Source organism: Streptomyces sp. NPDC033131 (genome assembly GCF_055578365.1).
In genome coordinates this window covers 1-50,493 of sequence record NZ_JBVIPA010000017.1, presented here as the reverse complement: position 1 = coordinate 50,493, position 50,493 = coordinate 1, and the positions used below count along the sequence as shown (strand labels likewise).

Sequence of the window (50,493 nt, the reverse complement as noted above, 5' to 3'; positions counted from 1 at the left end):
ATCTGCCGGGTGAGCGGCGTCGGCCTGCCAGGGGGTCACCGCATCTGCTGGGGTGAGCCATCCCCGGTCTGCGGAGGAGTCGGCCCACCTGCCGGGTGAGTTATGTGGGCCGGGGGAGTCACCGCATCTGCCGGGTGAGCGGCGTCGGCCTGCCAGGGGGTCACCGCATCTGCTGGGGTGAGCCATCCCCGGTCTGCGGAGGAGTCGGCCCACCTGCCGGGGTGAGCCATGCCATGCCCGTGGAAGAGTCGCCCGCCGCCGCGAGCCACCCCGGCCCGCGGAAGAGCCACCCCATTCGCCGGGGTGAGCCCCCGGCCCGCCCCCCACTGGCCGTCGGCGAGGTCCGACAGGACACTGGGCGGGTGCGCACTGTCACAGCGACGGCCGTCGCCGTCACCGCAGCCCTGGCCGCCGGCGCCGCCGGGATCGCCGTCGGCCGGATCGCCGGCGACGCCGCGCTCAAGGCGCCGCCGGGCCGCCCCCTGCCCATGGAACCCCAACTCACCGTGCACGCGACGGCGGCCGGCCGTGTCGCCCTCACCCGCGACCTGGCCGCGCTGCGCCCCGGCGTCCACGGCCTCGCCGGCGACGGCTCGCACGCGGTCGTCGGCCCCGTTCTCGGTACGGAATCCCACACGGCCGACACCGTCGTACGCCGTCTGGAACGCGTCACGCACGGCACCCTGAAACCCGGCGACAAGGTCCGGCTCACCCCGAACGTGTACGTCGGCGACCCCCGTACCGCCCTCGGCCTGGACCACGCCGACATCGACGTCCCCGGTGAACTCGGCGCCCTGCCCGCCTGGTTCGTGCCCGGCATGCGCGGCACCTGGGTGATCGCGGTGCACGGACTCGGCGCCACCCGCGAACAGTCCATGAACCTCATGGAGTTCCTGCACCGCCACCGCTTCCCGGTGCTCGCCCTCGCTTACCGCGGCGACCTCGGCGCCCCCCGCCCACCGGACGGCCTGAACCACTTCGGCGAGACCGAGTGGCGCGACCTGGACGCGGCGATGCGTTACGCCCTCGGCAACGGCGCCCGGCAGCTCGTCCTGCACGGCTGGTCCACCGGCGCCACGATGGCGCTGCGCGCCGCCACGCGCTCGGGGCTGCGGGAGCGGATCTCGGGCCTCGTCCTGGACTCCCCGGTCCTCAGCTGGGAGGCGACCCTGCGCGCCCTCGCCTCGGCCCGCCGTACCCCGAGCGCCCTGCTGCCGCTCGCGGTACGCGCCGCGCAGGGCCGCACCGGCCTGTACGGCGACCGCCTCGACGCCGCCGCGACCCCCGGACGGCTCGACATGCCGCCGACTCTCCTCTTCCACGGCCCGGACGACACGGTGGCCCCCTGGGAACACTCCCGCCGCCTCGCCGCGACCCACTCCGGCCGGGTCGCCCTCCACACGGTCCGCCGGGCGTCCCACGCGGCCATGTGGAACGCCGACCCGAAGGCCTACGAAGAAGCACTGCGCCGCTTCCTGACACCACTGATGTGACCCGACGCCTCATCACGCCCCCTCCCCTCCGCCGCCCTCCGCCGCTGGTCCCGCCGGTTCCGTTTAACGCCGTACCACTGGCCTGATCTCGGCCTCCGGCCGCCCGCGAGGGCCCGGCGTCGGCCCTCCCCGAAGGCCTCCGTGCCATTCCGTTTGGGTTTTCGGACCGTCAACCGGAAGACTGCACCCGTGACGTCCCGTATCCCGCGCGACTCCAGGCTCCGACTCGTCCGCCCGCGACCCCTGGCCGCCGCCCCCACAGCTGTGAACCAGCGGCGCCCGCGCCGCCCCGCGCCCCGCCCGCCGGAAGGCACCCCGGCCCCAGCGGAACTGGCCAGAATGGCGCGCTCCGGCCTGGCCCCCGCCGCCCGCGTCGCCCACTGGGCGGACGCCGCGCTGCGCCCCGGCCGGGACGGCGCGAACCCCGACGGCAAGGGCACTCTCTCCGGCGAGACCGCCGAACGGGCCGCCGCGGACCTGGGCCTGACCGCGGCTCAGGTCCGCGCCGACTGGGACACCGCCCGTCTCGCCGGCCTGGTCGAGGTGCACGGCGGCACCGCCCGCCCCGGCTGGCGGCTGCGTGCCTGGGACCGTGACGACAGCGCCGTGCTGCGCGGCTGGGTCGCCCTCTTCGACGCCTGGTCGCTCGCCTGCCCGGAACCGGCCGGCCACGAGGCGGCCGCCGTCGCCGAGGTCGTCTCGGCGATGCCCCAGGTGCTCTCCTTCCTCCAGCTGTCCGCCGGGCCCGTCCCCGTCGAGCAGCTCCTCGACCTCCTGGAGCAGCGGGTCACCGAACTGCGCACCGAGCGCTGCGAGATCCCGTACGGCCCGCAGCCGGTACCCGTGGCGGTACCGTCGCCCCCGTCGCCCCCGGCCCCGCCGGAGCCCACCGACGCCCCGCTCTCCCCTCTCCTCGACTGGGCCCTGCGCGCCCTCGCCTCCGTCGGTGCGCTCACCTACGGAGACGGGCAGGCCACGCTCACCCCGCTCGGCAACTGGGCGGTCTGGGTCAAGCTGGAGCAGATCTGCGTCGCCGCCCAGAGCCCCGCCGGGAACATCGAGCAGGCGGCCGAGGACATGCTCCGGGGCTGTGCCCAGCTGCGCCCGAACGCGGCCCGCGCCGAGTACCGCGCCTGGCTCGCCGCCCGCCCCGTCGGCAGCGCCGTCACCGAGCTGCTCGGCGCCGCCCGCGGCGAGGACGCCCTGTTGCGCGGCCTGGCCTTCGAGGCGCTGCGCGTCGTCGGCGCCCCCGCCGAGCCGGACGTCCGCTCCGTGGCCGACGAGCCCACCCTGCGGCCCTACGCCCTGCTCTGGCTGGCCGAGCACGACGGCATCGACCCGGAGGACGCGCACGAGGTCCTCACCCGGGAAGAGGCCACCTGGCTGTGGGTCGACACCGCCGCCGCCGTCGCCGACCACGGCGAGGCCCCGATGCTGGTGCGGCACCTGGAGTCCGCGGTGCAGCCGACCGTCCCCATGCTGCTCGACGAGGTGCGTGCCGTCGGTCACCCCCGCACCGTGCAGGTCCTGGTCGCGCTCGCCGCCGCGCACCCCGACCCGGCCCTGGCCAAGGCGGTACGCCGGGCGGCCTTCCAGGTGCACACCGGAGGAAGCTGAGCCCGGGTCTGCCGGCGCCCGTCCGCCGTCAGGCGTCCATCTCGGGGGCGTAGGTGCCGAAACTCCAGATGTTGCCCTCGGCGTCCCGGGCCATGTAGTCCCGTGAGCCGTAGTCCTGGTCGGTCGGGGGCATCAGGATCTCCGCGCCGTGATCCACGGCACGCCGGTGGTGTGCGTCGACGTCGTCCACGACGATGTACACCCCGCTCGGGCCCGCGCCCTTCATCGCCGTGTCGAAGACGCCGCCGCGGCCCTTCGAGCCGATCATCACCCCGCCGTTGCCCTGCACCAGCTCGGCGTGCAGCACCGAACCGTCCTCCCCCTCGTACACCGACAGCTCCGTGAAGCCGAGCGCCTCCGTGAGCTGCCGGATCGCCGCTTTCGCGTCCGCGTACAGCAGGGTCGGGAAGATGCTGGGCCGCCCGCCGTTCGTTCCTGCCATGTCGATCACTCCTCTGTGATCCCCGCCGGAAACCTCACCTGCCGCCCAGTCTGGCAGCGACCACTGACAACGCCCCCGCGAGCGGCGTCCGCCGCCGACGCCACAGCCTGGCCGGCGACCCGGCAGGCGGCTCGAACGGCCATACGCAGAAAAAGTGGTTGCACGGCACCGTTAGACTGGCCCCATGGCCATTCTCCTCGCGCATTAGACGGCGGGAACGTCCTCAGCCGCCCTGCCCGTCACCCCATCCGCCCTGGAGTCTGTCCGTGATCTCCGCCTCCGGTATCGAGCTGCGCGCCGGTTCCCGCATCCTCATCGAGTCCGCCACCTTCCGCATCGCCAAGGGCGACCGCATCGGTCTGGTCGGTCGCAACGGCGCCGGCAAGACCACCCTCACCAAGTGCCTCGCAGGTCAGGGCGTCCCCGCCGCCGGCACCATCACCCGCTCCGGCGAGGTCGGCTACCTCCCGCAGGACCCGCGCACCGGCGACCTCGACCAGCTCGCCGGCGACCGCATCCTGTCCGCCCGCGGCCTGGACACCCTGATCCGCAAGATGCGCGAGAACGAGCAGCGCATCGCCAACGGCAGCGGTGCGACGCGCGAGAAGGCGATGCGGCAGTACGAGCGCCAGGAGACCGAGTTCCTCACCAAGGGCGGGTACTCCGCCGAGGCGGAGGCCGCGACCATCGCCGCCGCGCTCAACCTGCCCGACCGCGTGCTCGGCCAGCCCCTCCATACGCTCTCCGGCGGTCAGCGCCGCCGTATCGAGCTGGCCCGCATCCTGTTCTCGGACGCGGACACCCTGCTCCTGGACGAGCCCACGAACCACCTCGACGCCGACTCGATCGTCTGGCTCCGCGACTACCTGAAGACCTACCGCGGCGGCTTCGTCGTGATCTCCCACGACGTGGAGCTGGTCGAGACGGTCGTCAACAAGGTGTTCTACCTGGACGCCAACCGCGCCCAGATCGACATCTACAACATGGGCTGGAAGCTCTACCAGCAGCAGCGCGAGGCCGACGAGAAGCGCCGCAAGCGCGAGCGGCAGAACGCCGAGAAGAAGGCCGCCACGCTGCATTCCCAGGCCGACAAGATGCGCGCCAAGGCCACCAAGACCGTCGCCGCGCAGAACATGGCCCGGCGCGCCGACAAGCTGCTGGCCGGCCTGGAAGCCGAGCGGAAGTCCGACAAGGTCGCCAAGCTGCGCTTCCCCGAGCCCTCTCCGTGCGGCAAGACCCCGCTCATGGCGGAGGGCCTGTCGAAGTCGTACGGCTCCCTGGAGATCTTCACCGACGTCGACCTGGCGATCGACAAGGGCTCGCGCGTCGTCATCCTCGGCCTCAACGGCGCCGGGAAGACGACCCTCCTGAAGCTGCTCGGCGGTGTCGAGAAGCCGGACACCGGCGAGGTCATCGAGGGTCACGGCCTCAAGCTCGGCTACTACGCGCAGGAGCACGAGACCCTCGACCCGGAGCGCACGGTCCTGGAGAACATGCGCTCCGCCGCCCCCGACCTGGACCTGGTGCAGGTCCGCAAGACGCTCGGCTCGTTCCTGTTCTCCGGCGACGACGTCGACAAGCCGGCCGGTGTCCTCTCCGGCGGTGAGAAGACCCGCCTGGCGCTCGCGACCCTGGTCGTCTCGTCCGCGAACGTCCTCCTCCTCGACGAGCCGACGAACAACCTCGACCCGGCCAGCCGCGAGGAGATCCTCGGCGCCCTGCAGACCTACAAGGGCGCCGTCGTCCTCGTCACCCACGACGAGGGCGCCGTCGAGGCGCTCCAGCCGGAGCGGATCATCCTGCTGCCCGACGGTGTCGAGGACCTCTGGGGCGCGGACTACGCGGACCTCGTCGCCCTCGCCTGAGTCCTCCCCGCACCTCCCCGAACCCCCGCCCGAGGACCGGGACGGGTCGGGAACGCTTGATCGAAGACGTGATCCACTGCGTCTGGATCATTCGGCCCATCGGTGATCCATCATTGGTGTGAGATCTCCTCGTACCGAGGTGTGTCCTACACCGATTTCACGGCCGAGTCCTTTATCGACAAGGGCTCGGCCGTCGTGCGTCCCTGACCTGGTACTTCGCGAAAGAACCCGTTCGGCGGTACGAACATCGCCGCGTGGAATCACAGATTCCGCTTGTGGCGACGTGCTCCTGTCGTCAAAACCGTGTCTCACGGACCTTGCCGAATGGGTGGCCATGTCGGCCCGGAGGGGTGATCATGAGGAGACCAGAGCGCACTTCCCATGAGGAGGCACGGGTGGCCGAGACTCTGAAGAAGGGCAGCCGGGTAACCGGCGCCGCGCGCGACAAGCTCGCGGCAGACCTGAAGAAGAAGTACGACTCCGGTGCGAGCATTCGAGCGCTGGCCGAGGAAACCGGCCGCTCGTATGGCTTCGTCCACCGGATGCTCAGCGAGTCGGGCGTCACGCTTCGTGGGCGTGGCGGGGCGACGCGGGGCAAGAAGGCCGCCTCGTCCTGAACCCGGGTGGATCATCGGCTTCGATGGTGACCACCCGGTCGGTCGGCTGATCGGCCGGGTGGTTACTGTGCAGTCACTTAGCATCGCTCTGTTGACCGCACTCATCGGAGGCGCCCCATGGCTTCGCCCGACCAGGAACTCGTTCCCCTGCTCGACAAGGACGGCGTACGGCTCACCGTGGACGACGCGCTCGCCACGGTGACACTGACCAACCCGGCCAAGCGCAACGCCCAACATCCCGCTCTGTGGCGGGCGTTGGCGGAGGCCGGGAGGTCGCTGCCGGGCTCCGTCCGAGTGGTCGTGCTGCGCGGTGAGGGCAAGTCCTTCTCCGCCGGGCTCGACCGGCAGATGTTCACGCCCGAGGGGATCGAGGGCGAGCCGTCCTTCATGGATCTCGCGCGCAGTGGCGACGCCGAACTCGACGGCGCCATCGCCGGGTTCCAGGAGGGCTTCACCTGGTGGCGGCGTAATGACGTCGTGTCCATCGCCGCCGTCCAGGGCCACGCCATCGGCGCGGGCTTCCAGCTCGCGCTCGCCTGTGACCTGCGCGTCGTCGCCGACGACGTGCAGTTCGCCATGCGCGAGACCAGCCTGGGGCTGGTGCCGGACCTGACCGGCACGCACCCGCTCGTCGGCCTGGTGGGCTATGCCCGGGCCCTGGAGATCTGCGCGACCGGCCGGTTCGTGCACGCCGAGGAGGCCGTGAACACCGGACTGGCCAACGCCGCCGTGCCCGTGGACCAGCTCGACGGCGCGGTACGCGACCTGGCCGCGGCTCTGCTGGCCGCGCCCCGGGACGCGGTCATCGAGACCAAGGCGCTGCTGTGCGGCGCCCAGGACCGGGACTACGAAGCCCAGCGCGCCGCCGAACGGGCCGCGCAGGCACGCCGGCTGCGCGACCTGGCCGGCGCCGGCGAATAGGCCCTCAGCCGACCGCGGTCACCAGCACCGCCACCGTCGGACGATCCGCCAGCGCCTGCTCCACCTTCGCGCGGACCTCCCGGGCCACGTCCAGGGCCGGGTGGTCCGCGCGCACCGCCACTTCGACCCGCACATGGCGGCGCGGCAGAGTGTTCTCGCCCTGCCCCTCCTCGACGTGCACCGGCCGGCCCAGCAGGCCCGTCAGATGGAGCACGCCCGGGACGGCCAGTGCGGCGGCGCCCGCGCGGCCCTCGTCACCGGCGCCGGCCTCGACAGCGCGCGCCGGTTCGGACCGTCGTACCGGGGAGGCCTCGGCCTCCTCGCCCAGCACGCCCGTCACCCTCAGGTCCACCTCCGCCACCGCCAGGCCGAGCTCCGCCGCCGCGCCCGCCAGCAGCGCGCGTACCCGGGCCGCCGTCGCCGGCAGCGGCTCGGACACCGTGGCCGCGAAGTCCGCCGTCACGCGCAGCGGACCGGGCGGCAGCGCGCTCGGTGGCGGCTGCACGGCGGGCTCGTGCGTGTCCTCCGGGTCGGCGAGCCCGATCCGCAGCGGGCCCGGACGTACGCCGGGCAGGTCCCGTGCCGCGCGCATGAGCACCGCCTCCGCCGCCTCCTCGGAGATCCACGCGCCGTCGCGCGGGCCGCCCAGGGGAAGGAGCCTGCCGAGCCGCAGCCGCTGTCGTACCGCCTGTGTCAACCGGTCCGCCGTCATTACTCCAGCCTGCCGCATCCCCGGCGCGCGATCGCGCAACCCGGCTTACCGTGGTCGAAGAGCGACGGAACCGGAAGGGACGTACGGCCATGAGCGACATGACGGAGCGGAACCGGACGCAGAGCTCCGAGGGCGAGACCGAGTCGCCGGTGCAGGCCCGCAAGGCCGTCAAACGCGGCGGCGGGGACCCGGCCGGCCGGGGACGGACGACGATCGCCGACGGAGTCGTGGAGAAGATCGCCGGGATGGCGGCCCGCGACGTGGTCGGTGTGCACGCGATGGGCAGCGGGCTCAGCCGCACTTTCGGAGCGGTGCGGGACCGGGTCCCCGGCGGGGCGAAGTCGGTGACCCGTGGGGTCAAGGTCGAGGTCGGCGAGGTGCAGACCGCGCTCGACCTGGAGATCGTCGTCGAGTACGGCGTGGCGATCGCCGATGTGGCCCAGGCGGTGCGGGAGAACGTCATCGCGGCGGTGGAGCGGATGACCGGCCTCGAAGTCGTCGAGGTCAACATCGCGGTGAGCGACGTGAAACTGCCGGACGAAGAGGAAGAAGAGCCCGAGTCCCGGCTTCAGTGACGTGCCGACGACCGGGAACCGAACGGAGACACCATGAGCATGGCCGTGGTCGGGATGATCGCCGGCATGGCACTGGGCTTCGCCGGATACTTCGGCGGGTTCGGCGCCTTCCTGCTGGTGGCGGCCCTGGGCGCCATCGGTTTCGTCGTCGGCCGGTTCCTCGAGGGGGACCTGGACTTCGGCGACTTCTTCCGTAGCCGCGACAACCGGCGTGACGGGCGGCGGTGACGTCCGTGAGCAGCGGGGCCGGTGAGCTCCGCAGACCCCTGGCCGTCGTCCCGCCGGGCGAGCGCGGGGCGACCCGGATCGCCGACCGGGTCGTCTCGAAGATCGCCGCGCAGGCGGCGCGGGAGGCGCTGGGCGAACTGCCCGAGGACGCCTCGCCGCCGTCCGCCACCGTCGTCGTCGGCCACGAGACCGCCCGGATCCGCCTGCACCTCGAACTCGGCTATCCCTGCGACATCGGATCGCAGTGCCGCCGGGTGCGTCGTCATGTCGTGGAGCGGGTAGGCGCGTTGGTGGGCATGAAGGTGCCGGAGGTCGTCGTCCAGGTGGAACGGCTGCATCCGGTGACGGCACACGGCGCGGCAAAGGGGAGGACGCGATGAGCGAGCCCCACGGCTCCGAGGGCACCACACAACGACTGCCGGTCCTGGAGAAGGCGGCCGGCACAGGCGGGGAGTACGAGGCTCCACCTGCGCCGGCCGACGACTCGGGCGGGGCCGGGAGCAGTGGGCGGTTCTGGTCGGCACGCCGGGTGCCGGCCGGAATCGTGGCGCTGCTGCTCCTGGTCGTCGCGGGCGCCTTCCTGTACGACATCGCCGCGGTGCGAGCCGGCCGGGACGCCCTGGCCTGGCGCCGGGATCTGGCCAGGCAGCTCGCCGAGCGGCCCCTCGACGACATCTGGGTGCTCGTCGGCGCGGGCGTCGCCGCGGCCCTCGGCCTGTGGCTGATCGTGCTGGCGGTGACGCCCGGCCTGCGGGCGGTGCTGCCGATGCGGCGGCCCCACGCCGACGTACGCGCCGGGCTGCACCGGGAGGCGGCGGCCATGGTCCTGCGCGACCGGGCCATGGAGGTCGCCGGAGTGCAGTCGGTCCGGGTGCGGATGCGCCGAACCCGCGCCGACGTCCGCGCGGTCTCCCACTTCCGCGAACAGGACGACGTCCGCGCGGACCTGGAAGCAACCCTCGCCGAGGCCGTCAGGGGGCTGGGCCTGTCCCGGCCGCCCACCCTGTCGGTGCACGTGGTGCGGCCCGGACGGAAGGGGTGAGTACGGTGCTCAGGACCCTCAACCGGGTACTGCTCGGCGTGGTCGGCCTCGTGCTGGTCGTCGTCGGGGGTTCCGTCCTCGCCGTGGGACTGGGCGCCCCGGCGCCCTCGTGGTGGATCCACCAAGACCGGCACGACGTCCTGCTGAGCGAAGCCGAGCGCACCCGGTGGCGGGACGCCGACTGGTGGTGGCCGGTCGTGCTCGCCGTCCTCGCCGTCCTGGTGCTGCTCGCCCTGTGGCGGCTGACCGCCGTCCTGCGCAGGCACCGGCTCTCCGAGGTGCTCGTCGACACCGGCGACGGCGCGGGCGCGCTGCTGCGCGGGCGTGCCCTGGAGGGCGTACTGGCGGGCCAGGCGGGCGAACTGGACGGCGTCGCCCACGCCCAGGCCCGGCTGACGGGCCGGTCGAGCGCCCCGGAGGCCCGCGCACGACTCCGGCTGGAACCGCAGGTGGACCCCGCGACGGCCCTGCACGACTTCACCGACCAGGCGCTCGCCCACGCCCGGCACTCGGCGGGCCTGGCGTCCCTTCCGGCGGAGGTGCGGCTGAAGGGCGTCAAGCACCATGCGGAAAGGGTGAGTTGACAGAAGGGGTGAGGTGAGAGGCCGGAAGGGCCCGCGTGGGCGCGACCAGCGCCCACCGGACCCCTGGACGGCTCAGAACCCGTGCCGCATGCCCCCGTCGACCGGCAGCATGACCCCGGTCAGATAGGACGCGGCGGGTGACAGCAAGAACGCCGCCGTGCGCCCGAACTCCTCCGGCCTCCCGTACCGCCGCAACGGAATCCGCGACTCGTTCGCCGCCCGGGTCGCCTCGGGGTCGGCCGACAGACCGTCCAGTTCGCGCACACGGTCCGTGTCGATGCGGGCCGGAAGCAGTCCGACCACCCGGATGCCGCGCGGTCCCAGCTCGTCGGCGAGGGATTTGGCGAAGCCGGCCAGCCCCGGCCGCAGCCCGTTCGAGATCGTCAGGCCCGGGATCGGTTCGTGCACCGACCCGGACAGCACGAACCCGATGACACCTCCGGCGTCCAGCTCACCCGCCGCCTCCCGCGCGAGCCGTACCGCGCCGAGGAACACCGACTCGAACGCCGTCTGCCACTGCTCGTCCGTGGTGTCGGCGACGAAGCCGGGCGCCGGCCCGCCGACGCTGACGAGGATGCCGTCGAAGCCGCCGAAGTGCTCGCGCGCGGCGGCGATCAGCCGGGCGGCCACCTGAGGGTCGGCGTTGTCCGCGGCCACACCGACCGCGTTCGGGCCCAGCGCGGCCGCCGCGTCGGCGGCGCTCTTCTCACTCCGGCCCGTGACGACCACCTTCGCGCCGTCGGCGACCAGCTCGCGCGCGGCGGCGTTGCCGAGGCCGCGGGTGGCCCCGGTGACGACGTACACCCGGTTCTTCAGTCCAAGATCCATGGCCCCTATCCTGCCCGCTCGTCCCCGAACAGGGCGAGGGCGGTGTTCACCAGTCCGATGTGGCTGAACGCCTGCGGGAAGTTGCCGAGCTGCATGCCGGCCACCGGGTCGTACTCCTCGGACAGCAGCCCCACGTCGTTGGCGAGACCCACCAGCCGTTCGAACAGCTCCCGGGCCTCCTTCGTACGGCCCGTCATGTGCAGTGCGTCCGCGAGCCAGAAGGAACATGCGAGGAAGGTGCCCTCGCCGCCGGGCAGCCCGTCGACGGCCGACTCCTCGGCGCTGTAGCGGTGGACGAGCCCGCCGTGCCCCAGTTCGTCGCGGACCGCGTCGATGGTGCCGATGACGCGCGGGTCGTCGGGCGGCAGGAAGCCGACGCGCGGGATGAGCAGCAGCGCGGCGTCGAGTTCGCGCGAGCCGAAGTACTGCGTGAAGGTGTTCCGTTCCGGGTCGTATCCCTTCTCGCACACCTCGCTGTGCACCTCGTCACGCAGTGCGCGCCAGCCGTCCAGGTCGCCGCGGAGCTGCGGGAAGTCCTCCATGGCGCGCACGGCACGGTCGGCGGCCACCCACACCATCACCTTCGAGTGCACGAAGTCGCGGCGGCCGCCGCGCACCTCCCACAACCCCTCGTCCGGCTGCCGCCACGACTTGCGGAGGAACTCCAGCAGGACGCTCTGCATGGACCACATGTGCGGCTTGACGTGCAGACCCGCCCGCCGGGCCAGCGACAGCGTGTCCATGACCTCGCCGTACACGTCCAGCTGAAGCTGTTTCACGGCCTCGTTGCCGATCCGTACGGGACGGGAGCCGGCGAACCCGGACAGCCACGGCAGCTCGAACTCGGGCAGCCGCCGCTCGCCCGCGAGGCCGTACATGATCTGGAGGTCCGCCGGGTCGCCGGCGACCGCCCGCAGCAGCCAGTCCCGCCAGGCCTCGGCCTCCTCCTGGTAGCCGCACGACAGCAGGGCGCTCAGGGTGAGGGTGGAGTCGCGCAGCCAGCAGAAGCGGTAGTCCCAGTTGCGCACCCCGCCCAGCTCCTCGGGCAGTGAGGTCGTGGCCGCGGCCACGATGCCGCCGGTCGGCGCGTAGGTGAGTGCCTTCAGCGTGATCAGGGAGCGCACCACGGCGTCCCGGTGCGGCCCCTCGTAGCGGCAGCGCGCCGCCCACGCCCGCCAGTCGGCGACGCTGTGCTCCAGCGACTCGTACGGGTCGACGAGCGGCGGACGCGGCTCGTGCGAGGGGTGCCAGGTGAGCACGAACGCGACCTTCTCGCCCTCCTCGACGGTGAACTCCGAGTGCGTACCGAGGTCCTCCCCCCAGGTGTGGACGGGTGGCTCGCTGCGCAGCCACGCCGAGTCCGGTCCGGCGACGGCCACTCGATGCCCGTCGGACCGGCGCATCCACGGCACGACCGAGCCGTAGTCGAAGCGCAGCCGCAGGGTGCTGCGCAGGGTGACCCGGCCGCCGAGCCCCTCCACGACGCGTACGACGTCGGGGGCGCGGTGGCGCTGCGGCATCAGGTCGGTGACGCGCACGCGGCCCTCGTGGGTCTCCCAGTCGGTGTCCAGGACGAGGGTGTCGGGGCGGTATGCGCGCCTCGTGCACCGGTCGGCGCCCTTGGGGGCGATCCGCCAGTGGCCGTTGTCCTCGTTTCCGAGGAGCTTGGCGAAGCAGGCCGCGGAGTCGAAGCGGGGCAGGCAGAGCCAGTCGACGGAGCCGTCCAGGCCGACCAGGGCGGCGGTCTGTTCGTCGCCGATGAGGGCGTAGTCCTCGATACGGGGGTGCACGCAGTGCGGGTTCCCGGGCACCAGGGGTGGCAATCCGGGGCGGGGCCGGGTGGGTGAAGCCGGGCGGCCGCACCGGGAAGGGGCCGTACGGGCCACACGGGTGAGGCGGCCGCGCGGGCGGCTGCCTCACCCGTGTGCGGCCGCCGCACCGGTGAGGCGGTTACACCGTCGCCGGCTCCGACTCCGTCGTGGTCCGCTCGGCCTGCGCCGCCTGCCGGTCGCGCCGTTCCCGCCGGACCAGGACGACCCAGCCGACCGGCACGCCGGCCGCGAACAGCCACCACTGGATGGCGTACGCGTAGTTCAGCGCCGCGTCCTCGCTCCCCGGGCTGCCGATCAGCTCCGGGGTGTCGCCCTTCGGCTCGGGCGCCGTCTGCACGACATAGCCGCCGAGCACCTGGGCGCCGAGGCGGCGCGCTTCCTGCGCACTGTTGATCAGCATGATCTGCCGGTCCGGCAGGCCCTTGAGGTCCTTGATGCCACTCGCCGCGGTCGTCTCGTCGGGCATGAGCCGCCCGGTGACGGTGATCCGGCCGCCCGGCGGTGCGGGGATCTTCGGGAACGCGGTCTGGCTCGGGCCGTTCGCGGGGATCCAGCCGCGGTTGACCAGCAGCACCCTGCCGTCCGTGAGGACGAACGGGGTCAGGACGTGGTAGCCGACCTCGTCGTCGGAGTTGGTGCGGCGGCGGACGACGACCTCGTCGTCGGTGTCGAAGCGGCCCTTCGCCGTCACGTTGTGGTACCGCTCGCCGGTGGTGACGGTGTGACCGGGGGAGGTCAGCCGCTCCACGGGCACAGGGTCGGCGGAGAGCGCGGCGGAGACCAGCTGGTTCCGGGCGGTGCGCTCCTCGTAGCGGTGCATCTGCCAGATACCCAGCCTGATCATCGTGGGGATCAATAGGAGGGCGACCAGCGTGAGGATCACCCACTGCCGGGACAACAGGAAGCGGTACACCCCACGACCGTACAACCGGGTCGTGGGGCGCACGGAGGCGGGTACCGGAAGCAGGGCTTCCGGGGGCCGGCTCAGACCTTGTCGACGATGCCCACCTTGCCCTCCGCGCGGGCGCAGTGGGCGCCGCAGAACCAGTGACCCTCGACCTCGACGCCCTGCCCGATGATCTGCACCCGGCAGTGCTCGCAGATCGGGGCCATGCGGTGGATCGCACAGGCGAAGCAGTCGAAGACGTGCACCGAGCCCTGGGCGTGCACCTCGAAGGTCATTCCGTAGTTATTGCCGCAAACTTCGCAAGTCGCCATGGGCCACAGGGTGAGCGCTCGGCGCGGCGCGGGCGAGCGGTTGCCGGGCGAGTCGCGCGGCAATCACCCGTCCGTACGGTCGCTGCCGGGCCGCCGCCCGGTCGCCGAGCGCCGTTTCGTACGGTCATCCCTCCGACGCCGCTTCGACGTCACCGAGGAGCTGCCCGAACGCCGCCTCGTCCACCACCGGCGTCCCGAACTGACGGGCCTTCACCACCTTCGACGTGCCCGAGTCCGGGTCGTTGGTGACGAGGAGGCTGGTCAGCCGGGACAGACTCGTCGCGACATGCAGCCCGGCCTCGGTCGCGCGGTCCTCCAGCAGGTCGCGCTCGGTCGACGTGTCCCCGGAGAAGGCGACCCGCATGCCCTGTTTGAGCCTCTTGCCCGCTTCGTATCGCCCTGGGTTGGGATAGGGGCACGCCGGCCTTCTGCGGGCGGGGCGCCAACTGGTTGGCCGATAGCTTCCGTAGCCCGCCGGCTGCTGCCGGGGCACGGCCCGGTCCGTCCACTCGGTCAGCGGCCGGCACTCGTGCAGCGGCAGCCGTACGCCACCCGCCGCCGCGGCCCTCAGGCTCGGCCGGAACGCCTCCGCGAGGACGCGCGCGTCATCGAGGGCATGATGCGCCCGCTGCTGTACGACGCCGAAGTGTGCCGCCAGGGCCTCCAGCTTGTAGTTGGGCAGCGGCAGGGCCAGCTCCTTGGAGAGCGCGATGGTGCACAGCCGCTGCCGCACCGGCGCCTCGCGCTCCGCGCGCGCGTACTCGCGCGCGATCATCTGCCAGTCGAAGACCGCGTTGTGCGCGACGAGCACCCGGCCGTCCAGGCGGGCCGAGAACTCCTCGGCGATCTCCTGGAAGAGGGGAGCGCCCTCCAGCACGTCACTCGTCAGGCCGTGGATCCACACGGGGCCCGGGTCCCGCTGCGGGTTGACGAGCGTGTACCAGTGGTCCTCGACCTCGCCGCGCTCGTCCAGACGGTAGACGCCCGCGGAGATTATCCGGTCGTCCCGGGCCAGGCCGGTGGTCTCCACGTCAACGACCGCGTATCCCTTCGGATACGCGGCCGGCCAGGCGGTGGGGGAGGACGCTGCCCTCGTGCGGTCTTCGAGCATGGTCCCTGAGGATACGGGTCGCGACTGACAGCCCCCGTCCACAGGTGCGTTGTCGGGTTCGGCTGTTCGAGCAAGGCCGAATTCCCTTCCCCGATGGACGGTTTGGTCCCCTCCCCGGTCCTCGGCGTCGGTCCGCGTCGGCACGGGGCGCGTGCGGCCCGGGGTGCGATCCTCCGACTGTGACCGAACCCACGCATGACGACGGCGTCGTCTCCACCGCGGGCCCCTTGGTGGAGATCGCCATAAAGCAAGCGCGTACCGTCGGTAATACTTGTGGGTAACAACGTCTAGCCGCGGCCGACCAGCGGTTCTACGGTGCCCTCATGCCGAACCTGCCCGATGTCGTGCTGTGGTCGATCCCCGCCTTCGTGCTGCTCACTTTGATCGAGATGATCAGCGTCCGCCTCCATCCCGACGAGGACGCGGCAGGCTACGAGGCCAAGGACGCCGCCACGAGCGTCGGCATGGGACTCGGGAGCCTGGCCTTCGACTTCCTGTGGAAGATCCCGATCGTCGCCGTCTACACGGCGGTGTACGAACTCACCCCAGTGCGGGTGCCCGTACTGGGGTGGACCGTCCCTTTGATGCTGCTCGCCCAGGACTTCTTCTACTACTGGTCACACCGCGGACACCACGTCATCCGCATCCTGTGGGCCTGCCACGTCGTCCACCACTCCAGCCGCAGGTTCAACCTCACCACCGCCCTGCGCCAGCCCTGGACCTCGCTGACCGTCTGGCCGTTCTACGTCCCCCTCATAGCCCTCGGCGTGCACCCGGCCGCCCTCGCGTTCTGCTCCTCCGCGAACCTCGTCTACCAGTTCTGGATCCACACCGAGCGGATCGACAGGATGCCCCGCTGGTTCGAGTACGTCTTCAACACGCCGTCGCACCACCGGGTGCACCATGCTTCCCAGGGCGGCTATCTGGACCGCAACTTCGGCGGCATCCTCATCGTCTGGGACCGGCTCTTCGGATCATTCGTCGCCGAGACCGTGCGGCCCGTCTACGGGTTGACCAAGAACATCGACACGTTCAACCCGCTCAAGGTGGCCACTCATGAGTACGTCGCCATCGTCAAGGACGTGAAGGCGGCGGCCGGTTGGCGCGAGCGCGCCGGGCGGGTGTTCCGGGGACCCGGGTGGCAGCCGGCGCCCGCGCCCGTGCCGGAAGCGGCCGGGGAAACCGTGGTCGCGTGACCGTTCGCCGAGTCCTGTTCGCCGCCTTCGCGCTCGTCGTCGCCGCGGATCTCGTCTGCCTCGGCCTGGGGTTCGGCCCCGGGCACACCGTCGCCAAGCCGCTGCTGATGCCCCTCCTGGCCGCGTACGCGGCATCACACGGCGCCCCCCGCCTCCTGCTCGCCGCTCTCGTCTTCGGCTGGGGCGGCGACGTCCTGCTGCTGTTCGACGCCGAGCCGGCCTTCCTCGCCGGCATGGCCTCCTTCGCGGCCGGCCACCTCTGCTATCTCGCCCTCTTCCAGGCATACGGCGACGCACGCGCGCGTGGCGGCCTGCTCGTCCCCGTCTACGCCACCGCCCTGCTCGCCACCGTGGCCTCGCTCTGGCCGGACCTGCCCGCAGACCTCCGCGTTCCCGTCGCCGGCTACAGCCTCCTGCTCACGGCCATGGCGTACGCGGCAGCGACCCGCCTCGGCCTCCTCGCCGGCCTCGGCGGTGCGCTCTTCCTGCTGTCCGACACCCTGATCGCCACCGGCGTCGCCGACTGGCCCCAGCCGCCGCGACCCGACCTGTGGATCATGCTCACCTACATCGCCGCGCAACTCCTCCTCACCTCCGGCACACTCGGTGCCCACGACACGCGTCCGGCACCGGTGACGGCGTACGGCGACGTGCGCTCGCCCGCCCCTTGAGCGCACCCGCGGTCGATCACCGGCTGAGGCTCCCGGACCGCGAGAGCCTCACCAGCGGATCGGCACCGGCAACGCCGTCAGCAGCCCCGACACCGCGACCACCACGCCCAGCGCGACGACCTCCGCGCGCGCGGGCGAGCAGGCGGTCAGCGGGTCGGCGGCCCGGCCGAGCCGGATCCGCGCCCACAGGGCGAGCGCGGCGACGGCGGCCACGAGGAGCACCTTGGCCAGCAGGACGCGTCCGTACGCCGTCGTCGTCAGCTGCTCCAGGATCGTCTCCGCAGGCATGCGGCGCAGCGAACTGGCCACCCCGGTCGCCGTGATGGCGGCGAGCAGAACGGCCGCCACGCGCGCGTAGAGGCCCAACAACGCCACGCCCGCTTCCGAGGGCCCCCAGCACCGCAGCATCCGCAGCGCGTAGAGCAGACCACCCGCCCACAGCGCCGCGCACGTCAGATGCACCAGCGTCAGCCCGGAGCCGACCAGCGGGCTCTGTTCGGTGGTGGGATGCGCGCGCAGGGCCTCGGCGACGACCACCGCGGCCAGCGGCCACACCTGCGTCGCCGGCCGCGCCGAGAGCGCGCACAGCCCGGCGGCGAGGAACCCGTTGACCTCCACCAGGGCGAGCTTCCCGTCCCGCGACTCGTAGAGGCCGCCGACGTCGATCTCGGCGATGCTGCCCGGCACCGCGTTCCCCGTCGCCACGATCGACGCGAGTCCCAGTGCGGCGACGAAACCGGCGGCTGCCGCGTACGGGGCCCAGCCGCGGGGTGCGGCTTCCGGAGCGCCGGGCACGCCACGGAGCAGCCGGCGTACGAACAACTCGCCCACCGGCACGCACAGGGCCCCGAACAGCACGGTGCGCAGCAGCGCGACAGCGCCGACGCCGGGTGCGGCGGCCTCTCCGGTGTCGTGCAGCGCGGTGGACGGCCCGAGCAGCGGCACCAGCGCGGCCAGCAGCACCAGGACCAGGACGGCGACGGCCCGGCCGGTCCCGGGGCGCCGCGCGGGCTCGGTCGCGCCGGACACGCCGGGCGTGGGTCTTGGCAAGGTCACCTCGAGATCTTCACCAGCCGTCATGGAGCAGGGCAAGTCCAGGCATACAACGGGGACGTACGGCATTCCGCTCATCGATACGTTTGCGGCCCGACCGTGACTCAGCTCCGGCGCGGCGCGTCCGCTCCCCAGGGCCCCGGCGCCGTGTCCAGTCGGCCGGGCCGCCCTCGAAGGAGACCGGCGGCAGGGCGTACCGCAGCCGCCCGGGCGCACGGTCGGTCTGGGCCGGCCACTCGTCCGGCCCGGCGTACATCTCGTCCAGGCAGGCCACGGCCGACCTCATTCATCAGCCACTTGGCCGGCGCCGACCGTACGTGCCCCCGACTCGGCGGCGGCCGGCGCTCACGCGCCCACGAGGACGTCGCGGACGTGAGGTTCAAGGCAGGCGGGAAGCTGGGCACCGCCACCCACCCGGCGTGCGACGACACCGGCGGCCAGGACGAGACCCTGTCGGCGGGCACGATGACGGCCTACGAGCTGGACGGCGTCCCGGCCGAGGTGGCCATCGCGGTCGGGGACCCGCCTGCGGACGCGCGACTCGTCGCCGTCCACGCGAACAAGGAACTGCCGCCCGAGGTGCGGAAACTGATCGACGGATCCTGACACCGGTGCGGGGCGTCACCGCCCCGCACCGGCCAGGCCTGCTCCTGAAGCCGGTACGGCACGGCAAGGTCCGCCGGGCACCCGTCGGCCTGGAGGAGACGATGCGCAGAACACACTCGGCCTGACAACACCGGGCGGCGCGGCCCGTCGAGGCCGCGCCGCCCGGTTCGGGAGTTCGGGCTATTCCACCGCGCGCAGGGCGTTGACGATGCCGTGCCCGTAGAAGCCGTTGACGTGCTTGCCGCCCTTGCACACCGCGTCCTGCGTGCCGTTCCCGTCCTGGTCGTACGACTCCGGGCAGGCGGTGGCGTCCGCCTGCGCCTTGAGCAGCGCCTGGAGCTGGGCCGGTGTCGCCTTCGGGTGCGTCGACTTCAGCAGCGCGGCGACACCCGCGGCGTGCGGAGAAGCCATCGACGTGCCCTGGAGGAAGGCGTACTGGCCGTTCGGCATGGTGGACAGGATGCGGCCGTTCTTCGACGGCGTGTCCGGGATCTGGTAGAGCCGGTCGCCGCCCGGCGCGGCGACGTCGATGACGCCCTTGCCGTACGTGGAGTAGTACGACTTGAGGTTCTGGACGCCCGTCGCGCTGACCGTGACGACACCCGGCAGCTGCGTCGGCACGTCGAAGCACTCGTGCGGGTCGATGGTCCGCTCGACCGGCGTGGAGTCGTCGGGGCTGGAGTCGTCCACGATCGCGTCGGAGTCCAGGTCGTGGTTGGAGTTGCCCGCCGACGCGACGTTGAGCAGACCCTTGTGCTGGGCGTACAGCTGTGCCCTGTTGACCGCATCGACGATGGCCCGCTGGTCGGGGTCGTCCATGCAGTTGTACAGCCACGGATCAACGTAGTAGCTGTTGTTGGTGATCTCGACACCGTGGTCGGCGGCGAACACGAAGGCGCACACGACGCTCTCCGGGTAGAAGAGGCCGTTGTCCGGGTCGCTCACCTTGATGCCGGAAACCTTGACGCCCGGAGCGACACCGGCGACACCGATGCCGTTGCGGGCCGCGGCTATCTCACCGGCCACGTGCGTGCCGTGGTAGTCGTCCGCGGTGTACGGGCGCCAGGCGCCCTCGCTGGTGTCCGCCACGCCGCCGACACAGTTGGCCGACTGGGACGCGGAGAAGTTCGGGGCGAGGTCCGGGTGGGTGTCGTCGACGCCGGTGTCGATCACGGCGACGGTCACCTTGCGGCTGCCCGGGTTGATCTTCGCGGCCTTGTCGGCGCCGATCGCCCGGAGGTCCCACTGGTCGGCCTCGAGGGGCTCGCTGTCGGGCGCCGCCGCGGACGCGCTCTCGACCTTCGCGGCCTGCTCCTTCGACAGGAACTGCGCCGAACCCTCGTCGGTCGAGCCGGCGGCGGTCAGCGGCGTGGTGCGGGTGGCACCCGCCGACTGCACCCCGCGCACCCGGCGTATCTCCTTGCCGAAGTCCGGGTTCGACGAGTGGACGACGATCACGCCGATCTTCTCGTACGTGGTCACGACGGTGCCGCCGGCCACGGGCACCGCCTTCTTCACCGCTTCGATCGTGCGGCGGTCCAGCTTGGTGTTGACGACGTACGCCAGGTTGGGCGCGTCCACCGCCTGAGCGGAGGTCTCCGCCTGCGGGGCGGCCGACGCGGCCACGGGCAGGAAGCCCAGCGAGGCCGTCAGAGACAGCGCGACGGGCACGGCAAGGGCAAGGCGGCGTCTGGAACGCAGATGAGGCATGGGGTCTCCACATCATCCGGAAAACGAAACCGGCCCGAGGCACAGGTGGCGCTCGGGCAGGTACATGACGAGTGTTGCAGGCCCGAAGCTATCTCCCGAAGTCACTGGCCAGCAATGACTTACCAGAGGTGACTTCCGAAAGAAGCCCGCGTTGTTGAACCGGGGCTTGCGCGCCGCCGTGACCTTGGGCAGGGAACGCGAGGACACTCGCCCCCGATCCCCGTAACAACCGCATCCGCAACGCGAGGAGACTCCGTGGCCACCGACGCACCGCCCCCCTCGAAGGAGCAACACAAACTCCCCTCACCCGAGGAGTTCACCGAGGTGGCGGAGAGCGCGGAGTTCGGTGAACTGCGCCGCTCCTACCGCTCCTTCGCCTTTCCGCTGACCGTCGGCTTCATCGCCTGGTACCTGCTGTACGTCCTGCTGTCCAACTACGCGGGCGACTTCATGGGCACCAAGGTCTTCGGCAACATCAACATCGCCTTCATCTTCGGCATCGCCCAGTTCCTCACCACCTTCCTCATCGCCTGGTGGTACTCGCGGCACGCCGCCGCGAAGCTCGACCCCAAGGCCGAGGCCATCAAGTCCCGAATGGAGGGCGGCGCATGAGCCCCGTACAGCAGACCTTCCTCGCGGCGGGGGAGGCCAGCGAGCACCGGCCGCTGATCATCTCCCTGTTCGCGGCCTTCGTCGTCGCGACCCTCGTCATCACCGTCTGGGCGGGCCGCCAGACCAAGGACGCCGCCGACTTCTACGCCGGCGGACGCCAGTTCAGCGCCTTCCAGAACGGCCTCGCCGTCTCCGGCGACTACATGTCGGCCGCGTCCTTCCTCGGCATCGCCGGCGCCATCGCCCTGTTCGGTTACGACGGCTTCCTGTACTCCATCGGCTTCCTGGTCGCCTGGCTGGTGGCGCTGCTCCTCGTCGCGGAGCCGCTGCGCAACTCCGGCCGCTACACCATGGGTGACGTCCTGGCGTACCGCATGCGCCAGCGCCCGGTCCGCACCGCGGCCGGCACCTCCACGATCGTCGTCTCGATCTTCTACCTGCTGGCCCAGATGGCGGGCGCGGGCGTCCTCGTCTCGCTGCTGCTCGGCATCACCTCCGACGCCGGCAAGATCCTCATCGTCGCCCTCGTCGGCGTCCTGATGATCGTGTACGTCTCCATCGGCGGCATGAAGGGCACCACCTGGGTCCAGATGGTCAAGGCCGTGCTGCTCATCAGCGGCACCATCCTGATCACCTTCCTGGTGCTGCTGAAGTTCAACTTCAACATCTCCGACCTGCTGGGCACGGCCGCCGAGAACAGCGGCAAGGGCACCGCGTTCCTGGAGCCCGGTCTCCAGTACGGCGCGACCGGCACCACCAAGCTGGACTTCATCTCCCTCGGCATCGCCCTGGTGCTCGGCACCGCCGGCCTGCCGCACATCCTGATCCGCTTCTACACGGTCCCCAACGCCAAGGCCGCCCGGAAGTCCGTGAACTGGGCCATCGGCATCATCGGCGGCTTCTACCTGATGACCATCGCCCTCGGCTTCGGCGCCGCGGCGCTCATCTCGCAGGAAGAGATCATCGCGTCCAACCCGTCCGGCAACACGGCGGCCCCGCTGCTCGCCCTGCACCTCGGCGGCGTCGACTCCGCCTGGGGCGCCATCCTGCTCGCCGTGATCTCGGCGGTCGCCTTCGCGACGATCCTCGCCGTGGTCGCCGGCCTCACCCTCGCGTCGTCGTCGTCCTTCGCGCACGACATCTACGCGAACGTCATCAAGAAGGGCAAGGCAACCGAGAAGCAGGAGATGAGGGCGGCCCGGCTGGCGACCATCGGCATCGGCGCCGCCTCCATCCTCCTGGGCGCCCTCGCCCGCGACCTGAACGTCGCCGGTCTCGTCGCCCTCGCCTTCGCGGTCGCGGCCTCCGCCAACCTGCCGACGATCCTCTACAGCCTGTTCTGGAAGCGGTTCACCACCCAGGGCGCCCTGTGGTCGATCTACGGCGGTCTGATCGTCGCCGTCGGCCTGGTGCTGTTCTCGCCCGTCGTCTCCGGCGATCCCAAGGCCATGTTCCCGGACGTCGACTTCGCCTGGTTCCCGCTGAAGAACCCCGGCATCATCTCGATCCCGTTCGGCTTCGTGATGGGCTGGCTCGGCACGGTCCTCTCCAAGGAGGAGCCGGACACCGCCAAGTACGCGGAGCTGGAGGTACGGTCCCTGACCGGCACCGGCGCCCACTGAGGAATCCCGCGGGAATCCACTGAGATCCCCCCTGAGCGGCCGCGTCGTAGGTCCCTACGACGCGGCCGCGCCCCGTCTCGTGGGATCGGGCTCTGGTGTTGTCAGTGCCGTCACGTAGGCTCGCAGGAGACGGGAACAGTTGATCCGCGACGAGGGGAGGGGCCCACGTGCTCATCGACACCTACGGCCGGGTGGCCACCGACCTGCGAGTCTCGCTGACCGACCGCTGCAATCTGCGCTGTACCTACTGCATGCCCGAGGAGGGCCTGCAGTGGCTCGCCAGGCCCGACCTGCTCACCGACGACGAGATCGTGCGGCTCATCGACATAGCCGTCACCTCCCTCGGCATCGAGGAGGTCCGCTTCACCGGCGGCGAGCCCCTTCTGCGCCCCGGCCTGGTCGGCATCGTCGAGCGCGTCGGCGCCCTCGAGCCGCGCCCTCAGATGTCCCTCACCACCAACGGCATCGGCCTCAAGCGCACCGCCGCCGCCCTGAAGGCGGCCGGCCTGGACCGGGTCAACGTCTCCCTGGACACCCTGCGCCCGGACGTCTTCAAAACCCTCACCCGCCGCGACCGCCACCAGGACGTCATCGCCGGACTGGAGGCCGCCCGAGACGCCGGCCTGACCCCGGTCAAGGTCAACACGGTCCTGATGCCGGGACTGAACGAGGACGAGGCCCCGGACCTGCTGGCCTGGGCGGTGGAGCACGACTACGAACTGCGCTTCATCGAGCAGATGCCCCTCGACGCCCAGCACGGCTGGAAGCGCGACGGCATGATCACGGCGGGAGACATCCTGACCTCCCTGCGCACCCGCTTCGACCTCACCGAAGAGGGCTCCGGCGAGCGCGGCTCGGCCCCCGCCGAACGCTGGCTCGTCAACGGCGGACCGCACCGCGTCGGCGTCATCGCCTCCGTCACCCGCCCGTTCTGCGCGGCCTGCGACCGGACCCGCCTGACGGCCGACGGCCAGGTACGCACGTGCCTGTTCGCCACGGAGGAGACCGACCTGCGCGCCGCCCTGCGCTCCGACGCTTCCGACGAGGAGATCGCCCGCATCTGGCGTCTGGCCATGTGGGGCAAGAAGGCGGGCTCGGGCCTGGACGACCCGGCGTTCCTGCAGCCGGACCGGCCGATGTCGGCGATCGGCGGCTAGCGGATCCTCCGGCCGGCCGGAGGATCCAGGGGCCGGCTAGGAGGCCTCGGAGGACTCCCACTCCGACAGGAGGACCACGTCCTTCAGGAACCCGCGCACCCCGAGGAACTGTGACAGGTGCTCCCGGTGCTCCTCGCACGCGAGCCACGTCTTGCGCCGCTCCGGCGTATGGAGCTTCGGGTTGTTCCACGCCAGCACCCACACGGCGTCGGCTCGACAGCCCTTGGCGGAACAGATCGGGGTTTCTTCACTCACCGGTTCGTCTCACAGATGCGCTGAAAAAGGCGACGCCGAGCAGCCACGGGGGGAGCTGCCCGGCGTCGGTCCGTCGCTCCGACGGGGGATGCGGAGCGCCTACGAAGTATGTCACGGGTAACCCGTCGCCCGGCACCGGAACAACATGATTGATCTGAGCTTTTCTTGAGCTTGGCGACGCCCTGACTTCCGGTTTGTGACCCGCCCTCGGGCGCCGCGCATGATCATGCCCGCTCGCGCGGTTCCTTCGGTGCGCCCGACGCCGGATCGGCCACGACGTCTTCCGGGACGTCTTCCGGGACGTCTTCCGGGACGTCTTCCGGGACGTCTTCCGGGACGGGTTCCGTAAAGGTGTCCTGAGCACCGGGCGGAGTGATCATCGGCCGCGTCGGCGCGGCCACGAACGTCGACGGGAGCGACGGTGCGTTCTCCCGCCCCGCGTTGGCGACCACCACGGCGATATAGGGCAATACCACCCCGAGCACCAGCGCGACGATCGCGACGTGCCGTTCCACGTTCCACAGCGTCGCCGCGAGGATCACCGAGAGCGTACGGACCGACATCGAGATGACGTACCGGCGCTGCCGTCCGCGCACGTCTTCCTGGAGGCTCGTCCGGGCCCCGGTGATCCGGAACACCTCGACGTTGCCGCCGCCATGCTGCTTCCGCATCACATTCCACCATCCGCCCGCATCCGACTCCGCCCGCCCCGTATCCGGTCCGTTCCCCGGCCGGGGAACGCGATCCGGACAGCATCCACGGTACGCCGGGCCTGCGCCGCCTACGAGAGCGGGGCATGTCCAACCTGGACGAACGTCCTCGGCCGCGGCACGTACGGCCGCACCCGGCATGCGACGTACGGCGAGCCGTCCGACACTGGGCGTAATGCTCACTTAGAGCCGTACGAGGAGGCAGCCATGGGCTGGTTGTGGGCCATCATCGTGGGATTCGTCCTGGGTCTGATCGCGAAGGCGATCATCCCGGGCAAGCAGCACAGCCCTCTCTGGCTGACCACCATCTTCGGCATCCTGGGCGCGATCGTCGGCAACGCCATCGCCCGTGCGGCCGGCGTCGAGGCCACTTCCGGCATCGACTGGCTGCGGCATCTGTTCCAGCTCGTGGCCGCGGTCGTCATCGTCTTCCTGGGCGACATGGCGTACATGGCGACGCTGGGCCGCAACAAGCAGAGAACCTGAGGGCGGCACGGCGAAGGGGCCGCCTCCTGTGCGGGAGGCGGCCCCCTTCGCCGTTTCCGGCCCGGGTGCGTCTAGGAACCCGTGACCTCGACGGCCGCCAGGTTCTTCTTGCCCCGGCGCAGCACCAGCCAGCGCCCGTGCAGCAGGTCCTCCTTGGCGGGTACGGCGTCCTCCGCGGCGACCTTCGCGTTGTTCACGTAGGCGCCGCCCTCCTTGACCGTGCGGCGCGCGGCCGACTTGCTGGCGACCAGCCCGACCTCGGCGAACAGGTCGACCACCTGACCGAGCTCGGTGACCTGGATGTGCGGCACCTCGGACAGGGCCGCGGCCAGCGTCTTCTCGTCCAGGTCGGTCAGCTCGCCCTGGCCGAAGAGGGCCTTGGACGCGGTGATCACGGCGGCCGTCTGGTCGGCGCCGTGCACCAGCGTCGTCAGCTCCTCCGCCAGCGCCCGCTGGGCGGCCCGCGCCTGCGGACGCTCCTCGGTCTGCCGCTCCAGTTCCTCGATCTCCTCATGGGACCTGAAGCTGAAGATGCGCAGGAACTTGGAGACGTCCCGGTCGTCCGCGTTCAGCCAGAACTGGTAGAAGGCGTACGGCGTGGTCATCTCGGGGTCGAGCCAGATCGTGCCGGACTCCGTCTTGCCGAACTTCGTGCCGTCGGCCTTGGTGATCAGTGGCGTGCCCAGCGCGTGCACCACGGCGTCGGGCTCGACGCGGTGGATCAGGTCGGTGCCCGAGGTGAGGTTGCCCCACTGGTCGCTGCCGCCGGTCTGCAGCGTGCAGCCGTACCGCCGGTACAGCTCCAGGAAGTCCATGCCCTGCAGGATCTGGTAGCTGAACTCGGTGTAGCTGATGCCCGCGTCGGAGTTGAGCCGCCGCGCGACGGCCTCCTTCGCGATCATCTTGTTGACCCGGAAGTGCTTGCCCACGTCCCGCAGGAACTCGATGGCCGACAGGCCCTGGGTCCAGTCCAGGTTGTTGACCATGACCGCAGCGTTCGGCCCCTCGAAGTCGAGCAGGGGCTGGATCTGCCCGCGCAGCCGCTCGACCCACTGGGCCACGGTCTCCGGCGCGTTCAGCGTGCGCTCCGAGTTCGGCTTCGGGTCGCCGATCAGACCCGTGGCGCCCCCGACCAGGCCCAGTGGACGGTTGCCCGCCTGCTGGATCCGGCGCATCGTCAGGATCTGCACGAGGTTGCCGAGGTGCAGGCTGGGCGCGGTCGGGTCGAAGCCGCAATAGAACGTGACGGGACCGTCCGCGAACGCCTTGCGCAATGCGTCCTCGTCAGTGGAGAGGGCGATCAGCCCGCGCCACTTCAGTTCGTCGACGATGTCCGTCACGGTTCTCGTATCTCCTTGGAATGACCTTCGGGCAGCCGAGCGACAGCCGACTACGAGGTTATACGCCCTGACTGACAGAGCTCATATTGAAGTCCGGCACCCTCAGGGCCGGCATCGCAGCCCTAGTGAACCAGTCGCTCCACTCCCTCGGCAGCGTCTTTTCCGTGCGCCCGGCCTCGGTGGCCCGGCCCAGCAGGCCCACCGGCGACTCGTTGAACCGGAAGTTGTTGACCTCGCCGCTCACCTCGCCGTTCTCGACGAGGTAGACACCGTCCCGGGTCAGGCCGGTGAGCAGCAGCGTCGCCGGGTCGACCTCGCGGATGTACCAGAGGCAGGTCAGCAGCAGTCCGCGCCCGGTGTTCGCGACCATCTCCTCCAGGGACCGGTCCTCGCCCCCGTCCAGGATCAGGTTGTCGATGCCCGGCGCCACCGGCAGCCCGGTCAGCTCCGCGCTGTGCCGGCTGGTCAGCAGACCGCTCAGCTCGCCCTCGCGCACCCACTCGGTGGCGGTCAGCGGCAGCCCGTTGTCGAACACCGACTGGTCGCCCCCGGAGGAGTGCGTGAGCACGAAGGGCGCCGACTCCAGGCCCGGCGCGTGCGGGTCGCTGCGCAGGGTCAGGGGCAGGTCGGTGAGCCGCTCGCCCAAGCGGGTGCCACCGCCCGGCTTGGAGAACACCGTGCGGCCCTCGACCGCGTCCCGGCCCGACGCCGACCACATCTGGTAGATCAGCAGGTCCGCCACGGCGGTCGGCGGCAGCAGCGTCTCGTACCGCCCGGCGGGCAGATCGATCCGGCGCTCGGCCCATCCGAGGCGTACGGCCAGTTCGGCGTCCAGAGCGGCCGGGTCGACGTCCTTGAAGTCCCGCGTCGACCGCCCCGCCCACGCCGACCGCGTACGGTCCGGCGACTTGGCGTTCAGCTCCAGCGTCCCGTTGGGCTGGTCGTGACGCAGCCGCAGCCCCGTCGACGTACCGAGGTAGCTGGTGACCAGCTCGTGGTTGGCGAAGCCGTACAGCTCGCGTCCGCCCGCACGCGCGCGTGCGAACGCCTCACCGAGCGTCGGCGCGAAGTCGGCGAACACCGCGGAGGAGGTCTCGGCGGGCGCGTCCGTGAAGTCGGGGGACTCGGGTACGCCGGTGACCAGCGGCCGGGCGTCCTCGGCGGGCTGGGCACCGCGCGCGGCGGCCTCGGCGGCCCGCACCAGCGGCTCCAGCTCGTCCGCGGTCACGGCCGACCGTGAGACGACCCCGGAGGCCGTGCCCTCCTTGCCGTCGACGGTCGCGATGACGGTGAGCGTACGGCCGCGGGTGACACCGTTCGTGGTGAGCGCGTTGCCGGCCCAGCGCAGGTTGGCGGTCGACTGCTCGTCGGCGATGACCACACAGCCGTCCGCCCGGGACAGGGCGAGGGCCCGCTCGACGATCTCGTGCGGCTTGTTCGTCAGCGAAGTGATGCCGTTGGGCACACGCGGACTCATCGACCGGCCTCCTGCGTGGTGTTCAGAATGTTGACGCCCTTGAAGAGGGCGGACGGGCAGCCGTGGGAGACGGCCGCGACCTGGCCCGGCTGGGCCTTGCCGCAGTTGAAGGCGCCGCCGAGGACGTACGTCTGCGGGCCGCCCACCGCGGCCATCGATCCCCAGAAGTCGGTGGTCGTCGCCTGGTAGGCGACGTCCCGCAGCTGCCCGGCGATCCGCCCGTTCTCGATCCTGAAGAACCGCTGCCCGGTGAACTGGAAGTTGTAGCGCTGCATGTCGATCGACCAGGACCGGTCTCCGACGACGTAGATCCCGCGCTCCACGCTCCCGACCAGGTCCTCGGTGGACATCCCGGCGGGGTCCGGCCGCAGGGACACGTTGGCCATGCGCTGCACCGGGACGTGCCCGGGCGAGTCGGCGAAGGCGCAGCCGTTGGACCGCTCGAACCCGGTCAGCCGCGCGATCCGCCGGTCCAGCTGGTAGCCGACCAGGGTGCCGTTCCTCACCAGGTCCCAGGACTGGCCGGCGACGCCCTCGTCGTCGTACCCGACCGTCGCCAGGCCGTGCTCGGCGGTGCGGTCACCGGTGACGTTCATCAGCTCGGAGCCGTACCTGAGCTTGCCCAGCTGGTCGAAGGTGGCGAAGGAGGTGCCGGCGTAGGCGGCCTCGTAGCCGAGGGCCCGGTCCAGCTCGGTGGCGTGCCCGATGGACTCGTGGATGGTCAGCCACAGGTTGGACGGGTCGACGACGAGGTCGTACACACCCGACTCGACACTGGGTGCCCGCATCTTCTCGGCGAGGAGTTCCGGGATCTGCGCCAGTTCCGCGTCCCAGTCCCAGCCGGTGCCCGTGAGGTACTCCCAGCCGCGTCCGACGGGCGGCGCGATGGTCCGCATGGAGTCGAACTCGCCGCTCGACTCGTCGACGGACACGGCGGTCAGCTGCGGGTGCAGCCGGACCCGCTGCTGGGTGGTCACGGTTCCGGCCGTGTCGGCGTAGAACTTGTTCTCATGGACGGTGAGCAGTGAGGCGTCCACGTGGTTGACGCCGTCGGCGGCCAGGAGCCGCGCGCTCCACTCCGCCAGCAGTGCCGCCTTCTCCTCGTCGGGCACCGAGAACGGATCGATCTCGTACGACGAGATCCACGACTTCTCGGAGTGCACCGGCTCGTCGGCCAGCTCCACGCGCTCGTCCGACCCGGCGGCCTTGATCACCTGGGCGGACAGTTTCGCCATCTGGACCGCCTGCGAGGCGACCTTGGCGGCGGCGTCCAGGGTCAGATCCACACCCGAGGCGAACCCCCACGTCCCGCCGTGCACGACCCGCACCGCGTACCCGAGGTCGGTGGTGTCCGAGGTGCCGGAGGGCTTGGCGTCCCGCAGCCGCCAGGACGCGCTGCGCACCCGCTCGAACCGGAAGTCCGCGTGCGCCGCGCCCAGCGCACGCGCGCGTGCCAGCGCGGCGTCGGCCAAGGCGCGTAGCGGAAGCGCCGTGAAGGCTTCGTCGATCGTATGAGGCACGGGGCTCTCCCTGATGTCGTGGCCTGTCGGCTCCGATCATGTCGCGCGGGCAGGTCAACGGACCATACGTTTCCGGCGGAGTTCCGCATCTTTCTGTAGGGACCCGACAGCGAGTCCCGTTAGCCACTGTGGATGCCCGATTGTCCGCGCACGGGCCGGGACCGATAGGTTTTCGAGGAAGCCGCCTGTCACCAGGTGTTCGGGCGGGTGTGTCAGACCGCTATCGAAAGGGTGATCTGTTGAGCCGCTCGGTTCTCGTCACCGGAGGCAACCGGGGCATCGGCCTCGCCATCGCCCGCGCGTTCGCCGACGCCGGTGACAAGGTTGCCATCACGTACCGCTCGGGCGAGCCGCCGGCCGGCTTCCTGGCCGTCAAGTGCGACATCACCGACACCGAGCAGGTGGAGCAGGCCTACAAGGAGATCGAGGCCGAGCACGGCCCGGTGGAGGTGCTGGTCGCCAACGCCGGCATCACCAAGGACCAGCTCCTGATGCGCATGTCCGAGGAGGACTTCACCTCGGTCATCGACACCAACCTGACGGGCACCTTCCGCGTCGTCAAGCGTGCCAACCGCGGCATGCTGCGCGCCAAGAAGGGCCGCGTCGTGCTGATCTCGTCGGTCGTGGGTCTGTACGGTGGCCCCGGCCAGGCGAACTACGCCGCCTCCAAGGCCGCCCTGGTGGGTTTCGCGCGCTCGCTCGCCCGTGAGCTGGGCTCGCGCAACCTCACCTTCAACGTCGTCGCGCCGGGCTTCGTCGACACCGACATGACCAAGGCGCTCACCGACGAGCAGCGCGAGGGCATCGTCAAGCAGGTGCCGCTCGGCCGGTACGCGCAGCCCGAGGAGATCGCCGCGACGGTGCGGTTCCTCGCCTCGGACGACGCCTCGTACATCACTGGAGCCGTCATCCCGGTTGACGGCGGACTGGGAATGGGTCACTGATCACCATGAGCGGAATTCTCGAGGGCAAGCGCGTCCTGGTCTCCGGTGTGCTGATGGAGTCCTCCATCGCCTTCCACACCGCGAAGCTGGCCCAGGAGCAGGGCGCGGAGATCATCCTGACCGCGTTTCCGCGGCCCACGCTGACCGAGCGCATCGCCAAGAAGCTCCCCAAGCCCGCCAAGGTCATCGAGCTCGACGTCAGCAACGACGAGCACCTCGCACGCCTGGCCGACCTGGTCGGCGAGGAGCTGGGCGGCCTGGACGGCGTCGTGCACTCCATCGGCTTCGCGCCGCAGGACGCGCTCGGCGGCAACTTCCTCAACACGCCGTTCGAGTCCGTGGCCACGGCCATGCACGTCTCGGCGTTCTCCCTGAAGTCGCTGACCATGGCCTGCCTGCCGCTGATGCAGAACGGCGGCTCGGTCGTCGGTCTCACCTTCGACGCGCAGTACGCCTGGCCGCAGTACGACTGGATGGGCCCGGCCAAGGCCGCCCTGGAGGCCACGAGCCGCTACATGGCGCGTGACCTGGGCAAGCAGAACATCCGCTGCAACCTCATCTCGGCCGGCCCCATCGGTTCGATGGCCGCCAAGTCCATCCCGGGCTTCGCCGAACTGGCCTCCGTCTGGGACACCCGCGCCCCCCTGGAGTGGGACCTCAAGGACCCGGAGCCGGCCGGCAAGGGCGTCGTCGCCCTGCTCAGCGACTGGTTCCCGAAGACCACGGGCGAGATCATCCACGTGGACGGCGGTCTGCACGCCATCGGTGCGTGACGCTGCCGCAGTGACCGCTGAGGGGTGAGGGCCCGCGTCCTTTCGGACAAGGGCCCTCACCCCTCACTCGTTCGGCCTACCCGGCCGGGCGGGCGGGACCTGCCACCGCGCACTCTGGAGTACGCGTTCACCACACGCTCCCCTGCCCAGCACGGCCGAGGAGGTCCCCTTGTGCGCCTGCCCCGCAGCCTGGCCTCAGTGACCGTAGCCGTCTGTCTCGTGCTGTCCCTGTCGTACGACGCGATGTCGCACGCGCGCGTGGAGGTACCGCAGGCCGCCGAACCGGAGCCGTTCGGGGCGGCGTGCCGCAGCAGGGTCAACGGCTCCCACGTGATCGCGTACTGCCACAACCCCTATCCGCAGCCCGATCGCGTCAGCCTGCACATCGAGTGCGAGCGCTGGTGGGACGTCGACAGCGACGGCGCCTCGGTCGAGGCGGGGCCCGCGCAGACCGTACGCCTGACCGGCCGCTGCTGGAAGGAGGTCCGCTCGGTGTGGGTCAGCCACCGAAGGGAGCGTTGAACCGGCCCGGGCGGCACAGGAACGGGTAACTCGCGGCCTCCCGGGCGGCGGCCGCCGCGTCGCCCGTGCGGATCGCGTCGACCAGCCGCGCGTGGTCCATGTGCGTCTCCGGCGTCAGCTCCTCGCCGACGTCCTCGCGCAGCCAGTCCCGCAGCACCTCGCCCAGGTCGGCGTACATCGCGGTCATCACGTCGTTGTGGGAGGCGGCCACCACCGCCAGGTGGAAGGTCGCGTCCGCCGTCACGAACGCCTCGGTGTCGCCCGACTCCCACGCCTCCTCGCGGCGCACGAGGAGCGCGTCCAGCTGCTTGAGGTCCTTCTCCGTGCGCCGCTCGGCGGCCAGTCTGGCGGCGGCCGACTCCAGCGTGGAACGCAGCTCGGCGATGTGCCGCGGGTCGGCGTCGGCGAAACGGCGGTGCATCACGCCGGCCAGCTCGCTCGTCGCCACGACGTACGTGCCGGAGCCCTGGCGGATGTCCAGCAGACCGTTGTGCGCGAGCGCGCGGACGGCCTCGCGGACGGTGTTGCGGGCGACGCCCAGCTGCTCGACCAGCTCCGGCTCGGTCGGGATCCGGGCGCCGACCGGCCACTCGCCCGAGGTGATCTGGTTGCGCAGAGCGGCGATGACCTGCTCGGACAGTGCCGACCGGCGGGGATGGCTCAGGGGCATGGCACACCTTCGCACGGGTGGGGCCGGACGGGGCGCCCCGGGGATGGACAACCAATCATCCCATGATTCTATGATGGGCCTCATGGCACGTGAGGAAACCCGGACGAGGAAGTCCGCGACCGTACCCCGTTCGGCCGCGACCGACCCCCAGGAGGCCGTCGGCCCCGAGGGAGCCGCCACGCGCGCGTGGGCGACCCGCCTGGTCGTCGTCGGCATCGTGCTGTCCGCCCTCAACCTCCGCCCCGCCATCACCAGCCTCGGTGCCCTCCTCGAAGAGGTCCGCGACGGCCTCGGCATGAGCGGCAGCGTGGCCGGGCTCCTCACCTCCGTGCCCCCGCTCTGTTTCGCCGTCTTCGGCGTCATGGCCCCCAGGCTCGCCCGCCGGTTCGGAGCGGGCGCGGTGGTGTGCGCGGGCATGGCGGCCATCACCGCGGGCCTGCTCATACGGCCCTACGCGGGCGAGACGGTCGGAACGGCCGGATTCCTGGCGGGCAGTGCCCTGGCACTCATGGGCATAGCGGTCAGCAACGTCCTGATGCCGGTCATCGTCAAGCGCTGGTTCCCCGACCGGGTCGGCTCCATGACCGGCCTCTACTCGATGGCCCTCGCCCTCGGCACCGCGGCCGCCGCCGCGGTGACCGTGCCGATGACCAAGGCGCTCGGCGGGAGCTGGCAGTCCGGGCTCGCGGTGTGGGGGATCCTGGCGGCGGCGGCCGTGCTCCCGTGGGTCCCGCTCGTACGGGACCGGGCCCCCGCGCCGGCCGAGCGGGCCCCCGCGCGCGGGGAGTCGTCGGCCCCGCTGCGGATCACCCGGAGCCGTACCGCCTGGGCGCTCGCCGTCTTCTTCGGGCTCCAGGCCACCGCCGCCTACATCACCATGGGCTGGATGGCGCAGATCTTCCGGGACGCGGGCGTGTCCGCGGGCACGGCAGGTCTGCTGCTGGCCGTCACGATGGTGATGGGCGTGCCGCTGGCCTTCGTCATCCCGCGTATCGCCACCCGGCTGCCGCACCAGGGCCCGATCGTGATCGCCCTCGGCGTCTGCGGCCTCGCCGGATACGCTGGCCTGTACGTCGCCCCGGCCGGCGGCGCCTGGGCCTGGGCCGTCCTGCTCGGCGTCTCCAACTGTGCCTTCCCGCTGGCCCTCACGCTGGTCGGGATGCGGGCCAGGACCGGCGCGGGCGTCGCCCAGCTGTCGGCCTTCGCCCAGAGCACCGGCTATCTGATCTCCATCCCCGGCCCGCTCCTGGTCGGCGTGCTCTACCAGCACAGCGGCGGCTGGGGCCTGCCGATCGCCCTCATGACCGGCCTGATGATCCCGCAGATGCTGGTGGGCGTCCTGGCGGGCCGCGACCGCACGGTCGAGGACGAGGCGGCGCGCTGATCCGCGCGGCAGCCCGCCGGTCCCACCCCCGAGGAGTCGTGGCGGGCGACGGGTGCGAGAATCGCCGTATGCCAGTGCTCGATCCGAACCCCCAGAACGGCCAGAAGAAGATGCTCCTGGTCTTCGGCTCGTTCTTCGCCATCTTCGTGATCATCGCCATCATCGCGACGATCGCCTCGCCGTGAGCCGTGTCCCGCGCGATCGTCCGGCGGGCCGAGGGTGGGGCTGACCCCCCTGTCCCCTAGGGGGCGAGTGTCAGGGTCAACTGGGTGGATCACCGGATGGGTTGACGGCCGGAGATTCCGTAGCTTCGAGAGGTGACCGCGTAAGGCGGGCACGGACGACTCGAAGACGGCGGAGGCACCCATGTCGGCTCCTACGCACACCCGGCCCCACCCCGCGACCCGCGGCGGCGTCGACATCCGGCTGCCCTGGTGGGCCCTCGCACTGCCGACACTCGCCTTCATCGTGCTGCTGGCGATGATCCTGCACCCCACGGACGCCCACGCGGCGTCCGGCGACCCCGCCGTCAGTCACCTCGTCGAGCGCGTACAGCAGCTGATAGCCCGCTGAACACGGCCGGAGCCGCCGGTCAACTCCCTGCGCCTCATGGCCTGTTTCATGCGAAGCTGGATCCTATGAGCGTCGCAGAACCTCGCAGGATTGTCCTCTTCCGGCATGCGAAAGCCGACTGGCCACAGGTGCCCGACCACGAGCGGCCGCTCGCCGAGCGGGGCCGCATGGACGCCGCAGTCGCCGGACGCAAGCTGGCCGACACCGGCATCCCGTTCGACCTGGCCCTGTGCTCCACCGCGACCCGGACCCGCGAGACGTGGAAGCTCGCCGTCCACGAGCTTCCCCACCGGCCGAAAACGGTCTACGAGGAGCGGGTCTACGAAGCCTCGCCCGGCGAGCTGATCGCCCTGCTGAACGAGAACCCCGACGACGCACACACCGTCGTGCTCATCGGCCACAACCCCGGCGTCCAGGGCCTCGCCGACGTCCTGGCCGGCACGGACGAGGGTGACGCCCGCGAGCGGATGAGCAACCGCGGCTTCCCGGCCGCCGCCTTCGCCGTACTGACCTTCGAGGGCTCCTGGAAGTCCCTGGAGCCCGGTGCGGCCACGCTGGTCGACTACTGGGCGCCGTCCGACTGACCTGCTCCTCACGCACGTGGAAGGGCCAGGCACCGCGGTGGTGCCGGGCCCTTCCACGTTGTCCGCGCGGACGGCATCGGCCGCCGGGGCGGGCTCAGTCCTTGTCGTGCGTGTCCGCGGCCTCGACCTCTTCGCGGGTGACGCCCAGCAGGTACAGGACGGTGTCCAGGAACGGCACGTTCACCGCGGTGTGCGCGGCCTGGCGCACCACCGGCTTGGCGTTGAAGGCGACCCCGAGACCGGCCGCATTGAGCATGTCCAGGTCATTGGCACCGTCGCCGATCGCCACGGTCTGCGCCAGCGGTACGCCCGCCTCCGCGGCGAACCGGCGCAGCAGCCGCGCCTTGCCCGCCCGGTCCACGATCTCGCCGGTGACCTTGCCCGTCAGCTTCCCGTCGACGATCTCCAGCGTGTTGGCCTGGGCGAAGTCGAGCCCGAGCCGCTCCTTCAGATCGTCCGTGACCTGCGTGAATCCGCCCGACACGACGCCCACTTGGTAGCCGAGCCGCTTCAGCGTGCGGATCAGGGTGCGCGCGCCCGGCGTCAGCCGCACCTCGCTGCGCACCTTGTCCACCACAGAGGCGTCCAGCCCTTCGAGGAGCGCCACGCGCGCGTGCAGCGACTGCTCGAAGTCCAGCTCACCGCGCATCGCGGCCGCCGTCACCTCGGCGACCTCGTCCTCGCAGCCGGCGTGCGCGGCGAAGAGCTCGATCACCTCGTCCTGGATGAGCGTCGAGTCCACGTCCATGACGACCAGGCGCTGGGCGCGGCGGTGCAGTCCGGCCGCGACGACCGCGACATCGACGCCGAGCGCCGCCGCATCGGTCATCAGGGCGGTGCGCAGCGGCCCGGTCTCCACACCGGACACCGCGAACTCGACCGCGGTCACCGGATACTTGGCGAGCCGGAAGATGCGGTCGATGTTGCCGCCGACCTTCGTGATCCTCGCGGCGACCGCCGCCGTCGCCTCCGCCGTCAGCGGATGCCCCAGCACGGTGACCAGGGAGCGCCCCAGACCGCGCGGACGGTTGTCGCCGAGGCCGGAGATGATCTCGGCCTGCATCTTGATCGACTCGGCCCAGCTGTGGACGGTCGCCCGCAGGTCGCCCTCCAGCCCGCTGGGCGGCGCGGTCACCAGCGCGCACAGCACCATGCGGCCACGGGTGACGACCTGCTCGATGTCGACGACGTCGACGGAGTAGGCGGCAAGGGTGTCGAAGAGTCCGGCCGTGATGCCCGGCCTGTCCTTCCCGAAGATCTTGACGAGAAGGGTGGGGACGTCAGAGGACGAGGTCTGCGAAGCGCTCATGGTGTTCCCACCGTATCCGGCACCCAGTGCCTTCCGCGCCCGAGGTCCGCCTGACGGACACGGAACAATGGGTGACGTACGGATGGCGCCGACCTTGCGCGGCGGCCACGTCTTCGCTGCACACGGCTCTGCGCGCCGCTTCCCGGGAGACGGATCACTGTCGCCCCTCAGGCCTCCCCGGCCCAGGAGGCGGGGGAGGAGGTGGCGGAGGCGGCCGGTCCCCGGATCGCGGTCCGGGCGGCTTCCGGGGCCCCCGCGGCGGCGGCTCGATGGGCCGGGCCACCGTCGGCGCGCCGTACACGTCGTCGCCGGGCGACCGCGGACGCCCGGCGCGACGCGGCTCGTCGGCCGGCCGCGCGTCCTCCGGTTCCCTCAATTCTTCCGGCACCCGCAGATACGGATTGGTCGCCGGGTTCGGCGGCCGGTAGGGCGAGCGGGGAACGTACGGCCCGGACTCGTCGGTGTGCGGCCCATCCGGCTCGCCCGGGTACGGGCCAGGTCCGGCAACCCCACCCGGCGGAGCATGATCGGCCCCTACCGGCCTTACGGCCCCCATGGCACCTACGGCCCCCGGCCCCCACCGCCCGTCACCCAGTGCCGGCGGCGCCGCCCGTTGCCCCGCCGCCCCGGTCGCCCGGGCCAGCAGCGCACCGGCGGCCCCCGCGCCCGCGCCCCACACGGCGCCCAGGAGCAGGGCCATGCCGAGGTGCCCGCGCAGGGCGACTCCCGCGCCGAACGCGTCGAAGCCGAGCACGGACAGGGAGGCGTCCACGGACACCTGCGTCAATGAGGCGAGCAACGGCAAGGTCAGCGCGGTGGCGATGCCCAGCCGCAGCGCACACCGTCCGGCGAAACCGAGAGCACCCGGATCTCGTACGCCCACCGAACCCGGAGCCCCCGCCGATCCCGTATCCACGGCCCCCGCGGAGCCGGCCCCCGCCGAATCCGCGCCCGCAGCCCTCACCGCAACTGCACCCGCATCCGCACCGCCAGGTCCGGCGACCACCCCCACTGGCGTCCGTACAGCCGTCAGCACCCCCGCCAGCAGCATCATCACTGCCGCCGCCACCCCCAGCAGCCACACCCGCCCGTCCAGCTCGGCCAGGCGCCCCAGCGTGACCGACTCGTCGGAGCCGCTGCCCAGCAGGTCGTCCAGGGGGTCCGGCAGCAGGCGGGTCAGCTCGCCGGTCGCCCGGCCGTCCCACGGCACGAACAGGCCGATCGGGATGCCCAGCCACACCCCGTTCGGCGCCCCGAGCAGCGCCGCCCCCGCGATCCGCTTCGGATGGTCGTCACCGACCGCCGCGTACCCCGCCGCCGCGAACCCGGCCGCCACGGCCGTCAGCAGGACCGTGACCAGGGCGGACGCGGCCGGCCGTACGACTCGGTGGACGGCCTCCCAGCCGCGCGGCAGCGGTGTGCGGCGCGAGGCCAGCAGGGCGATCAGCAGGACCCCGGCCGACCAGCCGAGCCCGCCGAGCAGCGTCGGCGCGGTGTCGACGGTGAAGCCGACCGCCGCCTCGGCGTCGACGAGGTCGCCGATCTGGTCGGGCAGCAGCCCACCGATGTCCCCGATGTCGCCCACCCCGGGGATCTCGATGCCGCCGCCCCCGCCGGGCAGGTCGTCGAGCCCCAGGGCGCTCCCGTCGATCGTGATGACATCGTGTCCCGCCCAGGCCAGCCCGCCGAGCATCGCCACGAACAGGGCCACCACCGTGCCCGCGCGCGCGAGAAGTTCAACGGGCGCGACCACAACTCCCCCCGCACGCAGGGACCTTAGGAAGAACCGGGACAGCAGCAGCGCACCGACCAGGCTCACGCCGAGTGGCGTGATCTCGATGGCGGTCGCCGCCTCCGCGCCCGTCAGGCCGAACGCGGACACATCGCCGGACGGTGTGACAGAACCACCCGCCCCAAGAGCCACCACCGCCGCGGTCATGGGCCCGAGTGAGCCCGCCGCATCGGCTTCGAGCAGATGCAGGCCGAGCGCCGCCGTGCCCGCCATCCCGATCAATGCCCAGCTCACAGCGGCGATCGCGGACAGCAGGATGTCTCCCCAGGGCAGCCTCGTGCCTGGTTTCGTGGTCTCGACGCTCCTGGACGCACTCATGGCAGACCCCCCGATCCGCGGCACGGCCCGCTCGCCGCGCATGTCCCCCTCGCGTGGATTACCACTCTCCGGTCCGTTTTCAACCCCGTCAACGGAAACAGCCGAAGCGGGCGTGCGCCTTCTTCACAAGGCCCGACTTTCGGTCAGGGGGCCGAGCCTGAAATAGTTCCCGACGATGTTCGACATCCCTAGACTCCCTGTGATGGGGGTACATCGGGGGACTACTCAGTGGGGCATGGAGTGCCGGAACTCGTACTGGAATTGAATGGACGGACCTGGACGCTCGACGCGTCCAGGCCATACACCCTCGGACGTGATCCGCAGGGGGACGTGGTGCTCGACGACGCGAGAGTGTCGTGGCGGCACGCCACGATCAGCTGGAACGGCCGCAGTTGGGTCATCGAGGACCACGGCAGCACCAACGGCACGTTCGTGCGGGGGCAGCGGATCCACCAGCTGGAGATCGGTGCCGGCTCGGCCGTCCACCTGGGCAACGCGACCGACGGACCGCTGCTCAGCCTGTCCGGCACCGAGGCCGCCGTGGCCTCGCCGCAGGCGCAGCCCCAGCAGCCGTACGCGGCTCAGGGCGCGGGCGCCGGCTGGGCGCAGCAGGCCCCGCCGCAGCAGCAGGACCCGCAGGCCGGCTGGCAGCAGGCCGCACCGCACGTCCCGCAGCAGCAGGGCCCGGCGGACAACTACGCGCAGAAGGCACCCGGTGGTGGCGCGGGGGCGCCGCCGGTCTACGGCGACCGCAGCCCGACCACGTTCCACCAGTTCTCGCTCGGCCGTGTCATGCGCATCGGCCGTGCCCTGGAGAACGACCTGGTCGTTTCCGACCTCCAGGTCTCCCGCCACCACGCGGAGTTCCACGCGACGCCCGACGGCCGCTTCGAGATCCGCGACCTGGGCTCGCACAACGGCACGTACGTCAACGGCCAGCCGATCGCCAAGGGCGGCACCCAGCTACTGGGGCCGAACGACATCGTCGGCGTCGGCCACTCCACGTTCCGCCTGGTCGGGGACCGTCTCGAGGAGTTCGTCGACACCGGTGAGGTCTCCTTCTCGGCCCGCCATCTGACCGTCACGGTCGACGGCGGCAAGCAGATCCTCAAGGACGTCTCCTTCGGCGTCCCGGAGAAGTCGCTGATCGCGGTCATCGGCCCCTCCGGCTCCGGCAAGTCGACGCTCCTGAAGGCGCTCACGGGCTACCGCCCCGCCAACCAGGGTGACGTCCTCTACGACAACCGAAACCTGTACAAGCAGTTCGCCGAGCTGCGCCAGCGCATCGGTCTGGTCCCGCAGGACGACATCCTGCACAAGGAACTGACCGTCAAGAAGGCCCTCAAGTACGCGGCCAAGCTGCGCTTCCCGGCCGACACCACGGCCGCCGAGCGTGACGCCCGGATCGGCGAGGTACTGCGCGAGCTCAAGCTGGACATCCACAAGGAGAAGAAGGTCACCTCCCTCTCCGGTGGCCAGCGCAAGCGCGTCTCCGTGGCCCTGGAACTGCTCACCAAGCCCTCGCTGATCTTCCTGGACGAGCCGACCTCCGGCCTCGACCCGGGCATGGACCGCGACGTCATGCAGCTGCTGCGCGGCCTCGCCGACGACGGCCGTACGGTCCTCGTCGTCACGCACTCCGTGGCCGAACTGGCGATCTGCGACAAACTGCTCGTGATGGCCCCCGGTGGCAGCGTCGCCTACTTCGGCCCGCCGGAGGAGGCGCTGAACTTCTTCGGCTACGACACCTGGGCCGACGTCTTCTCCGCCTTCGAGAACTACCGCGACTACGACTGGGCGGGACGCTGGAAGGGTTCGCAGCACTACCAGATGTACGCCGCGGACATCGACGCCGTTGCACCGCAGTCCGTACAGATGCCGCCGATGCAGGCGATGAGGCCGCCGAAGCCGCAGGGCTGGATGTCCCAGTTCGTCACTCTGGTGCGCCGCTACACCTCGGTGATCGCCTCCGACAAGGGCTTCCTGGCCCTGATGGTGATCCTGCCGGCGGTCCTGGGTGCGGTGAGCCTGCTCATCGACTCCGGCAACAGCCTGCTGCCCAACCCGGCCAACCCCAAGACCGGCCGGATCATCCCGAACGGCACGGCCACCACGGTCCTGCTGATCCTCGCGGTCGGCGCCTGCTTCGCGGGCGCCGCGAACTCCGTCCGTGAGCTGATCAAGGAACGGGTCATCTACGAGCGGGAGCGCGCCACCGGCCTGTCCCGCTCGGCCTACCTGATGTCCAAGGTGTTCGTGCTCGGTGTGATCACGGTGTTCCAGGGCCTGCTGGTCGGCGTCATCGGGTTCGCCAGCCGGGAGATCCCCGAGCAGGGCCTGGTCCTCGGCAGCTCCACCATGATCGAACTCTCCATCCCGATCATGGCGCTGGGCTTCGCCTCGATGATGTTCGGCCTGGTCATCTCGTCGCTGGTGAAGACGGCCGAGAAGACGATGCCGCTGCTGGTCATGTTCGCGATCATCCAGGTCGTGTTCACGGGCTGCCTGTTCACCCTGAACGGCGCGGTCGGCGTCAACGAGTTCTCGTACCTGATGCCGTCGCGCTGGGCGGTCGCCGCCGCGGGCGCCACGCTGGACTTCAACAAGATCAGCCCGCCCAAGGAGGGCGGCGACACCGATCCGCTGTGGGAGCACACCGTCGGCGCCTGGGGCATGGACATGGCCGCTCTGATCATCCTCGGCGTCATCTGCGGCTTCTTCGTGGCCCGCTTCCTGCGCCGCCACGAGCCCGAGGTCATGCGCAAGTGACCACTGTCGTACGACGGTGAAGGGCGGTACCCCGGTGGGGGTGCCGCCCTTCGGCGTGGAAGAGGTCCGCGCGACCTCAGTACGCGCCGTTGACGTTGTCCATCGATCCGTACCTGTCGGCCGCGTAGTTGGCGGCGGCGGTGATGTTGGCGACCGGGTCGTAGATGTTCCAGGACGTGCCCGGGACGTGGTACGTCTTGAAGGTCGGCGGGATGACCTGCAGCAGGCCCTTCGACGGGATGCCGTTGATGGCGTTGATGTCCCAGTTGTTGATCGCGTTCGGGTTGCCCGAGGACTCCCGGAGGATGTTGCGGTGCAGGCCGTTGTACGAGCCCGGGATGCCCTTGGACTTCATGATGTCCAGGGATTCCTTGATCCAGCCGTCGAGGTTGTTGGCGTAGGTCTTGGCCGTGACGGCCTTGACCTGGGCGCGCTTGGCCGACCGGCTCGCGGCCTCCTTCGCCTTGCGCGTCTGCTCGGCCTTCTTCTTGGCGGCGGCCGCGGCGGCGGCCTTCTTCTTCGCGGCCGCATCCGCCTTGGCCTTGGCTGCCGCCTCGGCGTTCTTCTTCGCCTCGGCCTTCTTCTTCGCCTCGGCGGCCTGGCGCTGCAGGCTGTCACTGACGGCGAGCTGCTCGGTGACGCCCGACTTGAGGCCCTTGAGCTGCTCGGACTTGTAGGCCACCGGAGCCGAGACGGCCGCCGCCTCGGAGGTGGTGGTGTGCCCGCTCGGAACCACGGTGAAGGCCACGGAGGCGGCACCGAGGGTGGCGACACCGGCGATGGCGATCTTGTGCGTCCGGGTCAGGGCGCGACTTCGGGGCTTGATGTTCTTGAGCATGCTGTGGGACCTCTTCGAATAGCGCGGAGGTCGCTCGGCGTCCGGTGGGGGACAGGGTGCTTCCGGCACAAACGCCGCGGGAGGAACCCGCGGCGCTGAGCGACGAGAGCAATTCTTAGCGGCCGCAAAATCCGGTGGCAAAGGTGTGACGTACGAAGCTGGGTAGTGGATCGGGGAAGGGCAAAACGGGACAGACCAGAACGTCTGCCCCGTTCACGACGGAGGGGTTTGTCTCCTATTGCACCTAGTACGTGATCTGCGCCCTATGTGCGGGCTCACATCGGCGCGAGGGCGGTCTCACCAAGAGTTGCTGACGCAATGCTCTGCGTGAGGCCCTTCCTGAGGCAGGACGAGGTGCACGTCTCCGAACTCGTGCCACAGGTAGCGCCCACGCAGCGCCTCCTCGTAACCGCGGTCGACCGCCGCCCGTCCGGCGACCGCCTCCAGCATCAGCAGGTGCGACGCCTCCGGCTCGTGCAGCCCGGTCAGCAGCCCGTCCACCACCCGCACCCCGCGCTCCGGGGTCACCACGAGATCGGTCCATCCCGCACGCGCGCGTACGACCCCGTCCGGCCCCGCGGCCGACTCCACCGCCCGCACGGCCGTGGTCCCCACCGCCACGACCCTGCCGTCCCCCGACTGCACGGCGTTGATCAGCCGCGCCGACGCCTCGGGCACCGCGAACCGCTCCGGATACGGCGGCTCGTGCGCCTCCGCCGACGCCACCCCGGTGTGCAGCGTGACCGGCGCGAACTGCACCCCCCGGCTCACCAGCTCCGCCACCAGCCGCGTGGTGAAGGGCCGCGCCGCACTCGGCATCTCCGCACTCCCCGCCCCGTCGGGCGACGGCAGCGCGAACACCGTCTGGTGGACGGACAACGGCTGGTCCCGCTCCGTATAGGAGTAACGAATGGGCCGCCCGTGCTCCCGCAGCACCCCGAGGATGTCCGCCCCCGACGCACGCGCCCACCACAACCGCCCGCTGGGTGCACTGAGCGGCTCCTCCACGACCAGCCGCCCACCCCCGGGCAGCCGCACCCGCGTCCCCGCCGGCCCGCCCGCACGCGCACGCGTGGTGCCCCGCCCGTCGGGATCCCGCAGTTCCACGGCCCACCGCCGGTCGTCCCCGCGGGTGGAGAAGTGCACCACCACACGCGCGTGCCCGATCCGCCCGTCGACGGCCGCCGCCAGTGTGGGCGAGGTGTTCACGACGAGCAGGTCCCCGGCCCGCAGCAACCGGGGGAGCTCCACGAACGCGTGGTGCGACACCTCGGTGCCGCGCGACACGAGCAGTCGTACGGCGTCCCGGTCGAGCCCGGGACCGCGCTGCTCCGCCGGCACCCGCGCCGACAGTTCCTCCGGGACGTGCACCGCCAGCGTCATCGCTCCTCCAGCAGAGCGGGAGCCGCGTAGCGCCCGCTCGCGGGCCGCTCCTCCAGCAGCCGCAGGAACGCCGGGACCACTCCCACCGGCTCCGGCCGCGGATCCGTGTCCTCCGGTACGGCGGCCGCGTACAGGTCGGTCGCCATGTCGCCGGGGTCGACCGCCCAGACGCGCAGCCCGGGCTCCTCCTCGCCCAGTACCGCCGCGAGATGGTCCAGGGCGGCCTTGGACGCCCCGTAGCCGCCCCAGGTCTCGTACGCCTCGACGGCCGCGTCCGAGCTGATCGCGATCACCGTGCCCGCCTCGGAGGCCCGCAACAGCGGCAGCGCCTCCTGGACGAGGCCCAGCGGGGCCACCGCATTGACCTCCAGCGCCCGCCGCAGCCCTTCCACGGGCAGCTTCTCCAGCCGCACCAGCGGTTCGGCACCCAGCGCACTCGCGTTGTTCACCAGCAGGTCGACGCCGCCCAGCTTCCACGCCGCCGCCACCAGCTCGCTCCGGTGCCCGCCGTCGGTGACGTCCCCCGGGAGGGCCGTCACCCGCGTCCCGTGCCGGGAGACAACCCGCGCCGCCTCCGTGAGGCCCTGAGCGCCTCTGGCGTCGAGCACCAGGTCCCAGCCCCGCGCGGCCAGGGCGTCGGCCAGCGCCCGCCCCAGTCCCTTCGAGGCCCCCGTGATGATCGCTACCGGCATGACACACGTCCCCTCGTCCTCGACGCCGCCTGATCGGCGTGCTCCCAACGTAGGAACCGGGCCCTGGTCACCGCCTCGGACGCGGGCCGCAGAGCGGTGAGGCCCTTCGCCCTAGGACTCGAGGCCCAGGAGACGGCCGCCACAGGTCGGATACGGACTGTCACACCCCGCCGGTACCGTGAGGGCATGAGTCAAGGCCCCCGGTCCGGCCTCGCCGCGGTCAGCACCGCGCTGCTGGCCATGAGCAGGCACCTCGAGGTGCGCGACGTCCTCAAGACGATCGTCGCCTCGGCCCGTGAGCTGCTCGACGCGCAGTACGCCGCGCTGGGGGTGCCCGACGACCACGGCGGCTTCGCCCAGTTCGTGGTCGACGGCGTCAGCGAGGAGCAGTGGCGGGCCATCGGCCCCCTCCCGCGCCAGCACGGCATCCTCGCCGCGATGCTGCACGAGGCCAGGCCCGAGCGGCTCGCCGACGTGCGCAAGGACCCCCGCTTCGAGGGCTGGCCGTCCGCCCACCCCGACATGTCCGACTTCCTGGGCCTGCCGATCCGCGACGGCGACGAGATCATCGGCGCGCTGTTCCTGGCCAACAAGAACTGCCCGAAGCCGGAAGGCGGCTGCGGCTTCACCGAGGACGACGAGGAACTCCTGTCGATCCTCGCCCAGCACGCCGCGATCGCCCTCACCAACGCCCGCCTCTACGAACGCAGCCGCGAGCTCACGATCGCCGAGGAGCGCTCCCGGCTCGCCCACGAACTGCACGACGCCGTCAGCCAGAAGCTGTTCTCCCTGCGCCTGACCGCCCAGGCCGCCGCCGCCCTGGTGGACCGGGACCCGTCCCGCGCCAAGGGCGAACTGCAGCAGGTGGCCGTACTCGCCGCGGAGGCCGCCGACGAACTGCGCGCGGCGGTCGTCGAGCTGCGTCCCGCGGCACTCGACGAGGACGGCCTCGTCGCGACCCTCCGCACCCACATCCACGTACTGGACCGCGCCCACACCGCGCGCGTGACCTTCGTCGGCCGCGGGGTTCGCGCCCTGCCCGCCGCCCAGGAGGAGGCGGTGCTGCGCGTCGCCCAGGAGGCCCTGCACAACGCCCTGCGGCACTCGGGCGCCGAGCACGTCGACGTGACCCTGGACCGGCGCGGCGGCGGAGCCGTCCTGCGGGTGACGGACGACGGCAGCGGCTTCGACCCCCAGGGGATACGCCGCGCGGGCCGCCACCTGGGCCTGGTCTCCATGCGGGACCGGGCGAGCGGCGTCGGCGGCGCACTGTCCGTGGAATCGGCGCCCGGCAAGGGCACCACGATCGAGCTGGAGGTCCCCGGTGGCTGACGCAATCAAGGTGCTGCTCGTCGACGACCACCAAGTGGTCCGCCGGGGCCTGCGCACGTTCCTCGAAGTACAGGACGACATCGAGGTCGTGGGGGAGGCGGCCGACGGCGCCGAAGGCGTCGCCCGCGCCGAGGAGCTGAAACCCGACGTCGTCCTCATGGACGTCAAGATGCCGGGCATGGACGGCGTCGACGCGCTGCGCAAGCTCCGCGAACTGAACAACCCCGCGCGCGTGCTGATCGTCACCAGCTTCACCGAACAGCGCACGGTCGTCCCGGCGCTGCGCGCGGGCGCCGCGGGGTACGTCTACAAGGACGTCGACCCCGACGCCCTGGCGGGCGCCATCCGCTCCGTCCACGCCGGACACATCCTGCTCCAACCCGAGGTCGCGGGCGCGCTGTTGTCGCAGGAGCAGAACAACTCCGGCCAGGGCAGAGGCGGTTCGCTCACCGAGCGGGAGCGTGAGGTGCTCGGGCTGATAGCGGACGGCCGTTCCAACCGTGAGATCGCCCGCGCGCTGGTCCTGTCCGAGAAGACCGTCAAGACGCACGTCTCGAACATCCTGATGAAGCTCGACCTGTCGGACCGCACCCAGGCCGCCCTGTGGGCCGTACGCCATGGCGTGACCGGTTGAAACGCTCTCCGTAGGACGTGACCGACGGCAATATGGAGCGTTCCCCTCCGGAATGAGATTCATACCGTCGTGGGAATGTCCCCCGGATGGCGCATCCTTTGGTGATCCCCGCCGTTCTCCAGTGCGTGCTGCGGCGACTGCCGCGGCAATCGCTAGGAGGGGTCAGAAGTGAAGAACCTGAAGAAGGCAGCGGCCGTGACGATGGTGGCCGGCGGGCTCATCGCCGCCAGTGCCGGAATGGCTTCCGCCACCGACGGCGCGCACGCCGACGGCAAGGCCGTGGGCTCGCCGGGCGTCGTCTCGGGCAACCTCGTCCAGGCCCCGGTGCACGTCCCGGTGAACGCGGTCGGCAACAGCGTGAACGTCATCGGTGTGCTGAACCCCGCCTTCGGCAACCTGGGCATCAACCACTGACGCCAGTCGCCGAGCAGGTCATGACTTCGGTCTCCCGGGGGGTTCCCCGGGAGGCCGGTCTGTTTGTCGCTCGAATGATCCGAACGGGCCGTTGGGCTCGAATCCCCGTACCGTTCCGGAACTCCTCCGCGTTGACCAGCGCACGACCCGCGGCCGGGTCGGACACGCAAACGCAGGAGGAACGCTTCTCATGAACATCGCCAAGAAGGCCGCCGTGGCCCTCACCGTCGCCGGTATCGCCGCCGGCGCCTCCGCCGGTGCCGCTGTCGCCGACGCGGGTGCCGACGGCAAGGCCGTGGGCTCGCCGGGCGTCGGCTCGGGCAACGTGGTCCAGGCCCCCGTCCACGTTCCGGTGAACGTCTGCGGCAACACCGTGAACGTCATCGCGCTGCTGAACCCCACGTTCGGCAACGTCTGCGTCAACGACTGACCTCACACGGCCGACGAGAGGCCCCGCGAGTCGACGACGACTCGCGGGGCCTGCTCGTTCAGGCCGACAGGCCGCACGCACCCCGAGCACGCACGACCGTCACCGGAACACACCCGAGGCGCTCAGCGAACGCCGCGCTCCCGCTCCTCCACATACGCGTTGTACGCGGCCACCTGCGCCCGCCGAGCCGTCCGCTCCACCGGACGCAGCGCCTGAGCCCTCGCCGCCATCTCGCCGGAGCTCACCGCACCCCCGTGCCCGTTCTCGTACGCCAGCGACACCAGCAGCCCCACCCGCTGCGCCAGCTCCAGCACCCGCACCGCCCGCGGCGGATACCCCGGAGCCAGCACCTCCCGCCACCGCTCGGCCCGCGCCCGATACGCATCGATCGCGGCCTCGGCCACCGGCCCCGACCCGGCGACGTCCAGTCGCGTCAGCACCTCGGTCGCATCCCGCAGCGCCTCCGCCAGCTCCCGCTCGGCCTCCCCGAGCGAGGGCACATCGGCCGGCGGCGCCTCCCGCACGGCGAGGCAGTGCCACACGACCTCGACATGGACATCGCCGGCGGGCCCGGCCTCGTACACCTCCGGCACCAACCCGAGCGCGGCGCCATGACAGATCACCGCCTCCTCGGCCTCCAGCGCCCGCGCGTTGAACTCCGGCGGCCCGCTCAGCCCCAGCGGATGCCCGGGCGCGGGCAGCGCGACCCGCAGCCCCGTGACCCCGAGCGACCGCAGCCGTCCCAGCGCGAGCGTGAGACCGACGGGCGCCGGCTCGCCCGGCAACCCCTCCACCCGGTGCACCGCGTCCCCGCCGACGATCGCGAGTACGGCGTCGTCAGGAGAGACAAGTCCGGCCAACAGGGCATTTCCCCAAGCGGCAAGCTGTCCAGAGCGTGGTTCCGAAAGCATGCCTCCACCCTAAGGACCGGACCGATGGAATGGAGCGGCCGACCGGTGGCGTAGATTTCCTTGAGGGCTGCGCCCACCGGCGCGGCGGACGAGCCACTGGCGAACGCGACAGCCGAGACCGGCCACACTGCAAGGGGAGACAACGCGCTCATGAGCGATGTTCTGGAGCTTCAGGACGTATCCGTGGTCCGGGAGGGCCGGGCTCTGGTGGACCAGGTCTCCTGGTCGGTGAAGGAGGGCGAGCGCTGGGTCATCCTCGGTCCGAACGGCGCCGGCAAGACCACCCTCCTGAACGTCGCGTCCAGCTACCTCTACCCCAGCCAGGGCACCGCCACCATCCTCGGCGAGACCCTCGGCAAGCCCGGCACCGACGTCTTCGAACTGCGCCCGCGCATCGGCATGGCCGGCATCGCCATGGCCGACAAGCTGCCCAAGCGCCAGACCGTCCTGCAGACCGTGCTCACCGCCGCGTACGGCATGACCGCCGGCTGGCAGGAGGAGTACGAGGAGATCGACGAGCAGCGCGCCCGCGCCTTCCTCGACCGCCTCGGCATGAGCGAGTACCTCGACCGCAAGTTCGGCACCCTCTCCGAGGGCGAGCGCAAGCGCACCCTGATCGCCCGCGCCCTGATGACCGACCCCGAGCTGCTGCTCCTCGACGAGCCCGCCGCCGGGCTCGACCTCGGCGGCCGCGAGGACCTCGTACGCCGTCTCGGCCGCCTCGCGCGCGACCCGATCGCCCCCTCGATGCTCATGGTCACCCACCACGTCGAGGAGATCGCCCCCGGCTTCACCCACGTTCTGATGATCCGTCAGGGCAAGGTTCTCGCCGCCGGCCCGCTGGAGCTCGAACTCACCTCCCGCAACCTCTCCCTCTGCTTCGGCCTGCCCCTCGTCGTCGAACAGGTCGGCGAGCGCTGGACCGCACAGGGCCTCCCGATGGCCTGACTCCGCGAACTCCCTGGGTAATAAGCCTCTTCGAGACTCCGGCGCCCTGTCGGAGGCGGTACTTGGGGACCTACCATGACCATGTGAACGACATCGACGCATGGGTGTGGTGGCTCGTCGGCGCGGTAGCGCTCGGAATCCCGCTCGTGGTGACCGCGATGCCGGAGCTGGGCATGCTCGCGGTCGGCGCCGCCGCAGGGGCCCTCACGGCCGCAGCCGGCGGGGGCATCACCGCCCAAGTACTCGTTTTCGCCGCCGTATCGGTCGCCCTGATCGCGGTCGTACGGCCCATCGCCGCCCGGCACCGCTCGCAACGCCCCCAACACGCCACCGGCGTTGAGGCGTTGAAGGGCAGACAAGCCGTCGTGCTGGAGCGCGTCGACCGCTCCGGCGGCCGGATCAAGCTCTCCGGCGAGGTCTGGTCGGCCCGTTCCCTCGCCACCGACCGTGCCTACGAAGTGGGCGAGGAAGTGGACGTCGTGGAGATCGAGGGTGCAACGGCGATCGTCATGTGACCTCGTAGGACGCAGGCATGACGTAACTGAACCGAACGCCCCACGAGGCACCCGACGGTCTGACACACTCGACCAGCAAGATCTTCAACAGACATAAGATCTTCCAAAAGCGCCGAGGCGGAGAAGGGTACGGGGAGCACGATGGAACCGGTCATCATCGTCTTGATCATCCTGGTGGTGTTGGTCTTCATCGCCCTGATCAAGACGATCCAGGTCATCCCACAGGCGAGCGCCGCGATCGTGGAGCGCTTCGGGCGCTACACGCGGACGCTCAACGCGGGCCTCAACATCGTCGTCCCGTTCATCGACACCATCCGCAACCGCATCGACCTTCGCGAACAGGTCGTCCCGTTCCCGCCCCAGCCGGTGATCACCCAGGACAACCTGGTCGTGAACATCGACACCGTCATCTACTACCAGGTGACCGACGCCCGGGCCGCGACCTACGAAGTCGCCAGCTACATCCAGGCGATCGAGCAGCTCACCGTCACCACGCTCCGCAACATCATCGGCGGCATGGACCTGGAGCGGACCCTCACCTCACGCGAGGAGATCAACGCGGCGCTGCGCGGCGTCCTCGACGAGGCCACCGGCAAGTGGGGCATCCGCGTCAACCGCGTGGAACTGAAGGCCATCGAGCCGCCGACCTCCATCCAGGACTCGATGGAGAAGCAGATGCGCGCCGACCGTGACAAGCGCGCCGCCATCCTCACCGCGGAAGGTACGCGCCAGGCAGCCATCCTCACCGCCGAAGGCGAGAAGCAGTCCCAGATCCTGCGCGCCGAGGGCGAGGCCAAGGCCGCCGCCCTGCGCGCCGAGGGCGAGGCCCAGGCCGTCCGTACGGTCTTCGAGGCGATCCACGCCGGCGACGCGGACCAGAAGCTCCTCTCCTACCAGTACCTCCAGATGCTCCCGAAGATCGCCGAAGGCGACGCCAACAAGCTCTGGATCGTCCCCAGCGAAATCGGCGACGCCCTCAAGGGCCTGTCCGGCGCCATGGGCAACTTCGGCAACCTGGGCGGGGGTTCAGGCGGTGGAGGCAACTCCGGCAACGGTGACTCGGGCACCGAACGCCGCGAGAAGCCGTCGATCGACTGACGACGAGGACCGCGTACGAGACTGGGGCCCACCTCCACGGAGGTGGGCCCCAGTCTCGTACGCGACTAAGGGGTCCTTTCACTATGAGCGTCCGATCAGGTCGCGTGGTCTGGTGCCGTGCATCGCAAGGCGCCGGAGCGGCCGCGATGGGGGTCCCCCC

The 50,493-nt window shown here is 71.2% G+C and carries 53 protein-coding genes; 32 read left to right on the top strand and 21 right to left on the bottom strand.

The window, feature by feature from the left end; translation table 11 throughout:
- Positions 1-362 precede the first annotated feature (362 nt).
- Together ACZ5XS_RS22330 and ACZ5XS_RS22325 are read left to right on the top strand one after the other, a co-directional pair.
- Positions 363-1,493: an alpha/beta hydrolase gene (locus ACZ5XS_RS22330; RefSeq protein ID WP_468653871.1), complete on the top strand. Its 1,131-nt coding sequence runs from the start codon at positions 363-365 to the stop codon at positions 1,491-1,493.
- A 189-nt stretch (positions 1,494-1,682) separates the two neighbouring features.
- On the top strand, positions 1,683-3,110 hold the full coding sequence (locus ACZ5XS_RS22325; protein ID WP_468653869.1) for a hypothetical protein: 1,428 nt from the start codon (positions 1,683-1,685) through the stop codon (positions 3,108-3,110).
- Positions 3,111-3,138: 28 nt separating this feature from the next.
- On the opposite strand, the gene ACZ5XS_RS22320 is transcribed toward ACZ5XS_RS22325, so the two are convergent.
- Positions 3,139-3,552 carry a VOC family protein gene (locus ACZ5XS_RS22320; protein WP_468653868.1) on the bottom strand — a complete coding sequence of 138 codons (414 nt, stop codon included), beginning with the start codon at positions 3,550-3,552 and terminating at the stop codon, positions 3,139-3,141.
- Positions 3,553-3,818: 266 nt separating this feature from the next.
- Here ACZ5XS_RS22320 and ACZ5XS_RS22315 point away from each other — a divergent pair, with 266 nt between their 5' ends.
- From ACZ5XS_RS22315 to ACZ5XS_RS22305, 3 genes are all read left to right on the top strand, one after another.
- Positions 3,819-5,417, top strand: coding sequence for an ABC-F family ATP-binding cassette domain-containing protein (locus tag ACZ5XS_RS22315; RefSeq protein WP_468653866.1), 1,599 nt, complete (start codon positions 3,819-3,821; stop codon positions 5,415-5,417).
- 395 nt (positions 5,418-5,812) lie between these two features.
- Positions 5,813-6,034, top strand: coding sequence for a helix-turn-helix domain-containing protein (locus tag ACZ5XS_RS22310; protein WP_004002281.1), 222 nt, complete (start codon positions 5,813-5,815; stop codon positions 6,032-6,034).
- Between the two features lie 117 nt (positions 6,035-6,151).
- Positions 6,152-6,955, top strand: coding sequence for an enoyl-CoA hydratase/isomerase family protein (locus ACZ5XS_RS22305; protein WP_468653864.1), 804 nt, complete (start codon positions 6,152-6,154; stop codon positions 6,953-6,955).
- Between the two features lie 4 nt (positions 6,956-6,959).
- Here ACZ5XS_RS22305 and ACZ5XS_RS22300 read toward each other — a convergent pair whose 3' ends face one another.
- Entirely contained in the window at positions 6,960-7,667 is a 708-nt protein-coding gene (locus tag ACZ5XS_RS22300) for a nucleopolyhedrovirus P10 family protein (RefSeq protein ID WP_468653862.1), read from the bottom strand.
- A gap of 89 nt (positions 7,668-7,756) precedes the next feature.
- Between ACZ5XS_RS22300 and ACZ5XS_RS22295 the strand changes: the two genes are divergently transcribed.
- The 5 genes from ACZ5XS_RS22295 to amaP are packed head-to-tail and all read left to right on the top strand — an operon-like array spanning position 7,757 to position 10,096.
- The gene (locus tag ACZ5XS_RS22295) at positions 7,757-8,242 is read left to right on the top strand and encodes an Asp23/Gls24 family envelope stress response protein (protein WP_217235816.1); all 486 of its coding nucleotides are present in this window, start codon (positions 7,757-7,759) and stop codon (positions 8,240-8,242) included.
- Positions 8,243-8,275: 33 nt separating this feature from the next.
- Entirely contained in the window at positions 8,276-8,470 is a 195-nt protein-coding gene (locus ACZ5XS_RS22290) for a hypothetical protein (RefSeq protein WP_468653860.1), read from the top strand.
- The gene (locus ACZ5XS_RS22285) at positions 8,467-8,850 is read left to right on the top strand and encodes an Asp23/Gls24 family envelope stress response protein (RefSeq protein WP_468653859.1); all 384 of its coding nucleotides are present in this window, start codon (positions 8,467-8,469) and stop codon (positions 8,848-8,850) included. Before ACZ5XS_RS22290 ends, ACZ5XS_RS22285 begins: the two co-directional genes overlap by 4 nt.
- Positions 8,847-9,512: a DUF6286 domain-containing protein gene (locus ACZ5XS_RS22280; RefSeq protein ID WP_468653857.1), complete on the top strand. Its 666-nt coding sequence runs from the start codon at positions 8,847-8,849 to the stop codon at positions 9,510-9,512. Before ACZ5XS_RS22285 ends, ACZ5XS_RS22280 begins: the two co-directional genes overlap by 4 nt.
- Positions 9,509-10,096, top strand: coding sequence for an alkaline shock response membrane anchor protein AmaP (amaP, locus tag ACZ5XS_RS22275; RefSeq protein WP_468653856.1), 588 nt, complete (start codon positions 9,509-9,511; stop codon positions 10,094-10,096). The genes ACZ5XS_RS22280 and amaP overlap by 4 nt, the downstream gene beginning before the upstream one ends.
- A gap of 72 nt (positions 10,097-10,168) precedes the next feature.
- Here amaP and ACZ5XS_RS22270 read toward each other — a convergent pair whose 3' ends face one another.
- The 5 genes from ACZ5XS_RS22270 to ACZ5XS_RS22250 all read right to left on the bottom strand — a co-directional run bounded on the left by ACZ5XS_RS22270 (position 10,169) and on the right by ACZ5XS_RS22250 (position 15,085).
- Complete coding sequence (locus ACZ5XS_RS22270) at positions 10,169-10,924, bottom strand: SDR family oxidoreductase (RefSeq protein ID WP_468653854.1); 756 nt, start codon at positions 10,922-10,924, stop codon at positions 10,169-10,171.
- A 5-nt stretch (positions 10,925-10,929) separates the two neighbouring features.
- On the bottom strand, positions 10,930-12,714 hold the full coding sequence (locus tag ACZ5XS_RS22265) for a glycoside hydrolase family 15 protein (protein ID WP_468653852.1): 1,785 nt from the start codon (positions 12,712-12,714) through the stop codon (positions 10,930-10,932).
- Between the two features lie 160 nt (positions 12,715-12,874).
- Positions 12,875-13,669, bottom strand: a complete 795-nt coding sequence (locus ACZ5XS_RS22260; RefSeq protein WP_468653850.1) for an SURF1 family cytochrome oxidase biogenesis protein — start codon at positions 13,667-13,669, stop codon at positions 12,875-12,877.
- A 71-nt stretch (positions 13,670-13,740) separates the two neighbouring features.
- Entirely contained in the window at positions 13,741-13,974 is a 234-nt protein-coding gene (locus ACZ5XS_RS22255; RefSeq protein ID WP_217235824.1) for a hypothetical protein, read from the bottom strand.
- A 124-nt stretch (positions 13,975-14,098) separates the two neighbouring features.
- On the bottom strand, positions 14,099-15,085 hold the full coding sequence (locus ACZ5XS_RS22250) for a DEDDh family exonuclease (RefSeq protein WP_468653847.1): 987 nt from the start codon (positions 15,083-15,085) through the stop codon (positions 14,099-14,101).
- 323 nt (positions 15,086-15,408) lie between these two features.
- Here ACZ5XS_RS22250 and ACZ5XS_RS22245 point away from each other — a divergent pair, with 323 nt between their 5' ends.
- Both ACZ5XS_RS22245 and ACZ5XS_RS22240 read left to right on the top strand, forming a co-directional pair.
- Positions 15,409-16,281, top strand: a complete 873-nt coding sequence (locus tag ACZ5XS_RS22245) for a sterol desaturase family protein (RefSeq protein ID WP_468653845.1) — start codon at positions 15,409-15,411, stop codon at positions 16,279-16,281.
- A complete protein-coding gene (locus ACZ5XS_RS22240; RefSeq protein ID WP_468653843.1) occupies positions 16,278-16,952 on the top strand; it encodes a lysoplasmalogenase in 675 nt (224 codons plus the stop codon). Before ACZ5XS_RS22245 ends, ACZ5XS_RS22240 begins: the two co-directional genes overlap by 4 nt.
- Positions 16,953-17,000: 48 nt before the next feature.
- Here ACZ5XS_RS22240 and ACZ5XS_RS22235 read toward each other — a convergent pair whose 3' ends face one another.
- Positions 17,001-18,008, bottom strand: a complete 1,008-nt coding sequence (locus ACZ5XS_RS22235) for a CopD family protein (protein WP_468653841.1) — start codon at positions 18,006-18,008, stop codon at positions 17,001-17,003.
- Positions 18,009-18,104: 96 nt separating this feature from the next.
- On the opposite strand from ACZ5XS_RS22235, the gene ACZ5XS_RS22230 reads away from it, so the two are divergent.
- The gene (locus ACZ5XS_RS22230; RefSeq protein ID WP_468653839.1) at positions 18,105-18,611 is read left to right on the top strand and encodes a DUF6281 family protein; all 507 of its coding nucleotides are present in this window, start codon (positions 18,105-18,107) and stop codon (positions 18,609-18,611) included.
- 180 nt (positions 18,612-18,791) lie between these two features.
- Here the strand turns inward: ACZ5XS_RS22230 and ACZ5XS_RS22225 are convergent, their stop codons facing one another.
- A complete protein-coding gene (locus tag ACZ5XS_RS22225; RefSeq protein ID WP_468653837.1) occupies positions 18,792-20,321 on the bottom strand; it encodes a S8 family serine peptidase in 1,530 nt (509 codons plus the stop codon).
- A gap of 255 nt (positions 20,322-20,576) precedes the next feature.
- Here ACZ5XS_RS22225 and ACZ5XS_RS22220 point away from each other — a divergent pair, with 255 nt between their 5' ends.
- From ACZ5XS_RS22220 to moaA, 3 genes are all read left to right on the top strand, one after another.
- Positions 20,577-20,933, top strand: a complete 357-nt coding sequence (locus tag ACZ5XS_RS22220) for a DUF485 domain-containing protein (protein ID WP_217235832.1) — start codon at positions 20,577-20,579, stop codon at positions 20,931-20,933.
- Positions 20,930-22,555 carry a solute symporter family protein gene (locus ACZ5XS_RS22215; protein ID WP_468653835.1) on the top strand — a complete coding sequence of 542 codons (1,626 nt, stop codon included), beginning with the start codon at positions 20,930-20,932 and terminating at the stop codon, positions 22,553-22,555. The genes ACZ5XS_RS22220 and ACZ5XS_RS22215 overlap by 4 nt, the downstream gene beginning before the upstream one ends.
- A 167-nt stretch (positions 22,556-22,722) precedes the next feature.
- On the top strand, positions 22,723-23,712 hold the full coding sequence (gene moaA, locus ACZ5XS_RS22210; RefSeq protein ID WP_468653833.1) for a GTP 3',8-cyclase MoaA: 990 nt from the start codon (positions 22,723-22,725) through the stop codon (positions 23,710-23,712).
- 36 nt (positions 23,713-23,748) lie between these two features.
- Here moaA and ACZ5XS_RS22205 read toward each other — a convergent pair whose 3' ends face one another.
- Together ACZ5XS_RS22205 and ACZ5XS_RS22200 are read right to left on the bottom strand one after the other, a co-directional pair.
- Entirely contained in the window at positions 23,749-23,967 is a 219-nt protein-coding gene (locus tag ACZ5XS_RS22205) for a hypothetical protein (protein ID WP_468653831.1), read from the bottom strand.
- Between the two features lie 224 nt (positions 23,968-24,191).
- Positions 24,192-24,638 (bottom strand): DUF3099 domain-containing protein, encoded by a 447-nt coding sequence (locus tag ACZ5XS_RS22200; RefSeq protein WP_468653829.1) that lies wholly within the window; start codon positions 24,636-24,638, stop codon positions 24,192-24,194.
- Positions 24,639-24,884: 246 nt separating this feature from the next.
- Here ACZ5XS_RS22200 and ACZ5XS_RS22195 point away from each other — a divergent pair, with 246 nt between their 5' ends.
- Positions 24,885-25,163 (top strand): GlsB/YeaQ/YmgE family stress response membrane protein, encoded by a 279-nt coding sequence (locus ACZ5XS_RS22195; RefSeq protein WP_217235836.1) that lies wholly within the window; start codon positions 24,885-24,887, stop codon positions 25,161-25,163.
- Between the two features lie 71 nt (positions 25,164-25,234).
- On the opposite strand, the gene tyrS is transcribed toward ACZ5XS_RS22195, so the two are convergent.
- Genes tyrS through ACZ5XS_RS22180 form a run of 3 tightly spaced genes read right to left on the bottom strand, consistent with a single transcriptional unit; the run spans position 25,235 to position 29,500 of the window.
- A complete protein-coding gene (gene tyrS / locus ACZ5XS_RS22190; protein WP_468653827.1) occupies positions 25,235-26,503 on the bottom strand; it encodes a tyrosine--tRNA ligase in 1,269 nt (422 codons plus the stop codon).
- Between the two features lie 58 nt (positions 26,504-26,561).
- Positions 26,562-27,980 carry a metallopeptidase TldD-related protein gene (locus tag ACZ5XS_RS22185; protein WP_468653825.1) on the bottom strand — a complete coding sequence of 473 codons (1,419 nt, stop codon included), beginning with the start codon at positions 27,978-27,980 and terminating at the stop codon, positions 26,562-26,564.
- Positions 27,977-29,500, bottom strand: coding sequence for a TldD/PmbA family protein (locus ACZ5XS_RS22180; protein WP_468653823.1), 1,524 nt, complete (start codon positions 29,498-29,500; stop codon positions 27,977-27,979). Before ACZ5XS_RS22180 ends, ACZ5XS_RS22185 begins: the two co-directional genes overlap by 4 nt.
- Before the next feature lie 239 nt (positions 29,501-29,739).
- On the opposite strand from ACZ5XS_RS22180, the gene fabG reads away from it, so the two are divergent.
- From fabG to ACZ5XS_RS22165, 3 genes are all read left to right on the top strand, one after another.
- Positions 29,740-30,444: a 3-oxoacyl-[acyl-carrier-protein] reductase gene (fabG, locus tag ACZ5XS_RS22175; RefSeq protein WP_468653821.1), complete on the top strand. Its 705-nt coding sequence runs from the start codon at positions 29,740-29,742 to the stop codon at positions 30,442-30,444.
- Between the two features lie 5 nt (positions 30,445-30,449).
- On the top strand, positions 30,450-31,217 hold the full coding sequence (fabI, locus tag ACZ5XS_RS22170) for an enoyl-ACP reductase FabI (protein WP_468653819.1): 768 nt from the start codon (positions 30,450-30,452) through the stop codon (positions 31,215-31,217).
- Positions 31,218-31,388: 171 nt separating this feature from the next.
- On the top strand, positions 31,389-31,739 hold the full coding sequence (locus ACZ5XS_RS22165; protein ID WP_468653817.1) for a hypothetical protein: 351 nt from the start codon (positions 31,389-31,391) through the stop codon (positions 31,737-31,739).
- Here the strand turns inward: ACZ5XS_RS22165 and ACZ5XS_RS22160 are convergent.
- Positions 31,717-32,409: a FadR/GntR family transcriptional regulator gene (locus ACZ5XS_RS22160; protein ID WP_468653815.1), complete on the bottom strand. Its 693-nt coding sequence runs from the start codon at positions 32,407-32,409 to the stop codon at positions 31,717-31,719. The two genes, ACZ5XS_RS22165 and ACZ5XS_RS22160, sit on opposite strands and share 23 nt — an antisense overlap.
- Before the next feature lie 70 nt (positions 32,410-32,479).
- Between ACZ5XS_RS22160 and ACZ5XS_RS22155 the strand changes: the two genes are divergently transcribed.
- The 4 genes from ACZ5XS_RS22155 to ACZ5XS_RS22140 all read left to right on the top strand — a co-directional run bounded on the left by ACZ5XS_RS22155 (position 32,480) and on the right by ACZ5XS_RS22140 (position 34,950).
- Complete coding sequence (locus ACZ5XS_RS22155) at positions 32,480-33,793, top strand: CynX/NimT family MFS transporter (RefSeq protein WP_468653813.1); 1,314 nt, start codon at positions 32,480-32,482, stop codon at positions 33,791-33,793.
- Positions 33,794-33,861: 68 nt separating this feature from the next.
- Positions 33,862-33,978, top strand: a complete 117-nt coding sequence (locus tag ACZ5XS_RS22150; RefSeq protein ID WP_086023195.1) for an SGM_5486 family transporter-associated protein — start codon at positions 33,862-33,864, stop codon at positions 33,976-33,978.
- A 181-nt stretch (positions 33,979-34,159) separates the two neighbouring features.
- Entirely contained in the window at positions 34,160-34,366 is a 207-nt protein-coding gene (locus ACZ5XS_RS22145; RefSeq protein WP_468653811.1) for a hypothetical protein, read from the top strand.
- Positions 34,367-34,431: 65 nt separating this feature from the next.
- Positions 34,432-34,950 carry a SixA phosphatase family protein gene (locus ACZ5XS_RS22140; protein WP_468653809.1) on the top strand — a complete coding sequence of 173 codons (519 nt, stop codon included), beginning with the start codon at positions 34,432-34,434 and terminating at the stop codon, positions 34,948-34,950.
- A 94-nt stretch (positions 34,951-35,044) separates the two neighbouring features.
- Here the strand turns inward: ACZ5XS_RS22140 and serB are convergent, their stop codons facing one another.
- Complete coding sequence (serB, locus tag ACZ5XS_RS22135; protein WP_217235846.1) at positions 35,045-36,259, bottom strand: phosphoserine phosphatase SerB; 1,215 nt, start codon at positions 36,257-36,259, stop codon at positions 35,045-35,047.
- A gap of 154 nt (positions 36,260-36,413) precedes the next feature.
- Positions 36,414-38,369: a streptophobe family protein gene (locus ACZ5XS_RS22130; protein WP_468653807.1), complete on the bottom strand. Its 1,956-nt coding sequence runs from the start codon at positions 38,367-38,369 to the stop codon at positions 36,414-36,416.
- 240 nt (positions 38,370-38,609) lie between these two features.
- Here ACZ5XS_RS22130 and ACZ5XS_RS22125 point away from each other — a divergent pair, with 240 nt between their 5' ends.
- Positions 38,610-41,138: an ABC transporter ATP-binding protein/permease gene (locus tag ACZ5XS_RS22125; RefSeq protein ID WP_468653805.1), complete on the top strand. Its 2,529-nt coding sequence runs from the start codon at positions 38,610-38,612 to the stop codon at positions 41,136-41,138.
- 76 nt (positions 41,139-41,214) lie between these two features.
- Here ACZ5XS_RS22125 and ACZ5XS_RS22120 read toward each other — a convergent pair whose 3' ends face one another.
- The 3 genes from ACZ5XS_RS22120 to ACZ5XS_RS22110 all read right to left on the bottom strand — a co-directional run bounded on the left by ACZ5XS_RS22120 (position 41,215) and on the right by ACZ5XS_RS22110 (position 44,051).
- The gene (locus ACZ5XS_RS22120; protein WP_468653803.1) at positions 41,215-41,976 is read right to left on the bottom strand and encodes a transglycosylase SLT domain-containing protein; all 762 of its coding nucleotides are present in this window, start codon (positions 41,974-41,976) and stop codon (positions 41,215-41,217) included.
- Between the two features lie 297 nt (positions 41,977-42,273).
- Complete coding sequence (locus tag ACZ5XS_RS22115; RefSeq protein WP_468653801.1) at positions 42,274-43,359, bottom strand: S-adenosylmethionine:tRNA ribosyltransferase-isomerase; 1,086 nt, start codon at positions 43,357-43,359, stop codon at positions 42,274-42,276.
- Positions 43,356-44,051: an SDR family NAD(P)-dependent oxidoreductase gene (locus ACZ5XS_RS22110; protein WP_468653799.1), complete on the bottom strand. Its 696-nt coding sequence runs from the start codon at positions 44,049-44,051 to the stop codon at positions 43,356-43,358. The genes ACZ5XS_RS22115 and ACZ5XS_RS22110 overlap by 4 nt, the downstream gene beginning before the upstream one ends.
- A 186-nt stretch (positions 44,052-44,237) precedes the next feature.
- Between ACZ5XS_RS22110 and ACZ5XS_RS22105 the strand changes: the two genes are divergently transcribed.
- The 4 genes from ACZ5XS_RS22105 (at position 44,238) to ACZ5XS_RS22090 (ending at position 46,861) form a co-directional block, all read left to right on the top strand.
- Positions 44,238-45,383 carry a GAF domain-containing sensor histidine kinase gene (locus tag ACZ5XS_RS22105; protein WP_468653797.1) on the top strand — a complete coding sequence of 382 codons (1,146 nt, stop codon included), beginning with the start codon at positions 44,238-44,240 and terminating at the stop codon, positions 45,381-45,383.
- Positions 45,376-46,017 carry a response regulator gene (locus ACZ5XS_RS22100; protein WP_468653795.1) on the top strand — a complete coding sequence of 214 codons (642 nt, stop codon included), beginning with the start codon at positions 45,376-45,378 and terminating at the stop codon, positions 46,015-46,017. The genes ACZ5XS_RS22105 and ACZ5XS_RS22100 overlap by 8 nt, the downstream gene beginning before the upstream one ends.
- A 168-nt stretch (positions 46,018-46,185) precedes the next feature.
- A complete protein-coding gene (gene chpE, locus ACZ5XS_RS22095) occupies positions 46,186-46,431 on the top strand; it encodes a chaplin ChpE (protein WP_468653793.1) in 246 nt (81 codons plus the stop codon).
- Positions 46,432-46,621: 190 nt separating this feature from the next.
- Positions 46,622-46,861 carry a chaplin gene (locus ACZ5XS_RS22090; RefSeq protein ID WP_468653791.1) on the top strand — a complete coding sequence of 80 codons (240 nt, stop codon included), beginning with the start codon at positions 46,622-46,624 and terminating at the stop codon, positions 46,859-46,861.
- A 122-nt stretch (positions 46,862-46,983) separates the two neighbouring features.
- Here ACZ5XS_RS22090 and ACZ5XS_RS22085 read toward each other — a convergent pair whose 3' ends face one another.
- Positions 46,984-47,772, bottom strand: coding sequence for a hypothetical protein (locus tag ACZ5XS_RS22085; RefSeq protein WP_468653789.1), 789 nt, complete (start codon positions 47,770-47,772; stop codon positions 46,984-46,986).
- A gap of 150 nt (positions 47,773-47,922) precedes the next feature.
- Here ACZ5XS_RS22085 and ACZ5XS_RS22080 point away from each other — a divergent pair, with 150 nt between their 5' ends.
- From ACZ5XS_RS22080 to ACZ5XS_RS22070, 3 genes are all read left to right on the top strand, one after another.
- A complete protein-coding gene (locus ACZ5XS_RS22080; protein WP_217235856.1) occupies positions 47,923-48,720 on the top strand; it encodes an ABC transporter ATP-binding protein in 798 nt (265 codons plus the stop codon).
- An 83-nt stretch (positions 48,721-48,803) separates the two neighbouring features.
- Complete coding sequence (locus ACZ5XS_RS22075; RefSeq protein ID WP_468653787.1) at positions 48,804-49,235, top strand: NfeD family protein; 432 nt, start codon at positions 48,804-48,806, stop codon at positions 49,233-49,235.
- 141 nt (positions 49,236-49,376) lie between these two features.
- Positions 49,377-50,333, top strand: a complete 957-nt coding sequence (locus ACZ5XS_RS22070) for an SPFH domain-containing protein (protein WP_217235858.1) — start codon at positions 49,377-49,379, stop codon at positions 50,331-50,333.
- The last annotated feature ends 160 nt before the right edge of the window (positions 50,334-50,493 follow it).

What these genes read in the sequence shown, in the direction of transcription:
- ACZ5XS_RS22255 (WP_217235824.1), bottom strand. Translation starts at nt 13,974, where the DNA reads ATGGCGACTTGCGAAGTTTGCGGCAATAACTACGGAATGACCTTCGAG.
- ACZ5XS_RS22120 (WP_468653803.1), bottom strand. Translation starts at nt 41,976, where the DNA reads ATGCTCAAGAACATCAAGCCCCGAAGTCGCGCCCTGACCCGGACGCAC.
- ACZ5XS_RS22110 (WP_468653799.1), bottom strand. Translation starts at nt 44,051, where the DNA reads ATGCCGGTAGCGATCATCACGGGGGCCTCGAAGGGACTGGGGCGGGCG.
- ACZ5XS_RS22295 (WP_217235816.1), top strand. Translation starts at nt 7,757, where the DNA reads ATGAGCGACATGACGGAGCGGAACCGGACGCAGAGCTCCGAGGGCGAG.
- ACZ5XS_RS22225 (WP_468653837.1), bottom strand. Translation starts at nt 20,321, where the DNA reads ATGCCTCATCTGCGTTCCAGACGCCGCCTTGCCCTTGCCGTGCCCGTC.
- ACZ5XS_RS22150 (WP_086023195.1), top strand. Translation starts at nt 33,862, where the DNA reads ATGCCAGTGCTCGATCCGAACCCCCAGAACGGCCAGAAGAAGATGCTC.
- ACZ5XS_RS22105 (WP_468653797.1), top strand. Translation starts at nt 44,238, where the DNA reads ATGAGTCAAGGCCCCCGGTCCGGCCTCGCCGCGGTCAGCACCGCGCTG.
- ACZ5XS_RS22300 (WP_468653862.1), bottom strand. Translation starts at nt 7,667, where the DNA reads ATGACGGCGGACCGGTTGACACAGGCGGTACGACAGCGGCTGCGGCTC.
- ACZ5XS_RS22305 (WP_468653864.1), top strand. Translation starts at nt 6,152, where the DNA reads ATGGCTTCGCCCGACCAGGAACTCGTTCCCCTGCTCGACAAGGACGGC.
- ACZ5XS_RS22085 (WP_468653789.1), bottom strand. Translation starts at nt 47,772, where the DNA reads ATGCTTTCGGAACCACGCTCTGGACAGCTTGCCGCTTGGGGAAATGCC.
- ACZ5XS_RS22185 (WP_468653825.1), bottom strand. Translation starts at nt 27,980, where the DNA reads ATGAGTCCGCGTGTGCCCAACGGCATCACTTCGCTGACGAACAAGCCG.
- ACZ5XS_RS22090 (WP_468653791.1), top strand. Translation starts at nt 46,622, where the DNA reads ATGAACATCGCCAAGAAGGCCGCCGTGGCCCTCACCGTCGCCGGTATC.
- ACZ5XS_RS22215 (WP_468653835.1), top strand. Translation starts at nt 20,930, where the DNA reads ATGAGCCCCGTACAGCAGACCTTCCTCGCGGCGGGGGAGGCCAGCGAG.
- ACZ5XS_RS22280 (WP_468653857.1), top strand. Translation starts at nt 8,847, where the DNA reads ATGAGCGAGCCCCACGGCTCCGAGGGCACCACACAACGACTGCCGGTC.
- ACZ5XS_RS22140 (WP_468653809.1), top strand. Translation starts at nt 34,432, where the DNA reads ATGAGCGTCGCAGAACCTCGCAGGATTGTCCTCTTCCGGCATGCGAAA.
- ACZ5XS_RS22320 (WP_468653868.1), bottom strand. Translation starts at nt 3,552, where the DNA reads ATGGCAGGAACGAACGGCGGGCGGCCCAGCATCTTCCCGACCCTGCTG.
- ACZ5XS_RS22155 (WP_468653813.1), top strand. Translation starts at nt 32,480, where the DNA reads ATGATGGGCCTCATGGCACGTGAGGAAACCCGGACGAGGAAGTCCGCG.
- ACZ5XS_RS22130 (WP_468653807.1), bottom strand. Translation starts at nt 38,369, where the DNA reads ATGAGTGCGTCCAGGAGCGTCGAGACCACGAAACCAGGCACGAGGCTG.
- ACZ5XS_RS22290 (WP_468653860.1), top strand. Translation starts at nt 8,276, where the DNA reads ATGAGCATGGCCGTGGTCGGGATGATCGCCGGCATGGCACTGGGCTTC.
- ACZ5XS_RS22245 (WP_468653845.1), top strand. Translation starts at nt 15,409, where the DNA reads ATGCCGAACCTGCCCGATGTCGTGCTGTGGTCGATCCCCGCCTTCGTG.
- ACZ5XS_RS22115 (WP_468653801.1), bottom strand. Translation starts at nt 43,359, where the DNA reads ATGACGCTGGCGGTGCACGTCCCGGAGGAACTGTCGGCGCGGGTGCCG.
- ACZ5XS_RS22200 (WP_468653829.1), bottom strand. Translation starts at nt 24,638, where the DNA reads ATGCGGAAGCAGCATGGCGGCGGCAACGTCGAGGTGTTCCGGATCACC.
- ACZ5XS_RS22160 (WP_468653815.1), bottom strand. Translation starts at nt 32,409, where the DNA reads ATGCCCCTGAGCCATCCCCGCCGGTCGGCACTGTCCGAGCAGGTCATC.
- ACZ5XS_RS22080 (WP_217235856.1), top strand. Translation starts at nt 47,923, where the DNA reads ATGAGCGATGTTCTGGAGCTTCAGGACGTATCCGTGGTCCGGGAGGGC.
- serB (WP_217235846.1), bottom strand. Translation starts at nt 36,259, where the DNA reads ATGAGCGCTTCGCAGACCTCGTCCTCTGACGTCCCCACCCTTCTCGTC.
- ACZ5XS_RS22250 (WP_468653847.1), bottom strand. Translation starts at nt 15,085, where the DNA reads ATGCTCGAAGACCGCACGAGGGCAGCGTCCTCCCCCACCGCCTGGCCG.
- ACZ5XS_RS22070 (WP_217235858.1), top strand. Translation starts at nt 49,377, where the DNA reads ATGGAACCGGTCATCATCGTCTTGATCATCCTGGTGGTGTTGGTCTTC.
- ACZ5XS_RS22270 (WP_468653854.1), bottom strand. Translation starts at nt 10,924, where the DNA reads ATGGATCTTGGACTGAAGAACCGGGTGTACGTCGTCACCGGGGCCACC.
- ACZ5XS_RS22145 (WP_468653811.1), top strand. Translation starts at nt 34,160, where the DNA reads ATGTCGGCTCCTACGCACACCCGGCCCCACCCCGCGACCCGCGGCGGC.
- ACZ5XS_RS22195 (WP_217235836.1), top strand. Translation starts at nt 24,885, where the DNA reads ATGGGCTGGTTGTGGGCCATCATCGTGGGATTCGTCCTGGGTCTGATC.
- fabI (WP_468653819.1), top strand. Translation starts at nt 30,450, where the DNA reads ATGAGCGGAATTCTCGAGGGCAAGCGCGTCCTGGTCTCCGGTGTGCTG.